The 57,433-nt window shown below is 67.7% G+C and carries 49 protein-coding genes (1 of these 49 cut by a window edge); 29 read left to right on the forward strand and 20 right to left on the reverse strand.

The features are described from left to right. Positions 1-159: 159 nt before the first annotated feature. Positions 160-1,077 carry an oxygenase MpaB family protein gene (locus ACLQ3I_RS14905; protein WP_425802843.1) on the reverse strand — a complete coding sequence of 306 codons (918 nt, stop codon included), beginning with the start codon at positions 1,075-1,077 and terminating at the stop codon, positions 160-162. A 108-nt stretch (positions 1,078-1,185) separates the two neighbouring features. Here ACLQ3I_RS14905 and ACLQ3I_RS14910 point away from each other — a divergent pair, with 108 nt between their 5' ends. From ACLQ3I_RS14910 to ACLQ3I_RS14930, 5 genes are all read left to right on the forward strand, one after another. Continuing rightward, entirely contained in the window at positions 1,186-1,854 is a 669-nt protein-coding gene (locus ACLQ3I_RS14910) for a TetR/AcrR family transcriptional regulator (RefSeq protein WP_425802845.1), read from the forward strand. Between the two features lie 48 nt (positions 1,855-1,902). Next, positions 1,903-2,568, forward strand: a complete 666-nt coding sequence (locus ACLQ3I_RS14915; protein ID WP_425794565.1) for a TetR/AcrR family transcriptional regulator — start codon at positions 1,903-1,905, stop codon at positions 2,566-2,568. Positions 2,569-2,671: 103 nt separating this feature from the next. Further along, positions 2,672-3,904, forward strand: coding sequence for an acyl-CoA dehydrogenase family protein (locus ACLQ3I_RS14920; protein WP_425802847.1), 1,233 nt, complete (start codon positions 2,672-2,674; stop codon positions 3,902-3,904). Next, positions 3,901-4,929 (forward strand): phosphotransferase family protein, encoded by a 1,029-nt coding sequence (locus ACLQ3I_RS14925; RefSeq protein WP_425802849.1) that lies wholly within the window; start codon positions 3,901-3,903, stop codon positions 4,927-4,929. Before ACLQ3I_RS14920 ends, ACLQ3I_RS14925 begins: the two co-directional genes overlap by 4 nt. Then, on the forward strand, positions 4,919-5,656 hold the full coding sequence (locus ACLQ3I_RS14930; RefSeq protein WP_425802852.1) for an SDR family NAD(P)-dependent oxidoreductase: 738 nt from the start codon (positions 4,919-4,921) through the stop codon (positions 5,654-5,656). The genes ACLQ3I_RS14925 and ACLQ3I_RS14930 overlap by 11 nt, the downstream gene beginning before the upstream one ends. 168 nt (positions 5,657-5,824) lie before the next feature. Here ACLQ3I_RS14930 and ACLQ3I_RS14935 read toward each other — a convergent pair whose 3' ends face one another. Further along, positions 5,825-6,517 carry a histidine phosphatase family protein gene (locus ACLQ3I_RS14935; RefSeq protein WP_425794560.1) on the reverse strand — a complete coding sequence of 231 codons (693 nt, stop codon included), beginning with the start codon at positions 6,515-6,517 and terminating at the stop codon, positions 5,825-5,827. Positions 6,518-6,616: 99 nt separating this feature from the next. On the opposite strand from ACLQ3I_RS14935, the gene ACLQ3I_RS14940 reads away from it, so the two are divergent. Continuing rightward, entirely contained in the window at positions 6,617-7,039 is a 423-nt protein-coding gene (locus tag ACLQ3I_RS14940; RefSeq protein ID WP_425794655.1) for a VOC family protein, read from the forward strand. A gap of 43 nt (positions 7,040-7,082) precedes the next feature. Here ACLQ3I_RS14940 and ACLQ3I_RS14945 read toward each other — a convergent pair whose 3' ends face one another. Further along, complete coding sequence (locus ACLQ3I_RS14945) at positions 7,083-8,129, reverse strand: sigma-70 family RNA polymerase sigma factor (RefSeq protein ID WP_425794559.1); 1,047 nt, start codon at positions 8,127-8,129, stop codon at positions 7,083-7,085. Between the two features lie 558 nt (positions 8,130-8,687). On the opposite strand from ACLQ3I_RS14945, the gene ACLQ3I_RS14950 reads away from it, so the two are divergent. Further along, the gene (locus tag ACLQ3I_RS14950) at positions 8,688-9,998 is read left to right on the forward strand and encodes an ROK family transcriptional regulator (protein WP_425802854.1); all 1,311 of its coding nucleotides are present in this window, start codon (positions 8,688-8,690) and stop codon (positions 9,996-9,998) included. 146 nt (positions 9,999-10,144) lie between these two features. On the opposite strand, the gene ACLQ3I_RS14955 is transcribed toward ACLQ3I_RS14950, so the two are convergent. Next, on the reverse strand, positions 10,145-10,993 hold the full coding sequence (locus ACLQ3I_RS14955; RefSeq protein WP_425794557.1) for an ABC transporter permease: 849 nt from the start codon (positions 10,991-10,993) through the stop codon (positions 10,145-10,147). Then, positions 10,990-12,009: an ATP-binding cassette domain-containing protein gene (locus tag ACLQ3I_RS14960; RefSeq protein ID WP_425794556.1), complete on the reverse strand. Its 1,020-nt coding sequence runs from the start codon at positions 12,007-12,009 to the stop codon at positions 10,990-10,992. The genes ACLQ3I_RS14955 and ACLQ3I_RS14960 overlap by 4 nt, the downstream gene beginning before the upstream one ends. Before the next feature lie 239 nt (positions 12,010-12,248). On the opposite strand from ACLQ3I_RS14960, the gene ACLQ3I_RS14965 reads away from it, so the two are divergent. The 4 genes from ACLQ3I_RS14965 to ACLQ3I_RS14980 are packed head-to-tail and all read left to right on the forward strand — an operon-like array spanning position 12,249 to position 15,305. Continuing rightward, the gene (locus tag ACLQ3I_RS14965) at positions 12,249-12,653 is read left to right on the forward strand and encodes a TOBE domain-containing protein (protein ID WP_425794554.1); all 405 of its coding nucleotides are present in this window, start codon (positions 12,249-12,251) and stop codon (positions 12,651-12,653) included. Beyond that, positions 12,650-13,420, forward strand: coding sequence for a molybdate ABC transporter substrate-binding protein (modA, locus tag ACLQ3I_RS14970; protein WP_425802857.1), 771 nt, complete (start codon positions 12,650-12,652; stop codon positions 13,418-13,420). Before ACLQ3I_RS14965 ends, modA begins: the two co-directional genes overlap by 4 nt. Next, entirely contained in the window at positions 13,417-14,238 is an 822-nt protein-coding gene (locus tag ACLQ3I_RS14975) for an ABC transporter permease (protein WP_425802859.1), read from the forward strand. Before modA ends, ACLQ3I_RS14975 begins: the two co-directional genes overlap by 4 nt. Next, complete coding sequence (locus ACLQ3I_RS14980) at positions 14,235-15,305, forward strand: sulfate/molybdate ABC transporter ATP-binding protein (RefSeq protein ID WP_425802861.1); 1,071 nt, start codon at positions 14,235-14,237, stop codon at positions 15,303-15,305. Before ACLQ3I_RS14975 ends, ACLQ3I_RS14980 begins: the two co-directional genes overlap by 4 nt. A 26-nt stretch (positions 15,306-15,331) precedes the next feature. On the opposite strand, the gene ACLQ3I_RS14985 is transcribed toward ACLQ3I_RS14980, so the two are convergent. Both ACLQ3I_RS14985 and ACLQ3I_RS14990 read right to left on the reverse strand, forming a co-directional pair. Beyond that, positions 15,332-16,261 (reverse strand): adenylate/guanylate cyclase domain-containing protein, encoded by a 930-nt coding sequence (locus ACLQ3I_RS14985; protein ID WP_425802864.1) that lies wholly within the window; start codon positions 16,259-16,261, stop codon positions 15,332-15,334. 266 nt (positions 16,262-16,527) lie between these two features. Continuing rightward, a complete protein-coding gene (locus tag ACLQ3I_RS14990) occupies positions 16,528-17,703 on the reverse strand; it encodes a TetR/AcrR family transcriptional regulator (RefSeq protein ID WP_425794546.1) in 1,176 nt (391 codons plus the stop codon). A gap of 129 nt (positions 17,704-17,832) precedes the next feature. Between ACLQ3I_RS14990 and ACLQ3I_RS14995 the strand changes: the two genes are divergently transcribed. From ACLQ3I_RS14995 to ACLQ3I_RS15005, 3 genes are all read left to right on the forward strand, one after another. Then, positions 17,833-19,044: an acetyl-CoA C-acetyltransferase gene (locus ACLQ3I_RS14995; RefSeq protein WP_425794544.1), complete on the forward strand. Its 1,212-nt coding sequence runs from the start codon at positions 17,833-17,835 to the stop codon at positions 19,042-19,044. Between the two features lie 111 nt (positions 19,045-19,155). Next, positions 19,156-21,330 (forward strand): 3-hydroxyacyl-CoA dehydrogenase NAD-binding domain-containing protein, encoded by a 2,175-nt coding sequence (locus ACLQ3I_RS15000; RefSeq protein WP_425794542.1) that lies wholly within the window; start codon positions 19,156-19,158, stop codon positions 21,328-21,330. Positions 21,331-21,492: 162 nt separating this feature from the next. Beyond that, positions 21,493-22,452, forward strand: coding sequence for a hypothetical protein (locus ACLQ3I_RS15005; RefSeq protein WP_425794540.1), 960 nt, complete (start codon positions 21,493-21,495; stop codon positions 22,450-22,452). Positions 22,453-22,524: 72 nt separating this feature from the next. Here the strand turns inward: ACLQ3I_RS15005 and ACLQ3I_RS15010 are convergent, their stop codons facing one another. From ACLQ3I_RS15010 to ACLQ3I_RS15020, 3 genes are all read right to left on the reverse strand, one after another. Next, the gene (locus ACLQ3I_RS15010; RefSeq protein WP_425794539.1) at positions 22,525-23,382 is read right to left on the reverse strand and encodes an alpha/beta fold hydrolase; all 858 of its coding nucleotides are present in this window, start codon (positions 23,380-23,382) and stop codon (positions 22,525-22,527) included. A gap of 213 nt (positions 23,383-23,595) precedes the next feature. Further along, a complete protein-coding gene (locus ACLQ3I_RS15015; protein WP_425790527.1) occupies positions 23,596-24,552 on the reverse strand; it encodes a R2-like ligand-binding oxidase in 957 nt (318 codons plus the stop codon). 152 nt (positions 24,553-24,704) lie between these two features. Then, positions 24,705-26,759 (reverse strand): MMPL family transporter, encoded by a 2,055-nt coding sequence (locus ACLQ3I_RS15020; RefSeq protein ID WP_425790394.1) that lies wholly within the window; start codon positions 26,757-26,759, stop codon positions 24,705-24,707. Between the two features lie 240 nt (positions 26,760-26,999). Between ACLQ3I_RS15020 and ACLQ3I_RS15025 the strand changes: the two genes are divergently transcribed. Next, a complete protein-coding gene (locus tag ACLQ3I_RS15025) occupies positions 27,000-28,127 on the forward strand; it encodes an NDMA-dependent alcohol dehydrogenase (protein ID WP_425790392.1) in 1,128 nt (375 codons plus the stop codon). Here the strand turns inward: ACLQ3I_RS15025 and ACLQ3I_RS15030 are convergent. Genes ACLQ3I_RS15030 through ACLQ3I_RS15040 form a run of 3 tightly spaced genes read right to left on the reverse strand, consistent with a single transcriptional unit; the run spans position 28,121 to position 31,774 of the window. Beyond that, on the reverse strand, positions 28,121-29,167 hold the full coding sequence (locus ACLQ3I_RS15030) for a cytochrome c oxidase assembly protein (RefSeq protein ID WP_425790525.1): 1,047 nt from the start codon (positions 29,165-29,167) through the stop codon (positions 28,121-28,123). The genes ACLQ3I_RS15025 and ACLQ3I_RS15030 overlap by 7 nt on opposite strands. Positions 29,168-29,218: 51 nt before the next feature. Further along, on the reverse strand, positions 29,219-29,743 hold the full coding sequence (locus ACLQ3I_RS15035; RefSeq protein ID WP_425803555.1) for a potassium channel family protein: 525 nt from the start codon (positions 29,741-29,743) through the stop codon (positions 29,219-29,221). A 21-nt stretch (positions 29,744-29,764) separates the two neighbouring features. After that, positions 29,765-31,774, reverse strand: coding sequence for a M13 family metallopeptidase (locus tag ACLQ3I_RS15040; RefSeq protein ID WP_425802866.1), 2,010 nt, complete (start codon positions 31,772-31,774; stop codon positions 29,765-29,767). A 54-nt stretch (positions 31,775-31,828) separates the two neighbouring features. Between ACLQ3I_RS15040 and ACLQ3I_RS15045 the strand changes: the two genes are divergently transcribed. The 3 genes from ACLQ3I_RS15045 (at position 31,829) to ACLQ3I_RS15055 (ending at position 34,950) form a co-directional block, all read left to right on the forward strand. After that, positions 31,829-33,370 carry a dihydrolipoyl dehydrogenase family protein gene (locus ACLQ3I_RS15045; protein WP_425802868.1) on the forward strand — a complete coding sequence of 514 codons (1,542 nt, stop codon included), beginning with the start codon at positions 31,829-31,831 and terminating at the stop codon, positions 33,368-33,370. 63 nt (positions 33,371-33,433) lie between these two features. Beyond that, positions 33,434-34,177 (forward strand): FadR/GntR family transcriptional regulator, encoded by a 744-nt coding sequence (locus ACLQ3I_RS15050; RefSeq protein ID WP_425790386.1) that lies wholly within the window; start codon positions 33,434-33,436, stop codon positions 34,175-34,177. After that, positions 34,174-34,950 carry a sterol desaturase family protein gene (locus ACLQ3I_RS15055; protein WP_425802871.1) on the forward strand — a complete coding sequence of 259 codons (777 nt, stop codon included), beginning with the start codon at positions 34,174-34,176 and terminating at the stop codon, positions 34,948-34,950. The genes ACLQ3I_RS15050 and ACLQ3I_RS15055 overlap by 4 nt, the downstream gene beginning before the upstream one ends. A 57-nt stretch (positions 34,951-35,007) precedes the next feature. Here ACLQ3I_RS15055 and ACLQ3I_RS15060 read toward each other — a convergent pair whose 3' ends face one another. Further along, the gene (locus ACLQ3I_RS15060) at positions 35,008-35,754 is read right to left on the reverse strand and encodes a pirin family protein (protein WP_425790383.1); all 747 of its coding nucleotides are present in this window, start codon (positions 35,752-35,754) and stop codon (positions 35,008-35,010) included. A 153-nt stretch (positions 35,755-35,907) separates the two neighbouring features. Here ACLQ3I_RS15060 and ACLQ3I_RS15065 point away from each other — a divergent pair, with 153 nt between their 5' ends. After that, positions 35,908-37,554 (forward strand): NTF2-like N-terminal transpeptidase domain-containing protein, encoded by a 1,647-nt coding sequence (locus tag ACLQ3I_RS15065; protein ID WP_425802874.1) that lies wholly within the window; start codon positions 35,908-35,910, stop codon positions 37,552-37,554. On the opposite strand, the gene ACLQ3I_RS15070 is transcribed toward ACLQ3I_RS15065, so the two are convergent. Together ACLQ3I_RS15070 and ACLQ3I_RS15075 are read right to left on the reverse strand one after the other, a co-directional pair. Continuing rightward, positions 37,547-37,996 carry a DUF3054 domain-containing protein gene (locus ACLQ3I_RS15070; protein WP_425790379.1) on the reverse strand — a complete coding sequence of 150 codons (450 nt, stop codon included), beginning with the start codon at positions 37,994-37,996 and terminating at the stop codon, positions 37,547-37,549. The genes ACLQ3I_RS15065 and ACLQ3I_RS15070 overlap by 8 nt on opposite strands. A 5-nt stretch (positions 37,997-38,001) precedes the next feature. Beyond that, positions 38,002-39,144, reverse strand: a complete 1,143-nt coding sequence (locus tag ACLQ3I_RS15075; protein ID WP_425790377.1) for a lysylphosphatidylglycerol synthase transmembrane domain-containing protein — start codon at positions 39,142-39,144, stop codon at positions 38,002-38,004. A 139-nt stretch (positions 39,145-39,283) separates the two neighbouring features. Between ACLQ3I_RS15075 and ACLQ3I_RS15080 the strand changes: the two genes are divergently transcribed. The 3 genes from ACLQ3I_RS15080 to ACLQ3I_RS15090 all read left to right on the forward strand — a co-directional run bounded on the left by ACLQ3I_RS15080 (position 39,284) and on the right by ACLQ3I_RS15090 (position 42,460). Continuing rightward, positions 39,284-40,534, forward strand: coding sequence for an AI-2E family transporter (locus ACLQ3I_RS15080; protein ID WP_425790521.1), 1,251 nt, complete (start codon positions 39,284-39,286; stop codon positions 40,532-40,534). 64 nt (positions 40,535-40,598) lie between these two features. Beyond that, positions 40,599-41,753: a MacS family sensor histidine kinase gene (macS, locus tag ACLQ3I_RS15085; protein ID WP_425803557.1), complete on the forward strand. Its 1,155-nt coding sequence runs from the start codon at positions 40,599-40,601 to the stop codon at positions 41,751-41,753. Between the two features lie 77 nt (positions 41,754-41,830). After that, positions 41,831-42,460 (forward strand): response regulator, encoded by a 630-nt coding sequence (locus tag ACLQ3I_RS15090; protein ID WP_425803560.1) that lies wholly within the window; start codon positions 41,831-41,833, stop codon positions 42,458-42,460. Between the two features lie 207 nt (positions 42,461-42,667). Here ACLQ3I_RS15090 and ACLQ3I_RS15095 read toward each other — a convergent pair whose 3' ends face one another. The 3 genes from ACLQ3I_RS15095 to trmB all read right to left on the reverse strand — a co-directional run bounded on the left by ACLQ3I_RS15095 (position 42,668) and on the right by trmB (position 47,539). Further along, on the reverse strand, positions 42,668-45,889 hold the full coding sequence (locus tag ACLQ3I_RS15095) for an MMPL family transporter (protein WP_425802876.1): 3,222 nt from the start codon (positions 45,887-45,889) through the stop codon (positions 42,668-42,670). 151 nt (positions 45,890-46,040) lie between these two features. Beyond that, a complete protein-coding gene (locus ACLQ3I_RS15100) occupies positions 46,041-46,763 on the reverse strand; it encodes an NYN domain-containing protein (protein ID WP_425802878.1) in 723 nt (240 codons plus the stop codon). After that, positions 46,760-47,539: a tRNA (guanosine(46)-N7)-methyltransferase TrmB gene (gene trmB / locus ACLQ3I_RS15105; protein WP_425802880.1), complete on the reverse strand. Its 780-nt coding sequence runs from the start codon at positions 47,537-47,539 to the stop codon at positions 46,760-46,762. Before trmB ends, ACLQ3I_RS15100 begins: the two co-directional genes overlap by 4 nt. Positions 47,540-47,621: 82 nt before the next feature. Here trmB and ACLQ3I_RS15110 point away from each other — a divergent pair, with 82 nt between their 5' ends. The 7 genes from ACLQ3I_RS15110 to ACLQ3I_RS15140 all read left to right on the forward strand — a co-directional run bounded on the left by ACLQ3I_RS15110 (position 47,622) and on the right by ACLQ3I_RS15140 (position 57,323). Then, positions 47,622-48,551, forward strand: a complete 930-nt coding sequence (locus tag ACLQ3I_RS15110; RefSeq protein ID WP_425802882.1) for a hypothetical protein — start codon at positions 47,622-47,624, stop codon at positions 48,549-48,551. Continuing rightward, positions 48,551-50,092 (forward strand): hypothetical protein, encoded by a 1,542-nt coding sequence (locus ACLQ3I_RS15115; RefSeq protein WP_425802884.1) that lies wholly within the window; start codon positions 48,551-48,553, stop codon positions 50,090-50,092. Before ACLQ3I_RS15110 ends, ACLQ3I_RS15115 begins: the two co-directional genes overlap by 1 nt. Before the next feature lie 96 nt (positions 50,093-50,188). Continuing rightward, positions 50,189-50,608: a DUF6802 family protein gene (locus ACLQ3I_RS15120; protein WP_425790367.1), complete on the forward strand. Its 420-nt coding sequence runs from the start codon at positions 50,189-50,191 to the stop codon at positions 50,606-50,608. Positions 50,609-50,784: 176 nt separating this feature from the next. Continuing rightward, positions 50,785-52,614 (forward strand): phosphoenolpyruvate carboxykinase (GTP), encoded by a 1,830-nt coding sequence (locus ACLQ3I_RS15125; RefSeq protein WP_425802886.1) that lies wholly within the window; start codon positions 50,785-50,787, stop codon positions 52,612-52,614. 182 nt (positions 52,615-52,796) lie between these two features. Continuing rightward, positions 52,797-53,825, forward strand: a complete 1,029-nt coding sequence (locus tag ACLQ3I_RS15130; protein WP_425802888.1) for an esterase-like activity of phytase family protein — start codon at positions 52,797-52,799, stop codon at positions 53,823-53,825. A gap of 95 nt (positions 53,826-53,920) precedes the next feature. Next, positions 53,921-54,760, forward strand: coding sequence for an ABC transporter ATP-binding protein (locus ACLQ3I_RS15135; protein WP_425790361.1), 840 nt, complete (start codon positions 53,921-53,923; stop codon positions 54,758-54,760). A 4-nt stretch (positions 54,761-54,764) separates the two neighbouring features. After that, on the forward strand, positions 54,765-57,323 hold the full coding sequence (locus ACLQ3I_RS15140; protein WP_425802890.1) for an ABC transporter permease: 2,559 nt from the start codon (positions 54,765-54,767) through the stop codon (positions 57,321-57,323). 18 nt (positions 57,324-57,341) lie between these two features. Here the strand turns inward: ACLQ3I_RS15140 and ACLQ3I_RS15145 are convergent, their stop codons facing one another. Further along, on the reverse strand, positions 57,342-57,433 hold the end of the coding sequence (locus ACLQ3I_RS15145) for an MFS transporter (protein WP_425802892.1). Its footprint extends 1,537 nt past the window's final position; only the last 92 of its 1,629 coding nucleotides appear in the window; its start codon lies off the right edge, out of view; the stop codon is at positions 57,342-57,344.

The raw sequence follows: 57,433 nt of genomic DNA on the forward strand, positions 1-57,433 counted from the left end.
GGAGAGCCAGACAACTGGTGATCAGAACCCAACCACCACCGAAGTGGCACATCAACCTTCACACTGAGACCGGCGGGCGGGGGTATTTCTCGCTGGTCGAGTAGCTTCCGAGCGGAGCGAGGCAGCGTATCGAGACCCGGGGCCCGCGAGCAGGGGATCTCAGACCAGCGGTCGCTTGGTCCTGATCCGGAAGCGGACATCCCACAGCAGCAGGTTGAACGGGAACTCGCGCATGGGTTTCGGAAGCCGATTGCAGATGGCGCGGACAACTTTGTTGTGCGTGTCGAACACGACGCGCTGCCAGGGCTTGAACTCGAGGCCCATCTTGTCGCGGAAGTTCTGCGGCAGGAAGCCGATGGTCAGCAGCTCGAACCACCAGCCGACCAGCACGCTGAACCAGCGCGGCATGAACTCCGCGCGGGTGATGCTCATCAGGTGTTCGCGGATGACCGGATCGATCTCGAAGCTCTCGACGGTCTCGTTCCAGTAGGTCTCGAAATCGGCTCGGGTCGTCGGCCACATCTCGCGCGGCACCTGCAGCGTGGTGCCGAGGACCGCGCCGTTCTGATAGGCCTCGTCGGTGATGTCGGCGGGATCGCCGTAGATCCGCTGCATGTCCTCCCAGCCCTTGTAGAGGCAGGCCGCCACCCACAGCTGCAGCTGAGGATCGAAGGCGTTGTACTTCACCGGACTGTCGGCGCTCGACCGCACCTTCGCGTGCGCCTTGCCCACCGCTTTGCGGTAGGCCTTGCGATCGGCCGGGCTGCCCATGACCGCGACGGCGAGGTAGCTCAGCGTGGTGCGAGTTCGCTTGATCGGGTGCTTGAACAGGTTGCCGCTGTCGACCCGGCTCTCGTACACGCCGTATCCGACCGCGGGCATGGCGAGTTGCATGATCACGTTGGCCGGTCCGGCGAGCGCGGAGATGCCCTTCATCTCGTTCATCCGGCTCGGCAGGGCGTCGAGTTCGCCACGGGTCATCCGGGCCGCCGGTGGCAGGTACTCGGTGTCCGGCGGGGTCGCCGAGTGGGCAGCCGGCACCTCGACCTCGACGTCGACGATCGGTTCAGTACTCACCAGGTCTCCCATGTTTGCTCGGACAGTTCATGACCGCCACACATTCTGACAACGTGCGTATTCTCTTTCATTCAACGATGTCATCGTCATCGGTGTCAAGATGGACATGTGGCGAGCACCTCCGAGACCAGGTCGACCGGCTCATCGAGTACCGGCGGCAGATTGCGTGCCTACGGCGGTGAGGACGGCGGCAGCCGCGTGGCCCGCCGTCGGGCCACACTGGTCGACGCCGCACTCGAACTGCTCGGCGCATCGGACGGCGGGTCGGTCACGGTGCGTGGTGTGTGCCGGGAGGCGGGTCTCACCACGCGTTACTTCTACGAGAGTTTCGACTCGATAGAAGCGCTGGTGAGTGCGACGTTCGACGAGGTGATCGCGGAGATCTCCGAGGATGCACTCGCCGCGTTCGACGCCGGCGACGCAGTCGAGGGCAAGGTTGCCGGTGCGATCGCCACCATCGTGCGCATCATCGACGAGGATCGCCGCAAGGGCCGTCTGCTGTTCTCCCAGTCATTACTCAGCCCCACCATCGCGGCCAAGCGGATGGAGTCCACGGCGCTGTTCGCCGGACTGACGTTGCAGTCGGCGTCGGGAGTGCTGGAGGTCAGATCGCATCCGAAGGCGTTGGCCGCGGCCCACTTCCAGGTCGGCGGCCTCGCCCACCTGTTGGCGGCATGGCTCGACGGCCACCTGGACCTCGACCGCAACGGTGTCGTGGAGGTGAGCGTCGGGTTGATGATGGCCATCGCCGAGGGCGTGGAACGGTTCGGCGCGTAGCGATCGGGACATGTGTCACCGCTGCACCGCCATACCCGCAGGGACGCTATGTTGGATGCCATGAGTAGTGGAGCCGGCGAGGCGGAGGTGCGTCCACACTCCATCGGCGAATGGCGAGACTACGGTGAGCCGGAACTCCCGGTGCCGCTGGCAGCGGCGCTGGCCGCGTTCGCCGAGCAGGGTTACCACGGAACGTCTGTGCGAGAGATCGCCTCCCGCGCGAACCTTTCGGTACCGGGGCTTTATCACCACTATCCGTCGAAACAGTCGTTGCTCCAGGGCTTGCTGGAGCGGACCATGACCGACCTCCTGAGTCGGTCGGAGCGTGCCATCTCTGAGGCCGGTGACCGGCCGATCGCCCAGTTCGACGCCGTGGTCGAGTCGCTCCTGAGGTTCCACATGTACCGACGTGAGCAGGCGTTCGTCGGTTCCACCGAGATCCGCAGTCTCGACGACAGCTATCGGCAGACCTACATCGGGCATCGGGACCGGCAGCAGCACATGGTCGACGAGGTCGTGTTCGCCGGCGTGGAGGCGGGAGTGTTCTCCACCCGGTATCCCAAGGACGCGAGTCGTGCCGTCGCCACGATGTGTGTCGGGGTGTCGACCTGGTTCAAGCTCGACGGTGAACTCGGTGCCGACGAACTCATCTCCCGGAACCTGCAGCTCGCCCGTGCTCTCGTCGGCTACCGGACCGGCGACGGTTCGGACTGATGCGTCCCCCGGTGGCGTCGGCCTGACTTGACCGCGGCTTTCCGGGCTGGCATCGTGACGTTCGCCGAACGATCGCTCGGTCGGCGAACCATGAGGAGATCCGATGCCCGTTGACCTGAGCTACTCCCCGGACGTCTCGGAGATCGTCGACAAGACGAGCCGATTCGTGCGCGACCATGTCCTGCCGATCGAGAACGCGCATGGCGGAGACATCACCGCGGCCGGCGGTGACGAACTCCGTCGGGAGCTCAACGCCAAGGCCAAGGCGGAGGGGATCTTCGCGCCACACGCGCCGGTGGAGTTCGGCGGGCTCGGTCTGAACATGTCCGACCGCGCACCGGTCTTCGCGGCTGCCGGATACTCGACCTTCGGGCCGGTGGCATTGCACATCGGCGCGCCGGACGAGGGCAATGTCCACATGCTCGCGCACGTCGCGAGCGACGAGCAGAAGCACAAGTACCTCGCCCCGCTCGCGGCCGGTGACGTCCGGTCGGCGTTCGCGATGACCGAACCCTCCCCGGGAGCCGGTTCGGATCCCAATGCGTTACGCACCAGCGCCGTCAAGGTGGACGGCGGTTGGAAGATCAACGGCGAGAAGCGCTTCATCACCGGCGCCGATGGCGCGGGCTTCTTCATCATCATGGCGCGGACCGCGGGGGCACCCGGCGACCGGGGCGGCGCGACCATGTTCCTCGCCCCGGCCGATACCGCAGGCATCTCCGTGGACCGCCACATCGTGACGACGGACCGCTCGATGATCGGCGGGCACTGCGAGGTCAGCTTCACCGATGTCTTCGTCCCGGACGAGGACATCCTCGGCGAGGTCGACGAGGGGTACCGGTATGCGCAGGTGCGATTGGGCCCGGCACGGATGACCCACGTGATGCGGTGGTTCGGCTCGGCGCAACGTTGTCACGATGTCGCCGTCGACTACGTGTCACGACGAGAAGGGTTCGGCGGCAAGCTCGGTGACCTCGGCATGATTCAGCAGATGGTCGCCGACAACGAGATCGATCTGGCCGCGAGTACCGCACTGCTGGTCAAGGCCTGCCACGAACTCGATCTGGGCAACCACGCGTCGAACGAGACGTCGATCGCCAAGACCTTTGCCGCGGAGGCATACACGAGGATCGCCGACCGCAGCATTCAGATGTGCGGCGGGATGGGCGTCTCCGACGACCTGCCGCTGGCGCGGCTGCAGAGTGAATTGCGCCCGTTCCGGATCTACGACGGACCGTCGGAAGTGCACCGATGGGCGATCGCGCGCCGTGCGATCGGTCGAGCACGTAAGGCGGCCCGGTCGGCGGACGCCGCCGCGTCGGGAGCGAACCGGTGAGCGAGCATCCGGCGCTGAATTCGGTTCTGCTGCGGGACTTCCTGGTCGGACGTGGAGTCGACGTGGTCGGCGGGCTCCGCGTGGATCTCATCAGCGGTGGCAAATCCAATCTGACGTTCAGTGTGCGCGATGACCGGTCGCACTGGGTGGTGCGGCGCCCGCCGACGAGCGGGCTCACCCCGTCGGCACACGACATGAACCGCGAGTGGGCGGTGACGAGTGCGCTCCAGCAGACCGACGTCCCAGTGGCGCGGACCGTCGCGATCGACTCCGACGGGGAGGTCTTCGGAGCGCCTTTCACGGTGGTCGAGTTCGTCGACGGACCGGTCATCCGGACCGCCGGTGACCTGAAGGCCCTGTCGGACAGTGATGTCGAACGCAATCTCGACGGCCTGGTGGAGACGTTGGCCCGGCTGCACGAGGTCGATTACCGGGCTGTCGGGCTCGGCGAGTTCGGTCGGCCGGATGGCTTTGTCGCGCGTCAGGTGAAGCTGTGGGCTCGTCAGTGGGGGCACGTGAAGAGCCGCGAGCTCGACGATGTCGACCGGCTGGTCGCCGCTTTGGGTGAGCGCGTGCCGACCCAGGCGCGCAACACCATCGTGCACGGCGACTATCGGGTGGACAACACCATCACATCACCCGACGATCCGGGAGTTGTTCGAGCGGTGGTGGATTGGGAGTTGTCGACGCTCGGCGACCCACTCACCGATATCGCACTGATGTGTGTGTACCGCCGCCCCGGCTTCGATCAGGTGGTCGGCTTCGAGGCGGCGTGGACCAGCGATCGTTATCCGTCGGCCGACGACATCGCGCAGCGTTACGCCACGCGGACCGGACGTGATCTGGGGGACTGGGACTTCTACCTGGCGCTGGCGAATCTGAAGCTCGGAGTGGTCGCGGAGGGTATCGCGCATCGGGCGCGTGCCGGCGCATCGTCCGACGGCGCCGAGAGCGCGGGCGAGGCGACCGCAGAATTCGTTGCCGCGGGGATCCAGCAGCTGAGGGGGACACGGAATGTCGGATGACAAGGTTGCGTTGGTGACCGGCGCCTCGCGGGGGATCGGTGCGGCGATCGCCGAGCGGTTCGCCGCGGACGGGTGGGGCCTCACCATCAGTTCGCGCGGGCGAGAAGCGTTGGAGCAGAGGGCCGCTGAGCTCTCGGAGCTCGGGGCGAGTCGCGTCGAGGTGATCCCGGCGGACATGACCGATGCGGACGCCGTCGCTGAGCTGGCGGCGGGACATGCCGAGGTGTTCGGCAGATGCGATGCGCTGGTGATCAACGCCGGGATGGGGCAGAAGGGTGCCATCGCGGACCTGCCGGTCCGTCGTTTCGACCGTCTGTATCAGGTGAATGTCCGTGCGCCGTACATTCTTTTGCAGTCACTGCTGCCGACGCTGCGTGCCACGGCCGAGGCGAACGGTGTGGCGAAGGTGATTGCTGTCGCGTCGATCACCGGCGTCTATCCCGAGCCGGAACTGTCCGCGTACGGGTCGACGAAGGCGGCGCTGATCTCGCTGTGCGAGACGTTCAACCTCGAGGAGTCATTGAACGGCGTGAGTGCCACGACCATCGCACCCGGATATGTCGACACGGACATGTCCGACTGGCTCAAGGAGCAGGTCCCGGGCGAGGAGATGATCACTGTCGGCGACGTCGCCACCATCGCACACTCGGTCACTGCGCTGTCGCGATTTGCCGTGTTACCCAACGTGATCCTGACCAGGCCGGGGACAAATCTGCATCGGGCGTGAGTGGCCTCGATACGCGGGCCTCGATACGCAGATCCGGCTCCTTCGTCGCGGGATCTGCTACTCGACCAGCAGCAGGCGACTTCCGCTGATCGATCAGCGGCGGGCGGCCTCCGCTGATCGAGTAGGACCCGAGCGTAGCGAGGCTCCGTATCGAGATCGTCTGCCCCGTCAGCGGAACGTCGCGACCCCACCGTCCCGATCCGCGAGATGGGCGTGTTCGTTGAAGGACACGACCGAGACGCCGCTGCGTCCGACGATCAGCTTCGACACCGAGGCATTCACCATCGTGCGGGACAGCAGCGGCCAGCCCTGCGCGGGGATGTCCCACAGTTGGCCGAGCCATCGGGTGATGGAGCCGGCGGAGGACACCACCACGACGGTCTGCCCCGACCCGGCCAGGGCGACGGCTCGGTCGGCGGCGGCAGATATCCGGGCGCTGAAGTCGCGGTAGGTCTCACCGCCGGCCTCGTGATGCTGGGCCGTGTCCGCGATCCACTGGGCCAGACCGGTATCGAGTCGCTGCTGATAGCTGCGGCCGTCGCGATACTCCTCGGCGCTGGCCGAACCGACCAAGGCCGGCAGCGCATATTCGTTCCAGTCCGGATCGACCTCCGGTGTCGGAGCCGAGTCGAACGCCGAGAGCACCGCGGCCAGGGTCTGCGACTGCCGCGGGAGATCACCGCTCACCGCAGCGGTGACCTTGTCGGTCAGGCTGGCGAGCAGCGCGCCGGTCAGCCGGGCCTGCATCACGCCCGTGTCGGTGAGTCCCCCCGGCCCGTTGGGCGCCGGATCGTCGCTGCCCTGGATGCCGTACGCATTCGGGTCGGCCTGCCCGTGCCGGACCAGATAGATCACGCCCATGCATCACACCTTATGGCCTCGGGTCGGCTGCCGATGAGTTCGGGCTGCCCGGCCGGTCAACACATCGTGGAATCACCACGTGATCGAGGAGTGTCCGAATTGTCGACGATGTTGTTCGTCAACCTTCCCGTGGCCGATGTGGCTCGCTCGCGGGCGTTCTTCACGTGCCTGGGCTTCCGGTTCGACGCGCTGTTCTGTGATCAGGGCACCGTCTGCATCGAGATCAACGACAGCAGCAGGGTGGTGCTCCACGCGGCAGGGCGGTTCGCGGGGTATGCGGCGAGCGCGGTGGCCGACCCGCTCCTTGGACGCGAGTCGTTGGTGGCGGTGTCGGCCGGCTCGCGGTCCGAGGTCGATCGGTGCGCGGATGCGGCGCTGACATACGGCGGATCCGCTCTGCGTGACCCCGAGGATCTCGGCTTCATGTACTGCCGCAGCTTCTGCGATCTCGACGGCCACGCGTGGGAGGTGGTCTGGATGGACCCCTCACAGATCCCGGCGGACGACGACTCCTCGACCTAGTGTGCCCGGGCTCCGAGCCGACTGCGCGGCTCGGTGATCCAGCTCAGTGGAACGGGCTCGGCGCGGAGCGCTGTGGTGCCTCGTAGGGTGTGGCGGGCAGTCCGAACCGCGCGAAATCTTCTTCCAGGGTGTCGCTGAAGAAGGCCACCACATAGGAGACCTTGCCGTCGGCGTCGAGGTCGAGCACATGGAGCTGGAACGGGCGGTGGATGCCGTCGGGCTCGCGCATGTAGAGGCCGAAGGCCGGCTGTCCGTTCGCCGTGGTCGGCAGGAGGATCTGGTCTCCTTCCTTCTCGGCGGGACAGTTGCGGCGGATGAGCGTGCCGATGGCGGCGGGGCCCTGATACCAGCCGGTGAACGGCGGCATCTCCCAGATGGCCTTGTCTGTGAACAGGTCGACGATCGCATCGACGTCGTACCGTTCGAAGGCCGACACGTACTTGGCGAGCAGTTCACGCTTGGCGGCATCGTCGAGCGTGCTCGGCGAATCCTTCTCGGGCGCAGCGTTCTTGAGCTGCTCTCGGGCCCGCTGCAGAAGACTGTTCACAGTTGCGGTGGTGACCCCGATGGTGTCGGCGACCTCTGCGGCCCGCCACTGTAGGACGTCACGGAGGATCAGGACGGCGCGCTGACGTTCGGGCAGATGCTGGAGCGCGGCGATGAAGGCGAGGCGGATCGACTCCCGGGCACCCACCACATAGGCGGGATCGGCGTCGTCGCCCGGCGCGATCTCGTCGACGGTGCCGGAGAACGGCTCGAGCCAGGGGACCTCGTGGTCTTGCAGGAGGTCGTCGGTCGGGTCGAAGGCGTCACCCCCGAGTCCGGACGGCAGTGGTCGCCGCTGTCGGCTCCCCAGCGCGGTGAGGCAGGTGTTGGTGGCGATCTTGTGCAACCACGTGCGCACCGACGCGCGCCGATCGAATCCTCCGTAGCCACGCCATGCGCGCAGATAGGTCTCCTGCATGAGGTCCTCGGCGTCGTGATGGGACCCCATCATCCGATAACAATGCGCCAGGATCTCGCGCCGGAACGGTTCGGTGACCTCGAGAAACTCGGCGTCGGACGCGTTGGGCGCAGTCGTGGTGGACATGTGACCCAGATTACGGGAAGGGTCCGACAAGGTCAGCCCCTCGAGTCGAGCGTTCGACGGAACCGACTCCGTGGTCGCTGCGTCAGATATAGGTCCGGTGTTCATGCACAGGATGAGTCGGGTCGGTCCGGCGGTCGTGAGGGGGATCGCCGGGCCGGCCGGGCCCGCTCCGGGGCGTCCGAAGCGGGTTTGGATCACGCTGCGCGCAACCGACGCCAGGACGTTGGCGCAGTCCTATCATCGCCGGTGAACGCCCATATTTGCGTGCCGCCGACGACCGGGGTGGTGGGCCGTCCGAGGTTGCCAGTCGCCCTCGCGCGTTGCTAGCTTGATGCACATGACGAGCCGCCAGCCCTACGTCCCAGAGGTCACCTATGTGACTACCGCTCTGGGCTGTCGGCTGCCGTTTGCTCGTGTTCTGTGTTGTTGCCGAATGCGCTGATCCCAGCATTCACCCCGGGCCAACGGCGGCCCACTCACTTCCGCTCATCCGAGCGACTCGGTCGCGCCCCGGCGCCGATCCGACCCGGATGTGGCACATTCGATGAGGACACACAGATGACCGCAACGCTCGACCACCACAGCACCGCCACCGCCAACCCGGAACCCGCCCGACCGCAGGCGCCCCGACCACCGGGACACCGGCTCGCCGACCGCGTTCCCCGCCCACTCGCCTATGGGTCACCGCGGAAGGGAGCGTCCGCCATTCACATCGCCACGCCTCAGCTGCAACTGTCGTCGAAGCCTGCCGCGCTGGTACTGCGCACCGCTCGTCTCTCCGGGCCGGTGTTCCGCGACGACGCCGCCGAGTACACCGGGCTGAGTATCTCGACCGTGAACCGACAGGTGGGTGCCCTGCTCAAGGCCGGTCTGATCCGCGAACGCGCCGATCTCGCCCCCGCCGGGGCGATCGGCCGGCCGCGACTGCCGTTCGAACTCAACGTCGCCGACTTCCTCACGCTCGGCATCCACATCGGCTACAAGGTCACCTCGATCACCACCCACGACCTCCTGCACCGAGTGGTCGGTGCCATCCAGATCCCCACCCCGGCCGCAGACAGCGCGGAGGAGACCCTCGAGGCGATCGGGGTCAGTGCTCGGCGCTTCGTCGGCCGATGGGCGGGCCGTCGCGTGCTCTGGGCCGGCGTGGCGCTCGGTGGGCGGGTCACTCCGGGTGGATTGGTGGATCACCCCCGCCTTGGCTGGTCGGCGGCACCGGTCGGCCGGATAATCGCCGAGACCGTCGGTCTGCCGGTGTCGGTCGCCTCGCATGTCGAGGCGATGGCCGCCGCGGAACTCGTCGTCAATCCCGATCAGAAGAAGTCGAGCTTCCTGTACTTCTATGCCCGCGAGATGGTGGGTACCGCCTTCTGCGTCGACGGCACCGTGCACACGCCGACCGCGGGCCCGCCGGTCATCGGGCATTTCCCCACCGGACCCACCACACTCCTCGATCCGGAGAAGACCGGGCGACTCGAGCCGACCGCCAGCGACACGGGCGTGGTGGATGCCGCGCAGGCCCTCGGGCTCTCGGTCGACGACATCGAGGGTGTGCACGACCTCGCCCGCGGCGGCGACGCCACTGCGCGTGCACTGCTCGAGGAGCGGGCCGAGGTCCTCGGCCGGACTGTCGCGCTGATCGCCGACATCTTCAATCCCGATCACATCGTGCTCGGTGGTCAGGCGTTCACCGATTTCCCGGCCACCTTGCCGACCGTCGCGAAGGCGGTCAAGACGACGTCTGTGGTGGCCAACCGCGATGTGCGCGTGTCGCATTCGGGAACCACCGTGCAGCAGCAGGCCGCCGGTGCGGTCGCCCTCGATGCGATCTACACCGATCCGCTGGAAGCGCTCGCCGCCACCGCCTGAACTTCAATCCCCCTACCCCCGGCACCCCCCGCAGCCGCGACGGTTTCCGTCACCCGCGCCCCCTAAATGGCGTCGCGGATGACGGGAACCGTCGCGGCTGCGGGGGTGCGCAGTGGAGGGGGTGCGGGGGAGAGGGGTCCCTGGGGTCAGTCGGAGGTGCGCTTGTTGTAGGCGCGCAACGCGAACGGCGCGAACACCAGCGTCAGCACGACGGCCCAGATCAGGGTCGCGACCTCCGGGTGCTGCAGTGGCCACGGGGAACCCGGCCCGGCGGCCGGCCCGTTGCCCCACAGCACGCGCATCGCCTGGACGAGCGCCGAGATCGGGTTCCACTCCGCGATGGTCCGCAGCCACGTCGGCATCGGGGCGGTCGGGACAAACGCATTCGACAGGAAGGTGAGCGGGAACAGGGTGGTGAACATGAAGCCGTTCACCGCTTCCACCGAACTCAGCCACGATCCGATGAGGATGCCGAACCAGATCATCCCGAAGCCGAACAGCAGGACGAGCGCGAAAGCGAGGACCGCCTCCCCGAACGTTCCGTGGATACGCCAGCCGATCGCGAGCCCGGTGATCGCCATGACCACGATGCCGATCGACGAGTGCAGGAGACTCGCGATGCTGCGGCCGACCAGAACCGATGATCGACGTATCGGCAGCGAGCGGAAGCGATCGATGATCCCCTTCTCCAGGTCGGCGGTGATGCCGGTGGCCACGATGAACGCGGTGAACACGATCGTCTGGCCCATGATGCCCGGGAGCAGGAACTCCTTGTAGGACACGCCACCGGTATTGGTGATCGACGCGCCGAAGACGTACGCGAACAGCAGCACGAACATGATCGGCTGGATGGTCACGTCGGAGAGCATCTCCGGCATCCGTTTGGTGTGGATCATGTTGCGTTTCACCATGATCCATGACTGCTGCCAGATTGTTGTCTGATGGATCTCGGGTCGCTGGGCGACCGCGGGATCGGAGGTGACGGTGGTGGTCATGCGGTCTGCTCCTCCTCGGAGGCCGAATCGTCCTCGGCGCGGTGGCCGGTGAGTGACAGGAAGACGTCATCGAGGCTGGGTCGGGCCAGCCCGAGGTCGTCGACGGCGATGCCGCTCTCGTCGAACCATGCGACGACGCGGGTGAGATCGCCGAGTCCGTCGGCGGGGGCGGTCAGTCGTCGGGCGCCGTGATCGATGAAGACCTCGGTGCCGGTCTTGCGCAGTAGCGCCTCCGCCTCGGGGATGTCGTCGGGATCGGAAACGGTCAGGACCAGGCTTGCGGCCCCGGCCTGCTGCTTGAGCTGTAGCGATGTGCCATGCGCGATGATCTTCCCCTTGTCGATCACCACGATGTCGTCGGCGAGCTGGTCGGCCTCCTCGAGGTACTGCGTGGTCAGCAACAGCGTGGTGCCGTCGGCGACCAGGTTGCGCAGGACGTCCCAGAGTTCCTGCCGGCTGCGAGGGTCGAGGCCGGTGGTCGGCTCGTCGAGAAAGAGCACCGGCGGGGCGGCCAACAGGCTGACCGCGAGGTCGAGGCGCCGTCGCATGCCGCCCGAGTAGGACTTGACCTGTTTGTTGCCGGCCTCGGTCAGCGAAAATTGCTCGAGGAGCCGATCGGCTCGACGGGCGAGTTCCTTGCGACCGATGCCGTACAGGCCGCCGATCATGCGGATGTTCTCGCGTCCGGTGAGGATCTCGTCGACGGTGGCGGCCTGACCCGTCAATCCCATACTGCGGCGGACCATCTCGGGTTGACTGGCGACGTCGTAACCGGCGATGCTGGCCGACCCGCTGGTGGGCGGGGACAACGTGGCCATCATGCGGACAATGGTGGTCTTGCCTGCTCCGTTGGGGCCGAGCAGGCCGAGAACCGAACCTTGGGGCACGGTGAAGCTGACACCGTCGACTGCGGTGAAATCACCGAATTTCTTCACCAGGTCGACGGCCTCGATGGCGACGTCCGGTGTCGACTGTCGATCTCGTCGCGCTACGGCGGGGGCGGTGGGTGAGCTCATGTTTCTCCACACTACGGTGCAATTCGGACATCCAGCGACCTAATTTTCATACCTCCGAGGCGCTGCCGGGAGGGCATCAGTGCAGACCACGGAGACGTCCAGAACTCATCGGTACGTCGTGGGTGGTCGGTGTTCACGCTAGGAGTTCACGTGCACATGAAGTCAACGGCGGAGGTGTTATTTCCGCATCTGCGGGTATCGATGAGCATTCTGAACGCATCTGCGGATAAAGTGAGCGAGTGACTGTCATTCGAGTGCGGGACGCGGCTCGCCTGCTCGGCGTCAGCGATGACACCGTGCGGCGGTGGATCGCCGCCGGCGAGCTCGCGGCATCCACCGGTGACGGGGAGGTTGCCATGGTCGACGGCGCCGAGCTGGCCGCTCGTGCCCGCACGCGTGCCGCCGCCCCGCCGGACGACGACGGAGTCCTGCGCTCGGCGCGCAACCGATTCGCCGGTCTCGTCACCGCGGTGTCGATCGACGGGGTGATGGCCCAGGTGACGATGCAGTGCGGTCCGTTCGAGGTCACCTCCTTGATGAGTGCCGACGCGGCACGCGAGCTGCAACTGGCGCCGGGGTCGGTCGCCACCGCGGTGGTGAAGGCCACCACGGTGATCGTCGAGACGAAACGAGATGGACAGTGAAGAAGGTTCTGGCCGCCGTCGCGGTTGCCGCATCGGTGATGACGGCCGCTTCTGGGTGCTCGTCGTCGGAGGACGCCTCGTCCCAGTCGTCGTCCACGACACCGACGACACTCAACGTGTCCGCCGCCGCGTCACTCAAGAAGACGTTCACCGCGATCGCTGACGAGTTCCAGAAGCAGCACCCGGGGACAACGGTGTCGCTGTCGTTCGACGGCTCGTCGACCTTGGTGAACCAGATCAAACAGGGCGCCCCCGCCGACGTCTTCGCCAGTGCGGACCAGAAGAACATGGCCAAGCTGGGCGAGTCGGCCGTCGACCCGAAGATCTTCGCGACCAACACCCTCGTGATCGTGACCGCACCGGGTAACCCGAAGGGCATCAAGTCGTTTGCCGACCTGAACAAGTCGGGCGTGACGACCGTCGTGTGCCAGTCGGCGCAGCCGTGTGGCAACGCGACCGACACCGTGGAACGTAACACCGGGATCACCGTCGATGCGGCGTCGGAAGAACAGTCGGTGACGGCGGTACTCACCAAGGTGACGTCGGGGCAGGCCGACGCCGGTCTGGTGTACGTGACCGATGCCAAGGGGGCGGGTGACAAGGTCGCGACGGTGGTCGATCCCGCCTTCGCGGCAGTGGTCAACTCGTATCCGATCACCACGGTCCGCGACGCCGCGGACGAGGCGGTGGGCAAGGAGTTCGTCGACGCGGTGTTGAGCCCGTCCGGACAGCAGATCCTGCAGGAAGCGGGCTTCGGAAAGCCTTGATCCGCCGACCGTCGTTCCGCGCCGGGCTGCCTGTCTGGCTGTATCTCCCAGCAGCGCTGGGCATCACGCTGATCGTGCTGCCGCCCATCGCCCTGATCGCACAGACGCCGTGGGACACCTTCCTCGACCAGGTCGGCTCCGAATCGTCGAGGCAGGCGCTGGTGCTGTCACTCCGGACGGCCGCGTTCAGCACCTTTCTCTGCATCCTGCTCGGGGTGCCGATGGCGGTGGTCTTCGCGCGGCACGACGGCGTCGTCACCCGTGTCCTGAGGTCGCTGGTCCTCTTGCCTCTCGTGCTGCCGCCCGTGGTGGGTGGTATCGCGCTCCTGTACACGTTCGGCAGGCTCGGGCTCGTCGGCGAGCATCTGCGCGCCGTCGGCATCGACATCGCGTTCAGCTCGACCGCGGTGGTCCTGGCGCAGACCTTTGTGGCGCTGCCGTTTCTGGTCATCAGTGTCGAGGGGGCGGTGCGGGTGGCCGGGACGCGATACGAGGAGGTGGCCGCGACGCTCGGGGCCGGTCCCTCGCGAACGCTCTGGCGGGTCACCCTGCCCCTGATCGTGCCGTCGCTCCTGGCCGGCGTCGTGCTGGCATTCGCCAGGGCCATGGGCGAATTCGGGGCGACCATCACCTTCGCCGGCAACGCACCGGGCATCACGCAGACCGCGCCGCTCGCGATCTACGTCGCGGAGATCGACGATCCGCGGGCGGCGATCCCGTTGTCGCTGGTGCTGGTGGTGGTGTCCCTGATCGTCGTGGTCGCGGTCCATGCGCGGCGTGGTGTCGGGCGTCGTGGTGTCGGACAAGGCGCGTTGTGACCGGCGCGGTGCCCGGCTCGGGGTTGTACGCGGACATCGACAACGTGCTGCCGCCGATGCGGATCTCGCACACGTTCGCCGCGGGCAGCACCACCGCCGTCGTCGGACCCAACGGCGCGGGCAAGACCACTCTGCTGCGCGTGATCGCCGGGCTGCTCACGAATGGCCGATCGATGATTGCTCTGGATGGCGAAATACTCTGTGACGGGCGCACATCTGTACCGGCACACCGTCGCGGGGTCGCGCTGCTCTCCCAGGACGCACGGCTGTTCCCACACCTCACGGTGCGGTCTAATATCGCCTTCGCGCCATCCGCCCAACGGCTTTCACGCGCAGAGGTCGCCGCTCGGGTCGATCGATGGCTGGAGGCGACCGAAGTGGCCGATCTCGCCGACCGCAAGCCGGACGAGCTGTCGGGTGGGCAGGCGCAACGGGTCGCGATCGCACGTGCGCTGGCCGCGCAGCCCCGAATACTGCTGTTGGACGAGCCATTTCGTGCTCTCGACGTCGACGTTGCCGGTCGCCTCCGAGCGCTGCTGCGAGATCTGCTCGACGACCGCTCGCGCACGACGGTCATGGTCACCCACGACGTTGTCGATGTGGTGACGCTGGCCGAGGAGATGGTGGTCGTCGACGACGGGCATGCGGTGGACAGCGGGCCCGCGGCCGCGGTTCTCGCCAACCCGGTCAACGCCTTCGTCGCGCGGCTGGCCGGTCTCAACCTCGTGTCCGGCCGGTGGGACGGGACCAGTGTGGTCACCGACGGTATCGCCGTCGCCGGAACCGTTGCCGAGCCGGTTCACACCGGCCGTCATGCGACGGCGGTGTTCTCGCCCGATGGCGTCGCGGTGTTCACCTCACCTCCGTCGGATGCAAGCTTCCGCAACGTGTTCGCCTGCTCGATCGCCCAGGTGATCCCACACGGTGATCGGATGGTGGTGCGGGGTGACGTCGGTGGACATGTGATCGGCGCGGAGGTCACCGGGGCCGCGGTGGCAGCGTTGTCGCTCGTCGTCGGTGCCCGCGTCTACTTCGCGGTCAAAGCGAGCGCGGTGCGCGTGTACTGAGAATGCGGACGGGTTGCGTCAGAGGTTCACGATCCGTCGAAATGCCTGTTCAACTCGAGGGCGCGCGCCCTCAGTCGCTTGTAGCCACGAACACTCAAGGTGGGCACCGACTTCAGATAGAACCTGTCGTCGTCGGTGAGACTCTCGGCCAGCGCCTCGTCGACGAGCGTCGTGCCGGGCCGGGCGGATCCGGCCAGACGCGCGGCGATGTTGACCGGCTCACCGAACACGTCACCGAGGCGACTCAAGACGCGGCCCCGCGCCATACCCGCGCGTAGCGGTGGAATCCTTTCCCCGGTGGACAGTTCGTGCAACGCGATCGCGATGGCTGCGGCGGATGCCGGGTCATGGGAGGTGAACATGACCGCATCACCAAGGGTTTTCACGACATGCCCGCCGTTGGCCGCGACGATCTCGAACGTGTCCTCTTCGAACGATTCGAGGAGTTCCTCGAGTTCTTCGAGGGCGATGCGGCGCGACAGACTGGTGTAGCCGACGATGTCGGCGAATCCCACCACCAGATCGAGACGTTCGTCGGTATCGCGTTCGACGTCGCGCTCGAGGGCAAGCGCGAGGTGTCGGCGCCAGATCAGTTGCTGGATCTGTCCGAGCGCTCCGGTCATCTGGCTGATCGACCAGGGGACGTCGGGGTTGCGGTCGAGTTCACGCAGCTGATCTGCCTGCCAGTCCGCGAGGCGCGACATGGTCTGACCGATCGCGCGGGCGGTGGCGACCTGGGCTTCCTGCGGCATGGTCGACTCGGAGTCGGCGAAGAGCCGGAGCGCGGCGACGTCGGCGTCACTGAAGATCTTGTCCGGTGTCGAACGTCGTGCGAAACCGAAAGCGTTCCAGACCTTTTCCGCGTACTCGGGGGAGAGGCCGAGCTCGGCGATCAGTTCGTCGCGGGTGTAGCGGGCGGGTGTGTCGCCGTCGGGTCCGGTCACGGGATTCAGCATAGAGAACGGTGGAGGGGTGTGGTCTCGATCCGGCGCCTCGCTGCGCTCGGTGCCTACTCGACCGGCGGAGGGTGGGCCTGCTGCGCTCGGTGCCTACTCGACCGGCGGTGGGTGGGCCTGCTGCGCCCGGTGCCTACTCGACCGGCTGTGGGTGGGCCTGCTGCGCTCGGCGACCGCCGGGAGGTGGGGCGAGCCGGCGGGCGAAGGATTGAGCCGCCGGTCGAGTAGCCGACGAGCGTAGCGAGGAGGCGTATCGAGACCACCTCTCAGATGTCCAGCACGCCCTTCATCAGATACGCCATCTGCGCACCGAATTCGGGACGTCGGGTGCCGCGTCGCATCCGGATCGCGTCATTGACGATGCTCAGCGCCCCGTGGACGTCGACGGCGGCACGTTCGCGCGTCAGGGTGGGATGGATCTGCAGCAGCAGATCCATCCACCGCGCGACATAACGGCGCTGCACGTCGACGAGATCGGACGCGGTCGGCTGCCCCGACAGTGCGAACGAGTTGTTGAACGCCACCGACAGGTCCGGGGTGGAGGTGATCACGTTGACGTACGAATCCACCAGCAACGCAAGCAGTTTTGCCGGATCCGAGGTGGTCGTCCAGGCGGCCATCACGCCGGCCTCCAGGCGGGTGGCGCTGCGCTGGCCGATGCCGAGCAAGATCGACAACTTGGAACTGAAGTGCTTGTACACGCTCGGTCCGGTGATCCCGACTGCCGCGCCGATGTCGTCGACCCCGACACCGGCGTATCCGCGCACCGCGAACAGTGCGGCGGCGGCGTCCAGGATCTCGTCGCGGCGGGTGGGCGGTCCGGCTCCGGGAGGCGGCATCGACGGCAACGGTGGGGCGCCGGCGGGGTGCAGGGCGATTGCCCGGCGGACCAGGGTGTCGAGCTCATCGAGGGCCCGCCCGGCCGGCATCCGGATGTTGTGCACCGACAGACTCCCGGCGACGCTGAGGACCGCCCACGCGAGGGTGACCGCCTCGCGATCGGTGAGGTCGGTGCCCTCGGAGAGCGCGGCCGCCCACCGATGCAGGATCTCCCGGGTGCGCAGCACCACCTCACGGTTCTGGTCGTCGGTCAGGTGCTGGCTGGCCCACCGCCACAGCGACGTCGCCTCGGGACGTCGCACGCCCAGGGTGCACACGGTGGCGATGAGTCGATCCACTCCCGGCGTCGGTGCGGCGCTCAGGGCGCGGTCGGTACAGGCCTCGAGATCGTCCACGCCGGCCAGCACGGCCGCGGCCAGAAGCGACTGTTTGTCGGCGAAATGCCGGTACACCGACGGCGCGGTCACGCCTGCGGCCCGTGCGATGTCGGCGACCGACACCTGCGGGTAGCCGCGTTCCAGGAACAGCGTCGCGGCATGGTCGACGAGCTGTCCCTTGCGGTCGGCCGGCCGCGTGCGCCTGCCGGGTTTCGGGGTAGACATGGTGAATCGACCATAGCGCATGTTTCCCTCGGCGAGTGGGCACCTGACCACCCGGTATGGCCAAGGAAGTTATTCCGCGTTAGCCTGGTTGAGTAACCACACATGGTTCATGCGAAAGGAACACTCAACGTGGCTGATCAAGCATTCATCTACGAGGCGATCCGTACGCCCCGTGGCAAGCAGCGCGGCGGCTCGCTGCACAGCGTCAAGCCGGTCGATCTGGTCTCCGGGCTGATCAACGAGGTCCTGTCCCGTCACGGCGGTCTCGATCCCGCCGAGGTCAACGACGTCGTTCTGGGCGTCGTCTCACCGGTCGGCGAGCAGGGCGCGGTCATCTCTCGCACCGCGGCACTGAACAGCGGTCTGCCCGAGAGCGTCCCCGGCACCCAGATCAACCGGTTCTGCGCGTCCGGTCTGGAGGCCACCAACCTGGCCGCCGCCAAGGTCGCGTCCGGCTTCGACGACCTGGTTCTCGCGGGTGGTGTCGAGTCGATGTCGCGCGTCCCGATGGGTTCCGACGGTGGCGCACTGTTCACCGACCCGGCCACCGCGTACGACAACTACATCGTCCCGCAGGGCATCGGTGCGGACCTGATCGCCACCATCGAGGGGTTCAGCCGCGACGACGTCGACGCGTTCGCCGCCGAGTCGCAGGTGCGTGCCGAGAAGGCTTGGACCTCCGGCTATTTCGCGAAGTCAGTGGTCCCGGTGCGTGACATCAACGGTGTCATCGTGCTCGATCAGGACGAGCACCGCCGTCCCGGCAGCACCGTCGAGAGCCTCGGCAAGCTCAAGCCCGCCTTCCAGGCGCTCGCGGACATGGCCGGCTTCGACGACGTGGCGCTGCAGAAGTACCACTCGGTCGAGAAGATCAACCACATCCACACCGGTGGCAACAGCTCCGGCATCGTCGACGGTTCCGGTCTGGTGCTCCTCGGCAGCGAAGAAGCGGGCAAGCGCAACGGGCTCACCCCGCGCGGCCGCATCGTCACCTTCGCCGAGATCGGCAGCGAGCCGACCATCATGCTCACCGGCCCGACCCCGGCCACCGAGCTGGCCCTCAAGAAGGCCGGACTGACCGTCGACGACATCGACGTCTTCGAGCTGAACGAGGCGTTCGCGTCGGTCGTCTTGAAGTGGATGAAGGATCTGAAGATCCCGCACGAGAAGGTCAACGTCAACGGCGGCGCGATCGCCATGGGTCACCCGCTCGGCGCGACCGGCGCGATGATCTTCGGCACCTGCCTCGACGAGCTCGAGCGCACCGGCGGCCGCTACGGCCTGGTCACGCTGTGCATCGGCGGCGGCATGGGCGTCGCGACCATCATCGAGCGTCTCTGATCCTGCGGGACAGTCACCTTCGACCCTTCGTGACGCATCGCTCGTTCCTCGCGATACTCCTCAGGGATCGAGGGATTGGCCTCACATTCACAGAAAGAATCTTCGAAACACATGAGTGACAACATGTTCAACTGGGAGAAGGACGCCGATGGCGTCGTCATCCTGACCATGGACGACCCCAACCAGGGCGCCAACACCATGAACGAGCTGTTCATGACCTCGCTGCCCGGGATCGTCGATCGCCTCGAGGCGGAGAAGGACGACATCACGGGTGTCGTGCTCACCTCGGCGAAGAAGACCTTCTTCGCCGGCGGCGACCTCAAGGACATGAGCAGCGATCGAGGCTCGGAATCCAAGGAGGAGATCGCCACCGCGATCACCGAGCGCACCAACGCCATGAAGAAGGTCATGCGCCGACTGGAGACCCTCGGCAAGCCGGTCGTCGCGGCGATCAACGGCGCCGCTCTCGGCGGTGGCCTCGAGATCGCACTGCACACCCACTACCGCGTCGCTGCTGACGTCAAGGGTGTCCAGATCGGTCTGCCCGAGGCGACTCTCGGTCTGCTGCCCGGCGGTGGCGGCGTGGTCCGCACCGTCCGTCTGCTCGGTATCCAGAACGCCCTGATGGGTGTCCTGTTGCAGGGCACGCGGTTCAACCCGACCAAGGCCAAGGAGACCGGCCTGGTCGACGAGGTCGTCGGCTCGATCGAGGAGCTGGTCCCGGCCGCCAAGGCATGGATCGCCGCGAATCCCGAGGCGCAGCAGCCATGGGACAAGAAGGGCTACAAGATCCCGGGTGGTGCTCCCACCAACCCGGCCTTCGCCGCCAACCTGCCTGCTCTGCCGGCCCTGCTGCGCAAGCAGATCAAGGGTGCCAACATGCCTGCGCCGCGGGCCATCCTGGCCGCCGCGGTCGAGGGTGCCTACGTCGACGTGGACACCGCCGACATCATCGAGACCCGCTACTTCGTCTCGCTGGTCACCGGCCAGGTCGCGCAGAACATGATCAAGGCGTTCTTCTTCGACCTGCAGCACATCAACAACGGTGGGTCGCGTCCCGAGGGCTACCCGAAGTACCAGGCCAAGAAGGTCGGTGTCATCGGCGCGGGCATGATGGGCGCGGCAATCGCGTACGTTTCGGCCAAGGCCGGTATCGAGGTGGTGCTCAAGGACATCGACCTCGACGCCGCCAAGAAGGGCAAGGCGTACTCCGAGAAGCTCGAGGAGAAGGCGCTCGCCAAGGGCAAGACCACGCAGGAGAAGAGCGACGCTCTGCTCGCGCGGATCACGCCGACGATCGATCCCGCCGACTTCAAGGGTGTCGACCTCGTCATCGAGGCCGCGTTCGAGTCGGTCGAGGTGAAGCACAAGGTGTTCCAGGAGATCGAGGGTGTCGTCGAGCCTGACGCCGTCCTGGGTTCCAACACCTCGACGCTGCCGATCACGAGCCTCGCCCAGGGCGTGCAGCGCCAAGAGGACTTCATCGGTATCCACTTCTTCTCGCCGGTCGACAAGATGCCGCTCGTGGAGATCATCCGCGGCGAGAAGACCTCGGATGAGGTGCTGGCCAAGGTCATCGACTACACGATGGCGATCCGCAAGACCCCGATCGTGGTCAACGACAGCCGTGGCTTCTTCACCAGCCGCGTGATCGGCACCTTCATCAACGAGGCCGTCGCGGCTGTCGGCGAAGGTGTGGAGCCGGCGTTCATCGAGCATGCGGGCACCCAGGCCGGTTACCCGGCCGCGCCGCTGCAGCTGATGGACGAGCTGACCCTGACGCTGCCGCAGAAGATCCGCAAGGAGACCGAGGCCGCGCTCAAGGCCGAGGGCAAGTCGATCCCGGAGCACGGCAGCAACGCCGTCGTCGACTGGATGGTCGAGAACGGCCGCACCGCCAAGAAGGACGGCAAGGGCTTCTACGACTACGACGAGAACGGCAAGCGCACCGGACTGTGGACCGGTGGGCGTGACCACTTCAAGTCGGGCACCACGGAGATCCCGTTCGAGGACATGCAGGAGCGCATGCTCTTCGCCGAGGCCCTCGAGACCGTGAAGTGCTTCGACGAAGGTGTGCTCACCTCCGTCGAGGACGCCAACATCGGGTCGATCTTCGGTATCGGCTTCCCGGCCTGGACCGGTGGTGTCATCCAGTACATCAACCAGTACGAGGGTGGCCTGCAGGGCTTCGTCGACCGCAGCCGCGACCTGGCGAGCAAGTACGGCAAGCACTTCGAGCCGCCGCAGTCGCTGGTCGACAAGGCAGCCAAGGGTGAGAAGTTCTGAGCTGAGCTGAACTGACGAGGGGTCCCGGCCGAGGTCGGGGCCCCTTCGTCGTTTCCCGCTCACCCATCTCGTTCCCGCGCATCCTGCATGGTGAGCGGGAACGGATTGGGTGAGCGAAAATCCCACCGGGAACCGACCCGGCCCGCCTTGCGTCTGAGTTTCATGACCGCATACTCCAAAGACCGATTCGGGATCATCCGACGCGAGGCCGCGCTGGCCCGCGACATCGGTGACGATCACCTCGCCGCTGCCGTCCGGAAGAAGGACCTCCGCCGGCTGACCCGGGGAGCGTTCGTCGAGAACAGCGACTCCTTCACCGGGCCGGCCGGCGCCGACGAGTTGTACCGCCTACGCTCGATCGCCACTGCCACGTCCGGTCTCGTCGGCGAGATTCCACATCCACTCAGCCACGAATCATCTGCGGCGGTACACAAACTCCCGTTGCTCAAACCCGATCGCGAACGCGTTCACGTCACCAACGGAAAGCGCTCCGGTGGGTCGATGCGAGCGCAACGACACATTCACGCCGCACTACTTCGTCCCGATGAGATCACCGAGGTCGACGGCATCCGCGTGACCGGTCTCGAGCGGACCGCGGTCGACATCGCCTGCGCAGGGGATTTCGCACAGGCGCTCACCGTGTTCGACGGCGCGAAACGGCTTGGCGCGGACGACGAATTGATGACGAAGATTCTCGGTACCCGGCGTCGTCGAGGCGTCAATGCGGCTCGTCGCGCGCTTCCGCTGTCGGACGCGCTGTCGGAGAGTGTCGGCGAGTCCTGGAGTCGCGCACAGATGATCGACGCCGGCCTGCCCACTCCGCGGCTGCAACACACCTTCCAGTGTGGGCGTAAGGAGTATCGGGCCGACTTCGACTGGGAGGCAGGCGCGGACGGTTCGCAGGGTGTCATCGGCGAGTTCGACGGCCTGGAGAAGTACAGCCGGCTTCGGCGTCCCGGCGAGACCGTGGCGGATGCCGTCGTTCGTGAGAAGATCCGGGAAGACGAGCTGCGGGCTCTGGGTTTCGTCGTGGTCCGATGGATCTGGGCGGTGCTCGAAAAGCATGGTGTTGCCACCCTGCTGCGGCCGTGGCTGGTGCGTGGCGGCTTGATCGCCGCATGATTCCCGCTCACCCAATCTGTTCCCGCTCATCCGGCAGGATGAGCGGGAACGAAATGGGTGAGCGAGGACGAATCAGCGCAGCAGGAACGCGCGGACGGCCGACTCGAAGGCCTCCTTCGCCTCGATCATCACCCAGTGGCCGCAGTTCGGGAAGATGTGCAGCTCGGCCTCGGGGATCAGGCGCATCGGGACCATCGACATGTCCGGCGGGCTCACGCGGTCGTCGCGGCCCCAGGTGAGCAGCGTCGGGCAGGCGACCTTGTGCATCATCGCCCAGTAGGGCGGGGTGTCGGACGCAGCCATGAACTGCTGCTGCATCTCGAACGCCGCCGAGCCGTACATCATCTGCGCGGTCTTCTGGGCGTCGGGATGGATCGCCGCTTCCCAGCGTTCCTCGATGAGTTCTTCGGTGACGAGTTTCCGGTCGTAGACCATCGCGGTCAGCCAGCGGACGAGTTTGTCCTTGTCGGGATTGTCGGTGAACTCCTGCAGCAATCGGAGGCCCTCGCTGGGGCTGGAACTGAAGACGTTGGGGCCGACGCCGCCGATGGTCACGAGCTTCTCGACACGGTCGGGCTTCTTGATCGCCAGGTTCACGCCGACGACGCCGCCCATCGAATTGCCGATCATCGGGGCCGACGGGATGTCGAGGGCGTCCATGAAGCGGATCACCGACGACCCGGCGGTGAGCACCGGATGGCCCTCGACCGGGTCGCTCACGCCGAAGCCCGGGAACTCGACCACGTAGCAGTGGTGGGTCTGGGCGAAGAAGTCGAGATTGCCCCGGTAGTTGCGCCAGCCGGTGACGCCGGGGCCGGAACCGTGCAGCAGGATCAACGGCGGCGCGGAGGCGTCGCCGGCCTCGTGATAGCGCAGTACGCCCTGGTCGGTGGTCAGTTCGCGTTTGGTCGCGTCGTAGGAGACATCCACGCTCACCAGAGTAGAACGTGTTCTAGTTTGTTGTCACGGGTGGTGGTGGGGTTTTCGGGGGTCGCCGGGGGGTTTCGATACGCCGACTCGCTGCCGCTCGCCGGCTAGTCAACCGGCGGGAGGGCGGCTCGTTGGGCTCGCCGGCTACTCAACCGGCGGTGGTAGGGGCGCCGGGTACGCAACCAGCGGGAGGGAAAGACAGGGACGGGCAGCTCACCGGCCGAGGGAGTTGAGGTCCTCTTCGCCGAACTGTTCCTCCAGGGTCTCCGGTGAGTAGTCGAGATCGATCTCGGCCACCGGCCGGCCACGGGCCGACTCGATCGCGCTCAGTCGGCGCTGTCCACGATCGGCGGCGTAGGCGACGAACTCGCTGTTGTCGAGGCCGAACGGCTGTACCTCGAACTGTTCGTTGACCCAGTTGATCATCCCGAGGGCCAGGGGCATCAGCTCCTCCATCCGCGCGGTGACCACATCCCAGAGCGAGTCGTCGGCGGCCACGTGGCGTCGGCAGGTGAAGGTGCCCCACGCCATGTGCCGACGCTCGTCGTTGCCGATGAACCGGATGAGCTTCTGCATACCGGGGAAGATGTCGTGCCGCGTGCACACCGTCTGCCAGGCGTGATAGCCCGTGAGGGCGAGGCTGCCCTCGATCACGTGGTTGTAGGTGACACTCGCCCGGACCTGATTGCGCGGCGACGGGTCGCTGTCGAGGAGTTGCAGCGACGACGGGAGCTCCTCGTAGAACAGCTGCCGGTAAAACGGATTGTCGGCGACGAAAGACTGGAGGTCGCCGGTCAGCCCGACGGCGTCCATCCACATCCGGAAGACCTGGGTGTGCTTGGCCTCCTCGAAGCAGAATTGCGACAGATACATCTCGTCGCCGAACCGGCCCTCCGCCGCCATCGCGTTCATGAAGGGCTGGATGTCCTGGGTGACCGCTTCCTCGCCGGCGATGAACTGACTCACGAGGTAGGTGGTGCTGCGTCGCTGTTCGTCGGTGATCTCGGTCCAGTCCTGGCTGTCACGGCGGAAGTCGATGGCGGCCGGGTCCCAGAACCGGGCATTGCCTTTGATGAAGAGCCGCAACGGAAACGAGTCCCAGTTGAGCCCGCCGCTGCGGAGCGACGCGAAGTCTTCGCGCCCGCGCGACTTGTGTTCGGCCAGAGTCATGGTGATCACCCGCTAACGATCATTTGGGAGAGATGAACCGACGCTAGCCCGCGCGGCGTCCAAACGTGTTTATTTCACCGAACTCTCAGGATCGCGATTTGGTGTCGATCATGCAGGCGGATCGGAATCGGCTGCTTCGGTATCTGAAATGATCAGCGGGACAGTCGACTTGGCCACCACACGCGTTTGCCGATGTCGAGGGTCAGGGCGGGCACGAGCAGCGACCGGACGATCAGGGTGTCGACGAGAACGCCGAAGGCGACGAGGAAGGCGATCTGCACGAGGAACAGCAGCGGGATCACGGCAAGTGCGGCAAACGTGGCGGCCAGGACCACGCCAGCGGACGTGATGACACCGCCGGTCGCGGTGAGTCCTCGGATCATGCCGGAGCGGGTGCCGTGCGAGCGAGTCTCCTCTCGTACCCGCGTCATCAGGAAGATGTTGTAGTCGATGCCGAGGGCGACGAGGAAGACGAAGGCGAAGAGGGGGACCACCGGGTCGGCGCCTGCGAAGCCGAACGGTCCGTTGAACAGGAGTGCCGCGACGCCGAGGGTGGTGGCGAACGAGAGCACCGTCGTCGCGAGCAGCAGCACCGGCGCGACGATGCTCCGCAACAGCAACATCAAGATCACCAGGACCACCAGCAGCACGATGGGGATGATCAGGTTCCGGTCGTGGATGGCTGTGGTCCGAGTGTCGAGATCGGTGGCGGTGCTACCGCCCACCAGCGCATTCGCGCCGTCGATGGAGTGGACGCGGTCGCGGATGCGGGTGACCGTGTCCTGCGCGGCCAAGGACTCGGCATTGTCGGTCAGCGTCGCCTGTACCGCGACGCGACCGTCGACGACCAGGGGAGAGCCGGACCGTTCGACCAGCTCCGCCGTCGCGACGCCGTCCACGTCGCGGACCGCGGCGAGGGTCTGGTCTGCGGTGGCCTCGTCGGCGATCACCCAGGTCGGCGAGCCGCTCCCGGCGTCGAAATGTCGGGCCTGGATGTCGGCACCCTCGACGGACTCCACTGAACCGATGAAGAAGTCGGTCTGCGCGATGCCGTCGGCCTTGAACGTGGGGGCGAATGCGGCGCCGACGAGGAGGACCACGAGCGTGACGATCCAGATCGTGCGGGGCCGTGCGGCGACGCGGTCGGCGATCCGCGCCCAGAGACGATGGGCGCTGCCGGGTTCGGAGTCATCCGTGTGCGCCGGCCGCAACGGCCAGAAGGCGGCGCGCCCGAGGAGGGCGAGCGCCGCGGGCAGGAAGGTCATCGATGCGAGGAACGACGCCGCGATGCCCAGTGCGGCCACCGGACCCAGGCTGCGGTTCGAGTTGAGGTCGGAGAAGAGCAGGCAGAGCACACCCAGGATGACGGTGCCCGCGGAGGCGGCCACGGGCTCGATGGTGGCCCGCCAGGCGCCGCGCAGCGCGGCGTACTTGTCATCGGTGCGGGTGAGTTCCTCCCGGAATCGGGACACCAGGAGCAGGGCGTAGTCGGTCGCGGCGCCGAACACGAGGATGAACAGGATGCCCTGACTCTGCCCGTTGAGCTCGAGCACGTTCGACTTGGCGAGCAGGTAGACCAGGCCGGACGCCAGGCCGAGGGCGAAGACCGCGGACACGATGACCACGAACGGCAGGATCGGACTGCGGTAGACGACGAACAGGATGGCGATCACGACGGACCCGGCCACCAGCAGCAGGATTCCGTCGATGCCGCTGAACGCGTCGCTGAGATCGGCGGCCTGACCGGCCGGGCCGGTCACCTTCACGACGAGCCCGGACGGTGCCCCGCCCAGGGCGTCTCGCAACTGTTCGACGGCGTCCGCGGGTTCGCCGTCGGTCGCGACCGGGACGAACATCTGGGCGGCCTGGCGATCGGCCGACGGGATCGGCGGCGAGAACGCGGCGCCGAATCCCTCGGCGCCCTGCAGTGGCCGGGTCGCGGTGGCGAGGAACTCCAGATCCTGCGGTGTGATGCCGGAGGTGCGTTCGGCGATCACGATGGCCGGCAGGGTGTCGGTGTCCGAGAAATCGCCGAGATGGTCGTTCACCTCGGTCGACTCTGCCGATGCCGGCAGGAACGTGGTGTTGTCGTTGCTCGAGACGGACGCCAGCTTGCCCGCGTAGGGGCCGGTGACACCACCGATGACGATCCAGAGGAGCAACAGGAGCGCGGGGATCAGCCAGCGAAGCCGGGGCCTAGTCGCCATGGCGTCATCCTGTCACGTCAGGTGGTGCACACCATGACCCCGGTGCCGGAAATGTCCGGAGTGCGCGGGAGGAGCCAGGTGAAGCATCGCGTCGCGCGGAAAGGCCCCGAACGTGCGATCGGTCTGCTCAAAACCTCACCGCTGCAACGTGACCAACCATTTCGCATGCACGTCGGTACAGACGCGACAACGATGTGGACAAGGTCTCATATCGCTGTCCGAGAGAAAGGTGCATACGAGATGAAAACCAAGGGGGCAATCCTCCGGAACCCCGGCGAGAAGTGGCAGATCGAAGAGTTCGAGCTGGACGATCCGGTGGCCGGTGAAGTGCAGGTCAAACTTGTCAGCTCCGGCCTGTGCCACTCCGATCACCACCTGCGCACCGGTGACAGTCCGGCCCCGATGCCGGTCCTCGGCGGGCACGAGGGTGCCGGTGTGATCACGAAGGTCGGACCGGGCGTGACGAGGCTCAAGGAAGGCGACCACGTGATCACCGCCTTCATCCCGGCCTGTGGCGTGTGTGAGCCGTGTTCGCGTGGCGATCAGAACTTCTGCGACGAAGGCGCACGCCTGCTCAGCGGGCTCGCGATCTCCGACGACACGCACCGTGCGCACACCACCGACGGTGCGGGTCTGACCCAGATGTGCCTGCTCGGCACCTTCGCGCCCTACATCACCGTGAACGAGGCATCCCTGGTCAAGATCGAGGACGACATCCCCTTGAAGGAGGCTGCGCTGCTCGGCTGCGGCGTGGCGACCGGTTGGGGTTCGGCGGTCGAGATCGGCGGGACGCACGCCGGTGACGTGGTCGTGGTGGTCGGGATCGGCGGTGTCGGCATCAATGCGATCCAGGGTGCCGCGTCGGCCGGTGCGCGGATCGTGGCCGCGGTGGACCCGGTGCCGTTCAAGCTGCAGATGGCCGAGAAGCTGGGGGCCACCCATACGTTCTCGTCGATGGAGGAGGCGCTCCCGGTGATCGGTGAGATCTCCTGGGGAAAGATGGCCAACAGCGTCATCCTGACCGTCGGCGAGATCAACGGCTCGATGATCCAGCCGGCGCTGAGCCTCACCGGCAAGGGTGGGCAGGTGATCGTGACCGGTATGGGCAACTTCGCGGACAGCGATGCCCAGATGAACCTCTTCGAGCTGACCCTGCTGCAGAAGCGGGTGCAGGGTGCGATCTTCGGCGGCGCGAGCCCGCGCACCCAGGTCCCGACGCTGCTCCACGAGTACCGGGCCGGAAAGCTCAACCTGAGTGACCTGGTCACCCAGACCTACCGTCTGGACCAGATCAACGAGGCCTACGACGACATGCTGGCGGGTAACAACATCCGCGGGATGATCGTCTACGGCGACGACGACTACTGATCGTGGTGCGGTTCGGCGTGCGGGTCCTGCCCCGCGCGCCGGCCGCTCTCGGTCCCGGCGGGCCGTTGTCCGTGCATGGCGGCCAGCCGGGCGTTGTACGCCGCCAGCACGGCATCGTCGTCGTCGAGGTCCGCGGAGTCGGTGCCCAGCGCATCGCGCCGCGCCGACTCGAGGAACGACGGCCGGACCTTGCCGAGATGCCGCGCCGCCGAGTCCTGTCGTCCGCGGCCGAGGCCCTCGGCCCGGATCCACTCCCAGGCGAGGAACACCAGCAGGCACATCATGAGTCCGTCGCCGGCCCACCACATGATCGCGCCTGCGGCACTCTGGTCGGTCATCGCCGACGGATTGAGGATGGACTCCGCGCCCCAGCCGGTCCGTGAGGCCGAGAAATCCGGGGCGATCTCGTAGCTGGTCAGCATCAGGATCACCCCGACGAAGGTGTCGGCGCCCATCGCCACCAACAATGTCACGAACCGCGCGGCGTAGCTGTAGTCATGGCCGGTCAGTTCGTCGCCGATCAGCGGCAACAGCAAGAGGTAGCCGCTCACCAGGTAGAGCACGAGTTCGCTGTCGTGAATCCACATGTGCTCGGCCATCTGCTGTTGGAAACCGGTCAGATGGGTCAGCACGAGCACCGCCGCGTACAGCGGCACCGTGAACATCGGCGCGGTGACGAAGCGGATCACGGTGCTGGTCATGACGCGTTCCACCGTCTCGCCGCCGCGGGGGCCGAGCGCCAGCGCGGACAACCGGATGGGTTGTGCGAGCACGAGGAACAGCGGGATCACGGTGATCATCAGCAGGTGCACGACCATGTGCATCCAGAACAGGTGGTGGGCGAACACCGCCACGCCCGAATTGAGCGCGACGACGAGCAACACCATGCTCAGCAACCAGGAGGCGGAACGGGACACCGGCCAATGGCCCACGCGGATCGCACCGACGACGTAGGCCAGGGATGCGACGGCCATGAGCGCCCAGACGATCGGCGTCGCGGTCCAGGAGGCCCAGAGATCGGGCATCATTCCGTCGTTCATCGTCACGGTGCCCAGCCTAGGCCTGTGCCCGTCCGGGCGACCAGACGGCTGTCAGCGCCGGACGCGGGCGGTCACGAGCACGTTGAGGAACCGCAGACCCAATCCGAGCAGGATGAGCGTGCTGGCCATCTGGATGGACACGGCGACGCGGGCCGCCTGGGAGTCCGCGGCGATGTCCCCGAATCCGGTCGTGGTGAACACGGTGAGGCAGAAGTAGAGCGCGTCGATCCGGGTCAGGTGGGTGTTGAAGCTCCCGTCGGCGTACTCGGAGAACAGGTAGTAGGTGGTCGCGAACGCCACGATGTACAGCGCGGCGATCGCGACGAGCATCTCGACAGCGGTGGCGACCGGATACTCCGAATGTACGAAATGCCGGATCTCCCACGCGCAGAAGGCGATGAGCAGCAGCGCGCCCACCGCCAGCCCGATGAAGTTCGCCGAACTCTCCTTCGCGATCGGCAGGAGGAAATAGCCCGTCAGCAGGAGGGCTGCGGCGATGATCGGGCGGACGACCGCCAGGGTGACCTGTCTCCGCCCGATCCGCTGCCTCAGCGCACCGCTCTCACCCGCACCGATCGAGTTGTCGTTCAACGGGGTTCACCAGATCCGCACGCGCTCCGACTCGTCGAGGTAGAGCTTGTCCCCCGACGAGACGTCGAAGGCGTCGTAGAAGGCATCGATGTTGCGGATCACACCGTTGCACCGGAACTCGGGCGGGGAGTGCGGGTCGATGGACAGACGCCGGATCGCCTCGGCGTCGCGGGTCTTGGTCCGCCAGATCTGGGCCCAGCTGTAGAACACCCGCTGGACCCCGGACAGTCCGTCGATCTCAGGGGGAGTGGTGCCCTGCATCGCGAGTCGATAGGCGACCAGCGCGATCGACAGACCTCCGAGGTCGCCGATGTTCTCGCCGATGGTGAACTCGCCGTTGACCTTGTACTCCTCGTCGAGTCCCTCCGGCGTGAACTCGCTGTACTGCTCGATGAGTTTGCGTGTGCGCGCAGAGAATTCGGTCCGGTCGTCGTCGGTCCACCAGTCGACGAGATTGCCGTCACCGTCGTACTTGGCGCCCTGGTCGTCGAACCCGTGGCCGATCTCGTGGCCGATGACCGCCCCGATCCCGCCGTAGTTGGCCGCGTCGTCGGCGTCGGGGTCGAAGAACGGCGGCTGCAGGATCGCGGCCGGGAACACGATCTCGTTCATCCCCGGGTTGTAGTACGCGTTCACGGTCTGCGGCGTCATGAACCATTCGTCGTGATCCACCGGCCCGCCGATCTTGGCGAACTCGCGATCCTGCTCGAATGACGAAGCGCGGGCGACATTTCCGATCAGGTCGCCGCGGTCGACGGCGAGTGCGCCGTAGTCGCGCCAGTGGGCGGGGAAGCCGATCTTGGGGGTGAACTTGCCCAGCTTGGCGAGCGCCTTCTCCCGCGTCGCGGGCGTCATCCACTCCAGATCGGAGATGTTGCGGCGGTAGGCGGCCACCAGGTTGTCGATCAGCTCGTCCATCCGAGACTTGGCCTCGGGGCCGAAGTGCTCGTCGACGTACAGCTTTCCGACGGCGAATCCCATCGCATCCTCGACGAAGCCGACTCCGCGCTTCCACCGGTCGCGGATCGACTCGGCGCCGGTGAGGGTGCGCCCGTAGAAGTCGAAGTTCTCGTCGACGAACTCCGACGACAGGTAGCCCGCGGCGGACCGCAGCAGCCGCCACGCCAACCAGGTCTTCCACTCCTCGAGCGGACGCGACGCGATCAACTCCGCGACGCCGGTGATGAACGACGGCTGCCCGACGACGACCTCGCCGAACGTCGCGTCGCCGGTCGTGCCGAGCCCGCCGAGCCACGAGTCGACATCGAATGCGCCTGCCGCGGCGGTGAAGTCGGCCAGGGTCATCAGGTTGTAGGTGAGGTCGGCGTCGCGGCGCCGGACCACGTCCCAATGTTGAGCGGCCACGGCGGTCTCGAGGTCGAGAATGGTCTGTGCCCGGGCGTCGGCATCGTCGAAACCGGCGAGCGCGAACATCCGGCCGACGTGCGCTACATAGGCGTCCCGGGTCTCGGCGTGCTTGTCCTCGCGGTAATACGACTCGTCGGGCAGCCCGAGACCGGACTGGACGACGTGTACGAGGTAGCGGTCGGATTGCTTGGCGTCGGTGTCGACGTAGAAGCCGAAGAGTCCGCCGACGCCATGCCGCTGGAGACGGCCGATGCGGGTGCTCAACTCGTCGGTCGAACTGATCGCGGCGATCTTCTCGAGCTCGCCGCGGATCGGACCGATCCCGAGAGCGTCGATGTGATCGGTGTCCATGAACGACGCGTAGAGGTCACCGATCTTCTGGGCGTCGGTGCCGCTCTCGGGGTCGGAATCGGCGCAAGCGGTGATGATGTCGCGCACGTTCTCCTCGGCGCGATCGCGCAGGACGTGGAAGGCGCCGTCCACCGAGCGGTCGTCGGGGATCACGTGGCTCTGCAGCCACTGGCCGTTGACATGGGTGAACAGGTCGTCCTGCACGCGGACGTCGGCGTCGACCCAGCTGAGATCGATACCGGAAACGGGCGTGGTGTCTGTCTGTGAAGCGGTCACCCGTCCATCCTGGCATTGCATCCGCGATTCGTCAGCCGGCTCTGCTCGTGGCGCAATCGCTCTACCGTGGGTGTCATGACCGGAACAGCGGACGTGAGCACATATGACGTCGTCGTGATCGGCGGCGGACCGGTGGGCGAGAATGCCGCCGAGTATGCGATCAAGGGCAGCTCCCGAACGGCGGCGATCATCGAGCACGAGCTCGTCGGCGGCGAGTGTTCGTATTGGGCGTGTATGCCGAGCAAGGGGCTGCTGGGTCCGGGCGCCGCACTGGCCGCAACGTCCGGGTTGCCGGGTGCGCGGGAGCAGTTGACCCAGCCCACTCCCGACGTGGGTGCCGTTCTGGGCTGGCGCGACACCATCACTCATCAGCGCGACGACAGCTCGCAGGTCGACTGGGCGTCCGGCGCGTGTATCGACGTGATCCGCGGGCACGGTCGGATCGTCGGCGAGCGGGAGGTCGAGGTAGGTGGCCGGGGCGAGCGAAGCGACGGGGAATATGGCCGGGGCGAGCGAAGCGACGGGGAATGTGGCCGGGGCGAGCGAAGCGACGGGAAAGGTAACCGGCGCATCGTCGCGCGGGAGGCGGTCGTCGTGGCGACCGGGAGCACGGCGTCGGTGCCGCCGATACCGGGTCTGCGGGAGGCCCGGCCGTGGACGTCGCGGGATGCGACCAACATGGTCGACGTCCCGGAACGGATGGTGGTGCTCGGCGGTGGGGTGGTCGCGTGTGAGGCGGCCACCTGGCTGCTCGACCTCGGGGTCCGGGAACTGACGATGGTGATCCGCGGCGACCGCGTGCTGCCCAAGGCGGAACAGTTCGTCGGCGAGCAGGTCGCGACGGGACTCATCCGGCGCGGTGTCGACATCCGGTTCGGCGCGCAGATCTCGGCCGTCGAGCGGCCCGACGTCGCGGACACCGGTTACGGGCACATTCACGGCGGTCCGGCGCGGGTGACGGTCGACCAAGGCGGGGGCAGTTCGGTGCTCGAGGTCGACGAGCTACTGGTGGCCGCCGGAAGGGCCCCGGCGACAAGCGATCTGGGTCTCGAGGTATTGGACCTGCCAGATTCGGGCCCGCTGCGCGTCGACCATCACATGACCGTTCCCGGCCACCTGTGGCTCTACGCGGTCGGCGACGTCAACGGGCGGGTCGCGTTGACGCACATGGGCAAATACCAGGGCCGGGTGGCCGGCGACGTGATCGCCGCGCGGGCCGACGGGCGGCCACTGGATGGCTCGCGGTTCACCGCCTCGGCCGACCGCGACGCCATCCCGCAGGTGGTGTTCACCCGGCCCGAGATGGCGTCGGTCGGTCGGACCGAGGCGCAGGCTCGTGAGGACGGCGTCGACGTGGTGATCGCGGAGGCGGACATCGCAGTCGCCGGCTCCTACCTCGTCTCGCCCGACTACGCCGGCCACGCGAAGCTCGTCATCGACCGGTCGCGCGACGTCCTGGTCGGCGCCACGTTCGTGGGCGCGGACACTGCCGAGCTCGTCCATTCGGCGACCGTGGCGGTGGTCGGCGAGGTGACCATCGACCGGTTGTGGCATGCGGTGCCGTCCTATCCGACGGTCAGCGAGGTGTGGCTCCGGCTGCTCGAACAACTGCGCTGAGCGCGAACGAACAACTGGTCTGACCACTTGACCACTTGGCCCGACGGCTCTAGCGTGAGGCGCATGCCGTTCGAGCCGATCGCACCGCGCAGCGTGCCCGAGGATGTCTACGAACAGATCGTCGAGGGCGTGCTGTCGGGAGACCTGCCCGCCGGCGACACGCTGCCCAGTGAACGTGAACTCGCCCGGGTGCTCGGGGTGTCGAGGCCCGCGGTCCGGGAGGCGCTGCGCCGGGTCGCGGGTGCGGGACTCGTGTCGATCAGGCAGGGGCAGGGCACCCGGGTGCTCGATCCGGTCGTCGCCGGCGGACTCGATCTGCTGCCGCGGCTGCTGGTGCGGAACGGGCAGCTGGTCCCCGAGGTGGTGCGGTCGATCGTCGAGGCGCGGGCCCTGATCGGGCCGAAGGTGGCCGAACTCGCCGCGCGACGGGCCGGCGACGGCGCAGTCGAAGCCCTGCGTGCCTGCGTCGAGGACCTGGCGGGCGAGTCCGACCCGGTGACCCAGCAGGTGGTCGCGCTGGAGTTCTGGAGCCGGGTCATCGACGCGGCGGACTCGATCACCTTCCGCTTGATGTACAACTCGCTGCGTGCCGCCTACGAGCCGGCGCTGCCCGCACTCGCCGCGGTACTCGAACCCGAGGTCGGCAACGTCGAGGGCTACCGAGCCGTGGTCGACGCGATCGCCGGGCGCCGGTCGTCGGACGCCGACGTGGCGGCCCGTGTATTGCTCGCGCCGGCGACCGCGGCGCTCCTCGAACTGTGCGAAGCACTCGCCGAGTCGTCGAGCACCTCGGACACGCAGCCATGAATCCACCGAGAAGTACGGGGAAACCGCAGAGGTCGGATTCCGTCGAGAAGGCCGCGGCCGTCGGGGTGCGGGCGCGTCGCCGTGTCGATGCCGACGAGAAACGGTTACGGGCGAGTCGCCGGAACGTCACATTGCGGTCGGCCTTCGGTGAATTCGTGAGACATCCGTCGCCGTGGATGATCGCCGCATTACTCGTCGGCGCGGTGCTCGCCCGGCTGTGGGTCGGCGGGTGGGGGCTCACGGACCTTCTGGTGCCGTTCGTGATGCTCGCGGTGTTCCCGATCGCCGAGTGGCTGATCCACGTCTTCATCCTGCACTGGCGTCCCAGACGGATCGGCCCGGTGACGCTCGACACCCTGCTCGCGCGCAAACACCGTGAGCACCACAATGATCCGCGCGACATCCCGCTGATCTTCATTCCCTGGCGGGCTCTGATCCCGGTGCTGATCGCGGCGCTCGCGGTCGCGTTCGTCGGGTTCCGCGGCGTCGAGCGGGGACTGACCTTCCTCGTCGTGCTCGGGGCACTCGGCATCGTCTACGAATGGACGCACTATCTGATCCACACGGACTACCGGCCGCGATCGCGTCTGTACCGCGCCACCTGGCGCAATCACCGGTTCCATCACTACCGCAACGAGCACTACTGGTTCACCGTGACGACCTCGGGTACGGCGGATCGCCTGTTGCGGACGTACCCGGACCCGGAGTCGGTGCCGAAATCGCCGACGGCCAAAAATCTGCACGGACGCAACGAGGCGCAGTCGGCAGGCTAGGTTGCTCTCGATGGAAATGCCGTTGCCGTCGGCGGGAATTCGGTTGCCGTCGGCGGGTCAGGACATCAGGTCGCGGAGGTCGCGATCCATCGACCAAACCAGCACCTCGGCGTCGGTGTGCGCGGTCAGCGGCTCCCCTCCGAGGTCACCGGCGCGCACCGAGTCGCCTTCGTCGAGGCGGGTGCCCGCGAGGTCGAGGCTGCCGCGTGTGACGTAGACGTGGGTGTGCCGTGCGGCGGGCAGGTCGACCGACGACCCGGCCGCGAAACGGGCGGCGTAGAGGGTGGCGGACCGATTGGCGATGCGGATGGCCGAATCGCGGGCCGGGTCGCCCGACGCGATCGCGACCAGACGGCCCGGGGTGAGCTCGTCGTCGACGTCGCGCTGGTCATAGGAGGGTGCGAGTCCCAGCTCGTCGGGCATCACCCACATCTGCACGTAGTGCACCGGCGCCACCCCGGCCTCCGCGCGATGACCCCAACGGTCGTTGCGCTCCGAGTGCTCGATCCCGGTGCCGGCGCTCATCCGTTGTGCCAGTCCGGGATAGACGATTCCCGAGTGGCCCTCCGAGTCCTGGTGCACGAGTGAACCGGACGTGACCCACGTGACGATTTCAGACTCGCGGTGCGGGTGTGTAACGAAGCCTTCACCCGGCGCGACGATTTCATCGTTATTCACCAACAGAACACCGAAATGGGTGTTGGATGGGTCGTAGTGATCGCCGAAGGAGAAAGCATGGCGGGACGTGAGCCACTCAGTCGTCGTTACCGCACGGTCTCCGGCCGCCATCACTCGAAAGTCCATGACACATTATGGGCCGACTCTGCTTCGACGACGCCGTCGTCTATGGCCCCCGTCACGTCGCCAGAACTCCGAGACCCGATCGTGACCGCTCGGATCCCCGAATGGAAGCTGGCGGCATCGAAATCCAGTGTGACAAGAGTGAAAATTGAGACTATGAAGATCTGGGCGAAGCGCGCGCCGAAGATGGCCTGCGCAGCGGCAACCTGCAGCGTCGCCGTCGTCGTGCTCAGCGCATGTGGCATCGGCGGCGGGGACGACAACAGTGCGGCCGGTGCGGCCCGTCACTTCGCGGCCGCGATGGAACGGCAGGATGCCGGTGGCGCCGCCGGGTTCACCACTGCGCCGGGACAGGCCGGGGAGGCGCTGACCGAGACGCTGCAGGCCATGAACGCCGAGCACGTCGACGTGGACGTGGTGAAACCCGTCGAATACAGCGACGGGACCGCGTCCTTCTCCTTGAAGACGACGTGGCGATGGGCCAAGGACCGCACCTTCCAGACGACCAGCACGGGCACCGCGCGGCACCTGTCCACCGGGTGGAAGCTGACCTGGGAACCGTCGATCATCTATCCCGGGCTGCCCTATGGCGGCCAACTGCGCGAGATCCGCACCGACGCCACGCCGGCCCCGACGGTTCGCAGCGGGTCGGGCAAGACCTTCATGTACCTGCAGCCGGTCAACCAGATCATCCTCGACCCCACTCGGACCAAGGACGTCGACCAGTCCGCACGGGCGCTGGCCCGGACCCTCGCGCCCATCGCGCCGCTGGTGACGACACAGGTGATCTCGGAGAAACTCGCCCAATCCCAGGGCAAACCGATCACCGCGGTGACCCTGCGCGATCCCGACATGCAGGTCATGACCTCCGACCCCGACACCGTTCCGGGCGTGACCGTCCGCAAGGCCGGCAAGCTGGTGATGGCCGATCGTCGGCTGTCGTCGCCGCTGGAGCCCGGACTCACCAACTACTGGCAGGCGATCCGCGACGCCACCGCCGGGTGGCAGGTCCAGATGACCGGCCCGGGTATCAAGCCCCACAAGCTGGCAGGCGAACAGGGCCCGGCCGGACCGAGCGTGGACACCACCATCGACCAGAACCTGCAGCTCACCCTGGGTGATGCGGCCGTCGAGGTCGGGCAGCCCGCCACCATCATGGCCCTCGACGCCGGCAGCGGGGCGATCCTCGGCATGGCCCAGAACAGCTACGCCGTCGAACGCGGCACCAGCGTCGGCGGCGTGCATCCGGTCGGGCGCACCCTGGATCCCGTTTTTGCCGTCGTCGACCGGTCCGCCACCGCGAACCAGGAGCCGACCGACGCGATCATGGATCGGCTGGGTCTCGGTGTGCAGTTCACCGTTCCCGGTGCCAGCGCGCCGACGGCCGATCAGCCGGGGGTGGCGACCGTGGACTTCCGGCCGGGCGACCTGAACGCCTCGATGATGAACATGGGCGCACTGGGCGTCGCGCTGGCGCGCAGTTCGTCCGGGCAGATGAGCTCGGTCGCTCCCTATGTCATCAGGGGTGCACAGACTGATGTGGTCGGCGGGCAGCTCGGCGAACTCGACGCGGCGACGACGGCGCCGATCCTGCAGGCGATGGCGGTTACCGCCAAGACCGGCGACGCCAGCGACCTGACCGGGGCGCCCGGTCTGCGGGCATTGGTGGGCACCAACGGTCCCCAGGGCCCGGGCTGGTTCGTCGGACTGCAGGGCGGCAAGGTCATCGTGATCTACTGCGAGGGCGACAAGTCGGGTACGGCAGCACTGCAGGTCGCGCAGAAGTACTTCCGGATCAAGTAGTCCGGCGCCGGGCGACGAACCCGGCGACCGCGCGCCACCCGATGAGGAAGACGCCGAGCGAGATGGTGGCGACGATGATGAAGCTGACCGCGACTCCCTGGTGGAGCAGGTAGCGCAGGATCATGCCGACCACGACGGTGCAGAACCAGATGACCACGCCCGCGGGCACGATCTGCTCGGGCCGGAAGTCGTGGCCGAACCAGTCGCTCGACCGGACGTGGGAGAACACGTAGGCGATCGACCAGCCGGCGGCCGCGCCGACCGCGAACGGCCACAGGGTCTGGAGAACCCCGACGACCGCGAGGCCCTCCTCGTGGCTGGAGCGCCCGATCAGGACAAACACGGTCACCGCGACGAGGTCGATCACTGCGGTCGCCGGCATGGGCAGTGACCGCTTCGACGTCGGGGCGGCGTCCGCGGCGACAGGCGTGGACCTCGACATGGTTGTCACGGTAGCGGGTCGTCGGGTCTGCGGGAACTCTCCCCGCCCGCGTCGGGCTCAGTCGTCTGATCCGGCATGCCGTCGTCGACGTCGTGTGCCAACTCTTCCTCGAGCGTCTCGCCCTTGCGGAAGCTGTTGCGGAACATCACCAGCACCACGATCCAGCCGATCGCCGCGACCAGCACGTAGCTGATCAGCCGGTAGACCAGGACCGCGGTGATGGCGTCGGCGGCCGGCATCCCCGCGCTGGTCAGGGCGGGGACCAGGACGGCGTCGACCACGCCGATCCCGCCGGGCAGAAGCGGTATGGCGGTACCGACCGCCTTACCGGCCGCGTAGGCGACCATCAGGCCTGCGATGCCCGGATGGGCGCCGACGGCCCAGCATGCGAAGGCCAGGCAGGCGACGTCGGCGACCCAGTTGAACATGCTCCAGGCGAACGAGATCGTCAGGTCGCGGCGGGACAGCTGGACGGCGCGCAGCTGCTCGAGGACCTCGATGACCCGGTCATGCCCGTGATGCTTCGGCTTGTTGCGGATCTGGTTCAGCCAGTCGAGGATGCGCAGGAGCGTGCTCTGCAGCGACTCGGGGTGGCTGGCCAGGTATTGGAACACCACGACCACCGCGATGAATCCGACCACGGAGAAGAACACGGAGAACGGACTGGTCTTGGCGCCGGCCAGGAGTGCGCCGCCGAATCCGAGTACGGCGAGCCCAACGCCGGCCAGCAGGCCCGACATCACGACCTGCCAGGACGCGACGACGGGGGTGGCGCCCCATTTGCGGGTCTCCCGGTACACGAACGCCGGGGAGAGCACCGGGCCGCCCGGCATGGTCTGACTCACCGAGTTGGAGGCCAGCACCACCGACAGCGACTGCCACTGGGTCACCCGGACACCGGCGGACCGCAGCAGCGCGCGCTGCACCTGGGCGAAGCTGTCCATCGACAGGAGCGCGGCGAAGATGCTCGCGACGATCCACACCCAGTCGAGGTCGCCGATCCGGTGCCAGGCCTCCTCCAGACTCGGCGAGATCAGCACCACCTCGACGGCCAGGACCGCCAGCACGACGGCCAGCAACACCCACCGCAGCCACCAGAAACGCCGACGCGCCGCGACGCGCCCCGTGCCTGGTCTGTCGGTCGACATAGCCCACACCATATCCACAGCTAGGCTGGCAGCTGTGAGCGATGCCGACACCACCGGCCGCGCGCGGGACGACGATGCCCGCGACCGAGGCGCCAAGGTCTGTGACGACGATGATCGTGAGGGCCGTGTCGGGAGTCCGCTGAACCCGGTCGTCGTCGATCGCGAGAAGGTCCATCCGCTGGTTCGGGCCGGCGCCGAGTGGGGCTGGCGACTGCTGGTGATCGCGGCCGTCGTCTACGTGCTCCTGATGGCCTTCCAGGAGTTCGAGGAAGTGCTGGTGCCCGTGGCCCTGGCGATTCTCGGTGCGGCCATGCTGGTGCCGGTGGTGGACTGGCTGGATCGTCATCGGGTGCCCCGCTCGCTCGCGGTCCTGATCACGATCGTCGTGGCGCTGGGCCTGCTCAGTCTGGTGATGACATTCGTGGTGCAGGAGTTCATCCGTGGCTTCCCCGAACTGACCAAGCAGATCACCGTCACCATCGACCGGTCGCGCGACTGGCTGGTCGACGGCCCGCTGAAAGTCGACGACGACCAGGTCAGCAACATCGGCAACGACATCACCGATTTCCTCCAGCACAATCAGGACAAGGTCACCAGCGGTGCCCTGGCGACCGCCACCACGGCAACCGAGATCGTCACCGGCGCGTTGCTCACGGTGTTTCTGCTGATCTTTTTCCTCTACGGCGGCGGTCAGATCTGGACGTTCGTCACCAAGCTCGTGCCGCACGGGACCCGTGGCCGGGTGCGCGCCGCGGGCACCGCCGGATTCGGCACGCTCGTCGGCTATGTGCGCGCGACGGTGGCGGTGGCGTTCGTCGACGCCCTGGGCATCGGCGTCGGCCTGGCGATCCTCGGTGTCCCGCTGGCACTTCCGCTGGCATCGCTGGTGTTCCTCGGGGCCTTCATCCCGATCGTCGGCGCGCTGGTGACCGGCACGCTGGCAGTGGTGGTCGCCCTGGTCACCCAGGGCTGGATCGCGGCGGTCATCTCCCTGGCCATCGTGGTCGGGGTGATGCAGGTGGAGAGTCATGTCCTGCAGCCGTTCCTGCTCGGCCGGTCGGTGCGACTGCATCCGGTCGCCGTGGTGCTCGCCATTGCCGCCGGGATCGTCTCCGCGGGCATCGTGGGAGGTCTGCTCGCGGTGCCGCTGATCGCGTTCGGCAACACCGCGGTCCGGCATCTGGCCGGCAGCGCGGCGCGGGCACGCAAGCACGACGATGCCACCACCGGCAGGCTGTACACCGCCGAGCCCGACGCGCCGAAGTGGGATCGCCGCGACGCCGTCGACGAGGCGGAAGCCGGCGACGATGACCGGCCCGCCCCGGCCGGACGGTCGGAGGCGACCGGCGAGGTGACGTCCACGGAGCAGACGCCCCGCGACGACGAGTGACACACAGGTGATGTCCCGTCGCGTGACCGAATCGCATGACCCCGGACGGGCCCGCCGGCTCGCCATGGAAGTCGACACCGACCCGGTCGGCCCGCTGTGGCGCGCCGCGCAGCTGTTCCGGTTCCTCTCGTATCTCTACGCCCTCGGCTTCCAGATCGCCGTCAACGACGACCTTCTCCACGACGATCTGGCGTGGGTGTTGTTCGGAGTGCTCTCGGCCTGGACCCTCGTCGCCGGCGTCGCGTACTACACGGGCTTCGGCCGCAATCCGTACTGGGTGGCGGCCGACGTAGCCATCGCCTGCGGCCTGATGCTCACCACGTCGTACGTGGCCGAGACGTCGTGGGCGCTGAACAATCAGACCTGGCCGACCACGCTGTGGGCGGTCAATGCGGTCATCTCGGTGGCGCTGCTCGCCGGACCGGTCTGGGGCATGTTGTCGGGGCTGCTGGTCGGCGGTACCAGTGCGTTCGTGAAGGGTGCTTTCGACCTGAACCTCGGTCGCAACGCGACGATCATCATCATCGTGGCGACCGGCATGGCGGTCGGCCTGGCGGCCGTGATCGCGCGGCGCGCCCACGCCGTCCTGGTCCGGGCGGCCGGGATCGCCGCGGCCACCGAAGAGCGGGACCGGCTGTCGCGCGAAGTGCACGACGGGGTGCTGCAGGTACTCGCGCTGATCGCCAAGCGCGGTAGGGAGATCGGCGGTCCCACCACCGAACTCGCCGAGCTGGCGGGTGAGCAGGAGCGGGCATTGCGGCAATTGGTCTCCGACGCCGGTCGGCTCGGCATCTCACACACCGGCACAAGCACCGACGGGGCCGCGGCCGAGCTCGGCGCGATCCTGCGTGGGTTCGCCGCCGAGCGGGTGTCGGTCAGCGCGCCCGCGACCCTGGTGGCCGTCGATGCCGTTGTCGCCGAGGAGATCCGGGCGGCGGTACAGAACATGCTCGACAACGTCAGCCATCATGCGGGTGCGGCCGCGCAGGCCTATGTGCTGCTCGAGGATCTCGGTGATCGCGTGGTGGTGAGTGTGCGCGACGACGGGGTCGGGATCCCGGCCGGTCGACTCGAGGAGGCGAAGCGCCAGGGTCGCATGGGGATCTCGACATCGATCGTCGGACGCGTGGAAGCCCTCGGCGGCACGGCGCTGCTCGATTCCGGACCCGGTGCGGGGACAGAATGGGAACTGACGATTCCGGTCGAGCGGGAGGCCTGATGGCGAGCACGGACAGCACGGCAGACGATGCGCACACCGGTGCCCCGGACGCAGGGGCGGCCCGCGCGATACGGGTGATGGTGGTCGACGATCACCCGATCTGGCGCGACGGGGTGGCCCGGGACCTCACCGACGAAGGCTTCGAGGTGGTCGCGACCGCAGACGGGGTCGGCAGCGCGGGACGGCGGGCCGGCGCGGTCACGCCCGACGTCGTACTGATGGACATGCAGCTGCCGGACGGGACCGGCGCGGATGCGACGACGGCCGTGCTCGAGGTGTCGCCGTCGACGCGGGTGCTGGTGCTGTCGGCCTCCGACGAGCGCGACGACGTCCTCGAGGCCGTCAAGGCCGGAGCCAGTGGATATCTCGTGAAGTCGTCGTCGAAGGCGGAGCTGGTCGACGCGGTGCGCGCGACCGCCGAGGGCAAGGCCGTGTTCACGCCGGGGCTCGCCGGCCTGATCCTGGGTGAGTACCGGAGGATGTCTGCCGAACCGGATCCCGGTCATCTCCGGCCGTCGCTCACCGACCGGGAGACCGAGGTGTTGCGTCATGTCGCAAAAGGGTTGAGCGCCAAGCAGATCGCCACGAGGCTCGCGCTGAGTCATCGCACCGTCGAGAACCACGTGCAGGCCACGCTGCGCAAGCTGCAACTCGGCAACCGGGTGGAGCTCACGAGGTATGCGATCGAGCACGGGCTGGACGGGTGAGTGGTCGGCGGGTGGGGTCTCGATACGACTCCTGGCTGCGCTCGTCGTCTACTCGACCGGCGGAGGGTGACGTCTACTCGACCGGCGGAGGGTGACGTCTACTCGACCGGCGGAGGGTGACGTCTACTCGACCGGCGGCCTGAGCTCGCCGGTCGAGTAGCCATGAGCCGCTAGGCGAGTGGCGTATCGAGACCCCCGCGACCCGACTCAGCTGTCCGAACGACTGCGGCGCAACAGGTCCTGCACGCTGATCTGCGAACCCTCGCCGTCCGCGTCCGACCGCGCGTGCCGGTCCGATCCTCGGCGCCGGCCGTCCTGGGACGGACGTTCGTCGCCGTCGGCGGACGGATGCGAGTCGCTCAGGCCCCGTTCCATCGGCGACCCGCCAGAGCGCGTCGTCGGCGAAGGCGCGGCCGGGCGTTGCGCCTCGGGCGACAACGACGCGGCCAGCGGACGCTTGCCGGTGGTGTCGAGCGCGGGACGCCGACCGAGCGGCGAATCGTCGTGGCCACCCGGGTTCGCCTGCGGCGGTACCGGTCCGGGACCGGGCCGCGACGTCGGGACGCCGGGTGGCGTCTGCGGCTGCTGCGGTGGCCGGGGTGGCGGTCCGGACGGACGGACGCCGGCCGGCTGCGACGCCGACGGACGGGCCGGCTCGTCGGAGGCCAGGCGGATACCGCCGGCGCCGAGACGCCAACTACCGGTGTCCGGTCCCGACGAGCGATCGCGTGCGGTCCGTCCGAGGCGCGGGGCGGGGGGAGCTGCCGGGGCCGGGGGTGCGGTGGCAGGCCGTGACTGCGGGCCCGAGGGCGGCGCGGACGGGCCGACGCGTGCCCCGCTCGGAGTGGCTGCGGGCGCGCCCGGTTGCGGTCCGGCCGCCGTGTCGGGCCGGGGTGCCGGCGGGCGGCCGGGCGCGGGGGCCCCGCGGTCCGGTACCTGACGGTTCGGCCTCGCCTGAGCGGGCTGAGCAGACCGAGTGGGCTGGGCGGCCTGGGCAGACTGAGTGGGCTGGGCCTGTGTGGACTGAGCGGTCCGGGCAGGCTGGGCGACCGTGCGATTCGGCTCCGGGCGCGCAACCGTGCGGGTGGCGGCAGCCATCGCCGAGGTGGGTGCCTCGGCCGCCAACGTGCCCACCGACCGCGACCGGGCGGCCGCGACGCCGTCGCGGAGCTCGTCGGGCTCGTCGTCGAGGACGGTCTCGCCGAGGCCGATCTTCTGCTGCAATGACTGCATCCAGCGGGGGGCCCACCAGCAGTCGTCGCCGAGAAGCTTCATCACCGACGGCACCAGGAGCATGCGGATGATGGTGGCGTCGAGGATGAGCGCAGCGATCATGCCGTACGCGATGTACTTCATCATCACGATCTCGGAGAGGCCGAACGCCCCCGTGACCACGACGAGAATTGCGGCCGCGGCCGTGATGATGCGACCGGTGTGTGCGGTACCGACGCGTACCGCCTCAGTGGTGGACGCGCCCTTCTGTCTCGCCTCCACCATTCGGGACAACAGGAATATCTCGTAGTCCGTGGACAGGCCGAACACGATGGCGATGATCAGCACCAGCACCGCGGCGAACAGCGGGCCGGGCGTGAAGTTCGCGATCCCGGCACCGTGCCCGTCGACGAAGATCCAGGTGAGGATGCCCAGCGTGGCACCGAGGCCCAGCGCGGACATCAGCGCTGCCTTGATCGGCAGCACCACCGACCCGAATGCCAGGAACATCAGGAAACCGGTGACCAGGACCAACAACACTGCCATCAGCGGCAGTCGCGACATCAGCGCGTCGATCGAGTCCTGGGTGAGGGCCGGGGTACCGGCCACCCACATCTTGAGGCCGTGCGTGTCGATGCCGCGCAGTTCCTTGATGGCCTCGGCCGCGGTGTCGCGGTTCACCAGACCGGCCGACATCTGGATGACGGGCGGCCCGTTGTCGCCGTACTGGCCGGTCAGCGCTCCGTCGTCGGCGGACGGACTGAACTGTTTGGTGAAGCCCGGGATCTTGTTGGCCTCGGTGGCGATGTCGTTGATCTTGTCGCCGCTGTCGTTGTCGTTCGGGTCATACGCGACGACCAGCTTGATCTCTTCGGTGCGTTCGGTCGGGAAGTACTTGTCGAAGTTCTCCTGGGCGACCCGGTTCGGGTTGTCGGGCGGCAGGTAGGCCTCGCTGATGCCGCCGAACTTGATGCCGCCGAACGGGATGGTCAGTACGAGCAGGATCAGCACCGTCGGGACCGCGGTGGCGATCGGGTGGCGCATCACCCAGCCGGACAGGCGGCCCCAGAAGCCGTCCTCGACCTCCTGCCGGGTCCTGGTGCGGCGTAGGAAGGGCAGACCCAGCGCGTCGATTCGCTTGCCCAGGATGCTGAGGATCGCCGGCATCACGGTCAGGGAGAGGATGGCGGCGAGCGACACCGAGGCGATCGCGCCGTAGGCGACCGACTTCAGGAAGCCCTGCGGCATGATCAGCAGACAGGCCAGTGCGGCGACGATGATGGTCGCCGAGAACACCACGGTCTGTCCCGCGGTCATCACCGTTCTTCGTACCGCGGCCTTGGTGGAGTATCCCTCCGCGAGTTCCTCTCGGAAACGACTGACGATGAAGAGGCCGTAGTCGATCGCGATGCCCAGTCCGATCAGGGTGACCACCGATTGGGCGAAGACGTTGAGCTCGGTGATCTGGGCCAGCACCTTCATGATGCCCAGCGAGCCCGCGATGGTGAGACCGCCGATGAGGACCGGGAGACACGCCGCGATCACACCGCCGAAGATGAAGAAGAGCATGATCGCCACCAAGGGCAGCGCGATCACCTCGGCTCGGTGGATGTCCTTGTCCATGCCGTCGGCCATGCTGCCTGCGACCGGCTGTAGGCCCGCGAGCTCGAAATTCGTCCCCTCGAGATTGTATCTTTCCGGGATGTTGTCGAAGGACGGCTGAATGGTCTTGTAGTTCTGGAGCACCGTCGTGTCGTCGTCGCCCTTGACGCCGATACTGATGAACGCATGCGTCTTGTCCGGACTGAAGGTCCGGTCCCGGATGGTGTCCTGGGCGGCCTTCGAGGTCGCCGTCTGATCACGCAGGTAGAACGGGTCGATGAGGCCCGGGTCCTCGCGATTGACCACGTCGCCGTGCTGGGCGATCAGGTCGTCGACGAAGTTCTCCACCTTCGCGCCGAACTCCGGATCGTCGACCGTGGTGCCCGCGGGCGGGGTGACGAGCAGGATGACGTCCGAGCGGTGATCTCGGCCGAGCGCGGTGTCTGCGACGACCGAACCCTGCGACGACTCCGACGTCGGATCGAACCAGCCGCTCTGGCTGAGGTGCTTCGAGAGGTCGAGGCCGTAGAGTCCGAGCCCCGCCATGAGAGCGATGAGTACGCCGATGACGGCGAAGCGCATTCGATAGACGAAAGTGCCGATGGCTCCGAACACGCCGTGGTTCCTTCCTCGTTGCGGGATCTGGTCGTCGGGTCGGGGTCGTTGGTACGGGTCTGTCGATCGTGGTCGCATCGACGGATGACCGTTGATTCTGTCAGGCAGTCCTGAGCTGTCCCTGAGTCGACACGTCCCGTGGTGTGGGTGGTCAGTGCAAGAGTGCCTGCAGCGGTCGGAACGGTGTGAGCCACGCCCCGTCGTCGGGCAGCGAGTCGAGACCGATGCGCGGGAGCGGCTCACGGAACACGGCCGGGATGTCCTCTAGGTCGACGAACTCCAACTCTTCGGTGGTCAATGCCCAGCTGGCGTGTTCACGGAACCCGATCACCGTGACCGGAATGCCGTCCGACACCACGTCGAGCAGTGGCTCCCGGAACGCCTGTCCGTCGGCCGAGGCGACGATCAGGCCAGCTAGTCCCACAGTGTGCCTGCGAAGTTCGATGTGGTCGAGCATGTCGTCGTCGACATCGCTGTCGTCGGACAGCTTCGGCTTCGCGAACACCGCATATCCGACATTACGCAGCGCGTCGACCCAGGGACGCACGACGTCGGCGCTGCCGGGCACGATGTTCGTGAAGACCGTCGCCTCGGGCTCGACCCTTCGAGACGCTTCGCTCCTCAGGGGGCCGGCGGAGATCTCCGCGGTCCGCTGCAACAGCCAGCGGCCGAGAGCGTCGAAACGCGGACGATACGCCGCGGTGGGGCGCCCGCCGAGGATGGCCCCCAGTCCCATGTCCATATTGGGGGCATCCCAGACCAGGAGCACGCGCGACGCGGCGCTCTGGCCGGCGATGGTCTCCGAGAATCCCTTTCCGCCGGCCGGAGCCGGTGGGGGAGTGATGATCTCCGGTTTCGGTGAGTCGTCGCTCATGCGTCGCCGCCTTCGGTGGCTTGAGGTGTGGGGAGATCCGGACGGACATAGACGAACTCGTTGACCCCGCGTCCCTCGCGTTCGGCGCGGCCCTCGAACTTGGTGGTCGGCCGGTCCAGCAGGATCGGTGCGTCCCGGGTCAGCTGGATCACGTGCGGCCGATCGGGGCGCTGGGTGGCGAGATGCTCGGCGATCCACTCCGCATAACCGGCGTGGTCGGTGGCGATGTGGAGCACGCCGCCCGGCTTGAGGCGGTCGGCCATCAACTCCAGGGTGCCGCTCTGCACCAGCCTGCGCTTGTGGTGACGTGATTTCGGCCACGGGTCCGGGAAGAACACCCGGATCCCGGTCAGACTCTGCGGCGGCAACAGTTCGGTGAGCACCACGACGGCGTCGCCGCGGACCATCCGGACGTTGGTCAGGCCGCCGCGGTCGACGAGTCCGAGGAGCTGGGCGAGGCCGGGTTTGTAGACCTCCACCGCCAGGACGTCGATGTCGGGTTCGGCCTCGGCCATCGCGGCGGTCGAGACACCGGTACCGCTGCCGATCTCCAGGACGGCAGGCGCGTCGCGGCCGAACAACTCGGAAAGGTCGACGACGTCTTCCGGAACCCGGTCGACCCCGATGTCCAGGTCGCGGCCCAACCGGGGCCAGAGGGTCTCCCAATTCCGCTGCTGACCCGACGTCAAGGAGCCGCGACGGAACCGGAAACTGGTGACCCGCGGATAGCGACGTGACTGATCGAGACTCTCGCTCACCGGTCCATCGTTGCGCATCGGTGCCCGCCGAGGACAGCCGACACGGATTCTGCGCCGGTCAGCGGCACGGTGCGAGCGTCGGGACGCTAGATTGCGAGGCATGTCGCACGCCCCGATGACCCCATCGACGAACGCGTTGGCGCGGGTCGTCGAGTCGGGGCGGCTGGTGGCGCTCGTCGACCCGTCGTCGCCGGCGCGCGCCGAGCTCGACCTGGCGGTTCGTCGCTACGGTCGCCCACTGCAGGTCCAGGTCGACGGCCGGCCGGGGACCGGGCGCGACACGTTCGCCCGCGCGCTGCGGGAGCGGTTGTCGGTGACGGCGATCGGCCCGGGCGAGGCCGACCGGCGTGCCGACGCCCCCGATCCGTGGATGGCCGATCTGTGGATGTACGTGTTGTCGGGACCGCCGAGGGCTGCCGATCGGACGGCGATCGCGCAGATGCCCGCGGATCGCACGGTGGTGGTGCTCGGCAAGGCGGACACCCACGGATCCCCGGAGGCCGCCGCCGACGTCGCCGCCGCATGCGCCGAACACCTCGGCGTCCCGGTGCTCGCGGTGTCGCAGTTGCTGGCGTGCGCGGATCTGTCCGCCGACGAGTTCGACTTCCTGCGCCGTCTGGCCGCCGCCGGTGAGACGATGCCGTCGATGTCGGGACAGTTCCTCACCCCGACCCTGAATGGATACCCGGGCCCGGAGGGCGCCGGGCCCTTCCACGGCGACGAGCGGGTCCTGCGCGCCGGCCTGCTGCGCCGCGTCGATCGGCATGGCATCGACCTCGCGCTGCACCTCCTGGCCGCCGACGACCCGGCCGCCGCCGACGACCCGGCCGCCGCCGACGTCGCGGCGCTCAACACGGCGCTGCAGGGGCGCAGCGGCATCGACCGACTCGTCACCTCCATCCGGGAGCGGGTCGACCTGGTCCGCCACTGGCGGCTGACCGAGCTGCGGTCGCGACTGGAAATCGTGGCCGCCCGCGGATGGGACCGGGACGTGATCGAACACCTGCTCCAGCACGGGGAGGTGGCGTGATGACCGCGCCTTCCGCGCCCTCCGTGCCGGACGCCGTCTCCCGCGTCCGCGGCCTGACCGGTTTCGATGCGGCGGCCGTGACCGGCAACGGAACCGGGGTGGCGGTGTACGGCATCGGCGGGACCGGCGTGACCAGCCTGATCGAGGCGTGCCGGGCGGTCGATCCGACGTCGCCGACGGCCGTGGGCCGCTGGGACCGGAACGCCGACGACACGTCCGTCGGCATCGCGCTGATGGTGGTCGATCCGTCGTCGTCGATCGGTGACGAGGAGAAGCAGGCCGTCGACGAATTGCGGTCGCGGTTCGGGATCGTCGCACTGGTCGGGTCCAAGATCGACGCCTTCTGGGACTGGCCCCGCATCCTCCGCGCGCACCGGGCCCTGCTCGATCCGTTCGAGCAGCTCCCCGTGTTCGCGGTCTCGGCGGCGGTCGCGTTGTCGGGGGCGGCGTTGTCAGGGGCACCGGATGAGTCCGGGGTGCGCGCGCTGATGGCGTGGATCACCGAGTGTCTGGCGGCGCCCCCGGACGTCCGGCGCGAACGGGCTCGGGTCGCCGCGGCGCTGGGGGCCGTCGAACACACCCTGGACGAACTCACGCGGGCCACCGACCCCGATGCGGCGACGGTCGATCGGCTGGCCGACCGGCGGCGGGCACTGCTCGAATCCCGCGACCGGGGCCGGGCGGACCGGCTCGCCGCGGCGCGCGCCGGGCTGGCCAGGGCGCGCAGCGAATCCCTCGCCGACGTCGCGGCAGGCACCCGCGGTCTCGCCGCCGCGGCGACCGCCCGATCGACCACCCTCAAGCGCGCCTCCGTCGACGGTTATGTCCGCTGGCTCACCGACGAGGTGGCGGCGCTGCGCAACCGAGTGGATCACGCCACCGACGAGCGCATCGACGAGGTGCGGGCGGCGACGCTCGTCGGTATCGAGGCCCAGGTCGATGCCGAACCCCGCGCCGATCCCGATGATCGCGCGCCCGATCCGCCGTTCGGGCGCGCGGTGCCGTCCGGTCGCCGGGGCGGTGAGGACGTCCTCCTGGTCCTGATCGGCGCGTCGACGGGGCTCGGCGTGGGACGGCTGATCGTCGCGCCGATGGCGTCGGTGCAGACCCTGCAATGGGTCAGCATGCCGCTCACGCTGCTGCTTGGCGTCGCCGTCGCCACACTGGTGATCCGGGTGCGCCGGACCGCGGCCCTACGCGCCGACCTGCGTGGCTGGAGTACCGACGCGCTGAACGAGACGCGGGGCAGGCTCGAACACCGGGTGGGGCTGCGACTGGCGGCGGCCGAACCTCATCTGGCCAGCCAGGTGACCCGTGTCCACGAACGGCGCTCGCGACAGGTGTCCGCGGAGGTCGCGGAGATCGACGTGAGACTGCGAGACCTGCGCTCGGGATCGGCGACCCGGGATCGGCGCGACCAACTCGGCCGGCTCCGCGGCACCCACCACGAACTGGTGACGCTCGCACAGGCACAGGCACAGGCACAGGCACAGGCACTGGCACAGGCACAGGCAATGCGCGGCGACGACGCGGACACCTGAGCACGATCGGAACCGATCGGGCGCGCGCTGCGTCCTATCATCACGGTGGTGTGCGGCGCGGGCCGGACCGAACGAGACCGGAATGGGGCAGCGTAGATGGACATGTCATTTCTCGGTGGCGACCCGGTCGGTGGCCATGTTTTCGGTGGTGATGAGCCGGGCGATGCCGATCGCGTGTCGGTCGACCACGACGGTTCGTTCGCGGCGCAGCACGTCTCCCACCTCACGCCGGCAGACGACCTCGACGACCCCAGGTCACCCGAGGATCACCTGTGGATGCATTCCGACGGGCGGGTCTGGGATCTCGGACCGGCCGACGTCGACACCGACGACGACGGCGTGCGGGACTCGCTCACCCGCAGCGGCGCCGGCGGGATGACCGTCTACACCGATTCCGACCACGACGGACAGGTCGACCAGATCACCGAGATCGACGCGCAGGGCATGTTCTCCTCGCGCACTCTCGACCCCGACAGCGGCGCCTGGGTGCCGACCGACAGCGGCCGACTGGGCTGAGGCCGCCGCAGGTTCGTTGAATCGGGCCCTGCGGGCGGTTGCGATGCATGCGACTGTGGGATATGCCGCATCTGTTGGCCCCGGTACCTAGCGCCCGCTCGGTGAACGTATCCTGAGTTGACGACGACATCGCCGACGGCTATGCATCGGGCCGTCACCTCGGAGGAGACCCAATCATGACCTCAGCCACAATTCCCGGACTGGACCCGAACACCGCCCCGACGAAACACGCCGGACTGCTGGCGTGGGTCGCCGAGATCGCCGAGCTGACACAGCCCGATCGGGTCGTCTGGTCCGACGGCAGCGACGAGGAATGGGACCGGCTCACCGCCCATCTCGTCGACGCCGGCACCCTGGTCAAGCTCAACGAGGACAAGAAGCCCAACTCGTTCCTGGCCCAGTCCGATCCCGCCGATGTCGCTCGCGTGGAGTCGCGCACATTCATCTGTGCGAAGACCCAGGAGGATGCCGGCCCCACCAACAACTGGGTCGATCCGGCGGAGATGCGCGCCACGATGAACGACCTCTACCGCGGATGCATGCGCGGTCGCACGATGTTCGTCATCCCGTTCTGCATGGGGCCCCTCGGTTCCGACGACCCGAAGCTGGGCGTCGAGATCACCGACTCCGAATATGTCGTGCTGTCCATGAAGATCATGACCCGCGTCGGTCCGAAGGTCCTTGAGCTGCTCGGCGACGACGGATTCTTCGTCAAGGCCCTGCACTCCGTCGGCGCCCCGCTCGAGCCCGGTCAGGCCGATGTCCCCTGGCCGTGCAACTCCGAGAAGTACATCTCCCACTTCCCCGAGGATCGGGAGATCTGGTCGTTCGGTTCCGGATACGGCGGCAATGCCCTGCTCGGCAAGAAGTGCTATGCGCTGCGCATCGCCTCGGTGCTGGCCCACGACGAGGGCTGGCTGGCCGAGCACATGCTGATCCTCAAGCTCACCAGCCCGCAGAAGAAGGTCTACTACGTCGCCGCCGCATTCCCGAGTGCCTGCGGCAAGACCAACCTCGCGATGATCCAGCCCACCATCCCGGGCTGGACCGCCGAGACCGTCGGCGACGACATCGCCTGGATGCGCTTCGGCGACGACGGCCGCCTGTACGCGACCAACCCGGAGTTCGGGTTCTTCGGTGTCGCTCCGGGTACGAGCAACGACTCCAATCCGAACGCCATGAAGACCGTCGAAGCCGGCAACACGTTGTACACCAACGTCGCGCTCACCGACGACGGCGACATCTGGTGGGAGGGCATCGGCGGCGAGAAGCCCGCGCACCTCACCGACTGGCTCGGCAACGACTGGACGCCGGATTCCGACGCGAAGGCCGCCCACCCGAACTCCCGCTACTGCACCCCGCTGGACCAGTGCCCGTCGCTGGCCGACGAGTGGGACGACCCGAAGGGTGTGCCGCTGTCGGCGATCCTGTTCGGCGGTCGCCGCAAGACCACCGTCCCGCTGGTCACCGAGGCTCGCGACTGGCAGCACGGCGTGTTCATGGGTGCCACCGTCGGCTCCGAACAGACCGCCGCGGCCGAGGGCAAGGTCGGCACCGTCCGTCGTGACCCGATGGCGATGCTGCCGTTCCTCGGCTACCACATCGGTGATTACTTCGCGCACTGGATCGACCTCGGCAAGAACGCCGACGCCACCAAGCTGCCGAAGATCTTCTACGTCAACTGGTTCCGTCGCGGCGACGACGGCCGCTTCCTGTGGCCGGGATTCGGCGAGAACAGCCGCGTGCTCGAGTGGATCGTCGGCCGGATCGAGGGCGAGAACGAGGGCATCTCCACGCCCATCGGCATCGTCGCGAAGCCCGAGGAGATCGACGTCGACGGTCTGGGCGACCTCCCGGCCGAGGACATCGAGGCGGCGCTCGCGGTGAACGCCGACGAGTGGCGCCAGGAGATCCCGCTGATCGAGGAGCTCTTCGAGTTCGTCGGCGACAAGCTGCCGACCTCGCTGCAGGACGAGCTGGATCAGCTCAAGCAACGACTGGGCTGAGCCAGGCGGTCCGAGAACCGCGCCCTCCGCCGAGGGAATCACGATTTCCGTCGAGAGAACCCGACCACCACGCAGGTCGGGTTCTCTCGGCGCATCCGGGGTTCCGCGGGTGCCGCTCAGGGTTCTCCCGGCGTACTGTCGACGTTCTCTCGACTTCGTGCCATCGGGTAAGGTCTCCCCCTATGAGGTTTCGCTGGTGGGGGGCGGCACTCGTGTCCGCTTGTGCTGTAGGGCTTTCCGTTGTGTCGGTGGGTGGGGTCACCGCGGCCCCGGCGAGCCCGGCCAGCCCTTCGTCGGGCGTGACGTCGTTCTACCGGGATTCGACGACGATCTCCGGGCTGCCGAGCTTCGGCGGGATCTCGGGCATCGACCGCACCGGTAACGGCACCTATGCGCTGATCTCCACGGATGTCGGCCGATTCGGCCCCGCGCGGTACTACAACGCGACGATCCCGTTCAGCTCAACGACCGGTGTGGCGAGCCAGGGCCGGATCACCGGCGGCGGCACAATCCTCGGCCCCGGCAATCTGCCGATCCTGCCCGGCGGTGCGCAGTTCGAGGGCCTCCGTCGCCTGGGCGGCGGTTACGTGGTCGCCGGCGGCGGCAACCAGCAATTCGTCCGGGTGGTCGGTGGGCTCGGCAATCACCTCCGCGATCTCCCGCTCCCGGCCGCCTACCGCAGCAGCGCCAAGAGCGGTCTGAACGGCCAGCGGGGACTCACCGGTGTCGCGGTGGCGCCCGGTGATCGGGTCAGCGCCATCACCGCGGGCGGGCTGAAACAGGATCCGCGGACTTCCGCACGCCTGCTCACCTGGGCCGGCCGCGGCACCTCCGAGCACGTCTACCGCACCGACGGCGACAAGGTGGCGGCAGATGTGCTGGCGGTCAACAACACCGACTATCTGGTGCTCGAACGCGGCAAGGGCCGAACGGCTCGCATCTACTGGACCACCACCCGCGGTGCGCAGTCGGTGACCGGGAAGCAGAAGCTGTCCGGCCGCGAGGCGGCGATGCCGAAGAAATCGATCTTCTCGACCGAGCCGCTCACCGGCCTGGTCGCCGGGAACATGTCCGGACTGGCCTGGGGCAATTGGTTCCCCGACCATCCGTGGATGACCTATCGGGCACGCGCGCTGTACATCGTCACCAACGACGCCTTCTCGGGCCCGACGCGCGTGCACGTCCTCGAGGTCCGGCTGCCCAAGCACTGACCCGTCGGGTATTCGACCGACCCCGGGACGTCGGGGTGGTCACTCAGGGATATTCCCGATAGCCAACGGACCGGAGATTTGGCACCGTTGAGGCCATGACATCGGCCCGTACGGACAGCCCACACGTCGCAGCACACCCGATCGCCGCCGGCGCGGCCGATCTGACCAAGGTCTACGGCACGGGTGACACCGTCGTCGAGGCACTGCGGGGGGTCACCATCGAGTTCGCCGCCGGCGAGTTCACCGCGATCATGGGCCCGTCCGGGTCGGGCAAGTCCACCCTGATGCACTGCCTCGCCGGCCTCGACGTGGCCACCGCAGGCAAGGTGCACATCGGCGACGTCGACCTCACCGGACTCTCCGACAAGGCGATGACCATGCTGCGGCGCGACCGGATCGGGTTCGTCTTCCAGTCCTTCAACCTTGTCCCCACCCTGACCGCGGCCGAGAACATCACGCTGCCCGTGGACATCGCGGGCCGCGAGGTGGACAAGTCCTGGTTCGACGCGGTCGTCGATCGTCTCGGCATCACCGACCGGCTCACCCATCTGCCCAGCGAGCTGTCGGGTGGTCAGCAGCAGCGCGTGGCCTGTGCGCGAGCGCTGGTCGGCAAGCCGGACATCATCTTCGGTGACGAGCCGACCGGCAACCTCGACTCGCGCTCGTCGGGTGAGGTCCTCGACATCCTGCGGGCGGCGACCGACGAGTTCGGCCAGACCGTGGTGATCGTGACGCACGATCCGCGCGCTGCCTCCTACGCCGACCGGGTGGTCTTCCTCGCCGACGGGTTGATCGTGCGCGAGCTGGCGCGCCCGTCGGCCGACGACGTCTTCGAGGTCATGAAGAATCTCGACGAGCCGGCCGCATCCGAGCCGCATGCGCCCAGGCACGCCGCCGACGCGGCCGCCGACGAGAACACCTCCGAGGTGCGCTGACACCATGGCATCGTCATCGGTGATGCGCCGGGTCTCGTTGCGAAACCTGCGCGCGCACAAGCTCCGTCTGTTCCTTACGGTCTTCTCCATCGTGCTCGGCACATCGTTCGTGGCCGGGTCCATCGTGTTCACCTCGACCGTCTCCAAGGCGTTCAACGACATCTTCGACTCGGTCGCCCCCGGGGTGTCGGTGCAGATCACCCCGGAGAACAACCAGTCGCCGGGGGTTCCGCAGACGGTCATCGACGACCTCGACGCCCGGAAATCCGAGCTCGGGATCGACCGTATCGTCCCCAACTATTCCGGACTGGTGACGATCGCCAACTCCGACGGCAAGGCCCTGCAGACCGGTGGTGCCCCGAGCGTCGGCACCGCGTACCTGCCGCCCGACGTCGCGCTCTCGCCGGACACCAGCAAACTCGAGCCGGGCGGTCGTGGACCCGCCAACCCCGGTGAGGTCGCGCTGAACGCCTCGGCGGCGGAGAAGGCCGGTCTGAAGGTCGGCTCCAAGACCAAGGTCGTCCTGGGACAGGGCGCCGTCCAGCCCCGCGAGGTGACCGTGGTGGGGTTGCTCGACCTCCCCGGCTCCACCGGAGGCTTCGTCAACGTCCAGTTCGATCAGGCCACCGCGAAGACGCTGTTGTCCGACGGGCAGCACGTGGCCCAAGTGGACATGTCCGCGGTCGCGGGGGTGACCCCCGCCCAGCTGCAGGAGCGCGTCGACAAGGCGCTGCCCGCGGATCTGTACAAGGTGCGCACCGGGGACCAGGTCCGACAGGACGAGAAGGACAACGTCAATCAGTTCCTGAGCATCTTCACCGGAATCCTGTTGGCATTCGCGGCGATCGGGCTGATCGTCGGAACCTTCATCATCTACAACACTTTCTCGATGATCGTGGCGCAGCGGAACCGTGAGCTGGCGTTGCTACGCGCGGTCGGCGCGAGCCAGAAGCAGGTGTCGCGCTCGGTACTGTTCGAGGCGTTCGTCGTCGGCGTGATCGGTGGTGTCGTCGGCCTGGGGATCGGTATCGGGCTCGCCGCCCTGCTGAAGGTGTTGACGAGCTCGGCGTCCGGATTGCCCCAGGCGCCGCTGCAGATCAGCGTCTGGGCCGTGCTGGCCGCACTCTTCGTCGGTGTGGTCGTGACGATGGTGAGTGCGTGGGTGCCCGCGCTGCGTGCGTCGAAGGTGCCGCCGGTGGAGGCGATGCGATCCGGGATGGCCGAGGGCTCGGCGCCGTTGCGCACCCGCACCATCGCCGGGGCCGTCCTGGGCGTCGCCGGCCTCGCGGCCATCGTCATCGGTGCCATGGGTGTGGGCCTCGGACCGGCGATCGCGGTCGGGTGCGGCTCGGCCGCGGCCATCGCCGCGGTGGTCCTGGCCGGGCCCGCTCTGTCGCGGCCGATCGTCGGGGGCCTGGGAACGGTCATCGGCGCGCCCTTCGGCAAGATCGGCCGGCTCGCCCGGACCAACGCGGTGCGCAATCCACGCCGCACCGCGGCGACCGCCTTCGCGCTCACCCTGGGACTGATGCTGGTTGCGGTGATCGGCACCCTCGGCACCTCGTTCAAGGGCACCATCGACACCGCCGTCGACACGGGTCTGCGTGCCGAGTTCATCGTCGCGGGCGCCAATCAGCTGCCGATCCCGGGTGCGGTCGCCACCGCCGTCGAGGGCGTGGACGGCGTCGGGTCGTCGGTCAGCTTCGGCGTCGTCCGCGCCAAGGTGGGCGACAAGACGGTCGCCGGATACGGGGCGCTCGGCGGACAGCCGAACGACGTCGCCATCATGGACATGAAAGACGGTGCCTCCCCGAACCTTCCGGCCGACGGCATGTTGGTCAGCGAACGCACGCGGAACACGCAGGGCTGGAATCGCGGTGACGTGGTCACCTTCACCGGCCCCACCGGGGAACAGATCCCGGTGACGGTGTCCGGCGTGTACGCCGACAACGAGGCGCTGCAACCGTGGATGGTGGGACCGACGGTCTACGACAAACTCGTGCCGCCGTCGGCGCGGGTGAGCGCCACCATCTTCGTCACGCCCGCACCCGGTGTGCAGGCCGACACGTTGCGCACGAACCTGGAGAACGCCACCGACTCGTATCTGACCGTCCAGGTCCAGGATCGGGACGAGTTCAAGAGCTCGGTCTCGAGCCAGATCGACCAGATGCTGGCGACGCTCTACGCGATGCTCGGCCTGGCGTTGCTGATCGCCGTGCTCGGCATCGTGAACACGCTGGCGCTGTCGGTGGTGGAGCGGACCCGTGAGATCGGCATGCTGCGGGCCGTGGGCATGCTGAGGTCCCAGGTGCGGCGCAGCATCTACCTGGAGTCGGTCCTCATCGCGATCTTCGGTGCGATTTTGGGAGTGATCCTCGGCAGCGTCATCGGCTGGGCCCTGGTGCGGACCCTGGCCAAGTGGGGCCTGGGGACCCCGGTGCTGCCATGGAGTCTCATCGTGATCACCCTGATCGCATCGGCGGTGGTCGGCGTCCTCGCCGCGCTGTGGCCGGCTGTTCGTGCGGCACGCACCCGGCCGCTGGAGGCGATCGCCGAGGCGTGACGGCGGCGGGCATCCGGATCAGCCGGCGGCCGGCTCGCGTTCGGGCTCGGTCTCGGTCTCGGAAGTGCTGGCCGATACCGGTGTCATGGCGCGCGGCGACAGGAAGATCA

The sequence above is a fragment of the Gordonia sp. DT101 genome (assembly GCF_049844895.1).
GTDB lineage: Bacteria > Actinomycetota > Actinomycetes > Mycobacteriales > Mycobacteriaceae > Gordonia.

Bases quoted from the DNA above. Each gene is read 5' to 3' on its own strand.
- ACLQ3I_RS15025 (WP_425790392.1), top strand. From the start codon at position 27,000: ATGAAAACCAAGGGGGCAATCCTCCGGAACCCCGGCGAGAAGTGGCAG.
- ACLQ3I_RS15030 (WP_425790525.1), bottom strand. From the start codon at position 29,167: ATGAACGACGGAATGATGCCCGATCTCTGGGCCTCCTGGACCGCGACG.
- ACLQ3I_RS14920 (WP_425802847.1), top strand. From the start codon at position 2,672: ATGCCCGTTGACCTGAGCTACTCCCCGGACGTCTCGGAGATCGTCGAC.
- ACLQ3I_RS15060 (WP_425790383.1), bottom strand. From the start codon at position 35,754: ATGGACTTTCGAGTGATGGCGGCCGGAGACCGTGCGGTAACGACGACT.
- ACLQ3I_RS14960 (WP_425794556.1), bottom strand. From the start codon at position 12,009: ATGAGCTCACCCACCGCCCCCGCCGTAGCGCGACGAGATCGACAGTCG.
- ACLQ3I_RS15015 (WP_425790527.1), bottom strand. From the start codon at position 24,552: ATGACTCTGGCCGAACACAAGTCGCGCGGGCGCGAAGACTTCGCGTCG.
- ACLQ3I_RS15130 (WP_425802888.1), top strand. From the start codon at position 52,797: ATGAGGTTTCGCTGGTGGGGGGCGGCACTCGTGTCCGCTTGTGCTGTA.
- ACLQ3I_RS15000 (WP_425794542.1), top strand. From the start codon at position 19,156: ATGAGTGACAACATGTTCAACTGGGAGAAGGACGCCGATGGCGTCGTC.
- ACLQ3I_RS14945 (WP_425794559.1), bottom strand. From the start codon at position 8,129: ATGTCCACCACGACTGCGCCCAACGCGTCCGACGCCGAGTTTCTCGAG.
- ACLQ3I_RS15055 (WP_425802871.1), top strand. From the start codon at position 34,174: ATGAATCCACCGAGAAGTACGGGGAAACCGCAGAGGTCGGATTCCGTC.
- ACLQ3I_RS14955 (WP_425794557.1), bottom strand. From the start codon at position 10,993: ATGACCACCACCGTCACCTCCGATCCCGCGGTCGCCCAGCGACCCGAG.
- ACLQ3I_RS15090 (WP_425803560.1), top strand. From the start codon at position 41,831: ATGGTGGTCGACGATCACCCGATCTGGCGCGACGGGGTGGCCCGGGAC.
- ACLQ3I_RS15125 (WP_425802886.1), top strand. From the start codon at position 50,785: ATGACCTCAGCCACAATTCCCGGACTGGACCCGAACACCGCCCCGACG.
- ACLQ3I_RS15045 (WP_425802868.1), top strand. From the start codon at position 31,829: ATGACCGGAACAGCGGACGTGAGCACATATGACGTCGTCGTGATCGGC.
- ACLQ3I_RS15115 (WP_425802884.1), top strand. From the start codon at position 48,551: ATGACCGCGCCTTCCGCGCCCTCCGTGCCGGACGCCGTCTCCCGCGTC.
- ACLQ3I_RS14935 (WP_425794560.1), bottom strand. From the start codon at position 6,517: ATGGGCGTGATCTATCTGGTCCGGCACGGGCAGGCCGACCCGAATGCG.
- ACLQ3I_RS15070 (WP_425790379.1), bottom strand. From the start codon at position 37,996: ATGTCGAGGTCCACGCCTGTCGCCGCGGACGCCGCCCCGACGTCGAAG.
- ACLQ3I_RS14985 (WP_425802864.1), bottom strand. From the start codon at position 16,261: ATGCTGAATCCCGTGACCGGACCCGACGGCGACACACCCGCCCGCTAC.
- ACLQ3I_RS15065 (WP_425802874.1), top strand. From the start codon at position 35,908: ATGAAGATCTGGGCGAAGCGCGCGCCGAAGATGGCCTGCGCAGCGGCA.
- ACLQ3I_RS15050 (WP_425790386.1), top strand. From the start codon at position 33,434: ATGCCGTTCGAGCCGATCGCACCGCGCAGCGTGCCCGAGGATGTCTAC.
- trmB (WP_425802880.1), bottom strand. From the start codon at position 47,539: ATGCGCAACGATGGACCGGTGAGCGAGAGTCTCGATCAGTCACGTCGC.
- ACLQ3I_RS15075 (WP_425790377.1), bottom strand. From the start codon at position 39,144: ATGTCGACCGACAGACCAGGCACGGGGCGCGTCGCGGCGCGTCGGCGT.
- ACLQ3I_RS15005 (WP_425794540.1), top strand. From the start codon at position 21,493: ATGACCGCATACTCCAAAGACCGATTCGGGATCATCCGACGCGAGGCC.
- ACLQ3I_RS14915 (WP_425794565.1), top strand. From the start codon at position 1,903: ATGTTGGATGCCATGAGTAGTGGAGCCGGCGAGGCGGAGGTGCGTCCA.
- ACLQ3I_RS15135 (WP_425790361.1), top strand. From the start codon at position 53,921: ATGACATCGGCCCGTACGGACAGCCCACACGTCGCAGCACACCCGATC.
- ACLQ3I_RS14990 (WP_425794546.1), bottom strand. From the start codon at position 17,703: ATGTCTACCCCGAAACCCGGCAGGCGCACGCGGCCGGCCGACCGCAAG.
- macS (WP_425803557.1), top strand. From the start codon at position 40,599: ATGGAAGTCGACACCGACCCGGTCGGCCCGCTGTGGCGCGCCGCGCAG.
- ACLQ3I_RS14950 (WP_425802854.1), top strand. From the start codon at position 8,688: ATGACCGCAACGCTCGACCACCACAGCACCGCCACCGCCAACCCGGAA.
- ACLQ3I_RS15020 (WP_425790394.1), bottom strand. From the start codon at position 26,759: ATGGCGACTAGGCCCCGGCTTCGCTGGCTGATCCCCGCGCTCCTGTTG.
- ACLQ3I_RS14930 (WP_425802852.1), top strand. From the start codon at position 4,919: ATGTCGGATGACAAGGTTGCGTTGGTGACCGGCGCCTCGCGGGGGATC.
- ACLQ3I_RS15120 (WP_425790367.1), top strand. From the start codon at position 50,189: ATGGACATGTCATTTCTCGGTGGCGACCCGGTCGGTGGCCATGTTTTC.
- ACLQ3I_RS15110 (WP_425802882.1), top strand. From the start codon at position 47,622: ATGTCGCACGCCCCGATGACCCCATCGACGAACGCGTTGGCGCGGGTC.
- ACLQ3I_RS15140 (WP_425802890.1), top strand. From the start codon at position 54,765: ATGGCATCGTCATCGGTGATGCGCCGGGTCTCGTTGCGAAACCTGCGC.
- ACLQ3I_RS15040 (WP_425802866.1), bottom strand. From the start codon at position 31,774: ATGCAATGCCAGGATGGACGGGTGACCGCTTCACAGACAGACACCACG.
- ACLQ3I_RS15100 (WP_425802878.1), bottom strand. From the start codon at position 46,763: ATGAGCGACGACTCACCGAAACCGGAGATCATCACTCCCCCACCGGCT.